The 57,671-nt window shown below is 60.5% G+C and carries 52 protein-coding genes (1 of these 52 running past the window's edge); 31 read left to right on the top strand and 21 right to left on the bottom strand.

Annotated elements, in window-relative coordinates:
• The 3 genes in view from moaC to ED655_RS13615 are tightly spaced (at most 2 nt apart) and all read left to right on the top strand, a layout consistent with a single transcriptional unit that may run on beyond the window.
• Positions 1-305 carry the 3' portion of a cyclic pyranopterin monophosphate synthase MoaC gene (gene moaC, locus ED655_RS13625; protein ID WP_122050632.1) on the top strand. 196 nt of this gene lie to the left of the window's left edge, so the window shows 305 of its 501 coding nt (coding positions 197-501); its start codon lies beyond the left edge, outside the window; its stop codon occupies positions 303-305.
• Entirely contained in the window at positions 298-567 is a 270-nt protein-coding gene (locus ED655_RS13620) for a MoaD/ThiS family protein (protein ID WP_122050631.1), read from the top strand. The genes moaC and ED655_RS13620 overlap by 8 nt, the downstream gene beginning before the upstream one ends.
• Positions 568-569: 2 nt before the next feature.
• The gene (locus tag ED655_RS13615; protein WP_205836050.1) at positions 570-1,004 is read left to right on the top strand and encodes a molybdenum cofactor biosynthesis protein MoaE; all 435 of its coding nucleotides are present in this window, start codon (positions 570-572) and stop codon (positions 1,002-1,004) included.
• Between the two features lie 10 nt (positions 1,005-1,014).
• On the opposite strand, the gene ED655_RS13610 is transcribed toward ED655_RS13615, so the two are convergent.
• Positions 1,015-1,800 (bottom strand): sulfite exporter TauE/SafE family protein, encoded by a 786-nt coding sequence (locus ED655_RS13610; RefSeq protein WP_122050629.1) that lies wholly within the window; start codon positions 1,798-1,800, stop codon positions 1,015-1,017.
• Between the two features lie 198 nt (positions 1,801-1,998).
• Here ED655_RS13610 and ED655_RS13605 point away from each other — a divergent pair, with 198 nt between their 5' ends.
• The 3 genes from ED655_RS13605 (at position 1,999) to ED655_RS13595 (ending at position 4,874) form a co-directional block, all read left to right on the top strand.
• Positions 1,999-3,498, top strand: a complete 1,500-nt coding sequence (locus ED655_RS13605) for a leucyl aminopeptidase (protein WP_122050628.1) — start codon at positions 1,999-2,001, stop codon at positions 3,496-3,498.
• Positions 3,495-3,941, top strand: coding sequence for a DNA polymerase III subunit chi (locus tag ED655_RS13600; protein WP_122050627.1), 447 nt, complete (start codon positions 3,495-3,497; stop codon positions 3,939-3,941). The genes ED655_RS13605 and ED655_RS13600 overlap by 4 nt, the downstream gene beginning before the upstream one ends.
• Before the next feature lie 153 nt (positions 3,942-4,094).
• A complete protein-coding gene (locus tag ED655_RS13595; RefSeq protein ID WP_122050626.1) occupies positions 4,095-4,874 on the top strand; it encodes an acetoin reductase in 780 nt (259 codons plus the stop codon).
• Between the two features lie 81 nt (positions 4,875-4,955).
• On the opposite strand, the gene ED655_RS13590 is transcribed toward ED655_RS13595, so the two are convergent.
• Positions 4,956-6,344 carry an L-serine ammonia-lyase gene (locus ED655_RS13590; protein ID WP_122050625.1) on the bottom strand — a complete coding sequence of 463 codons (1,389 nt, stop codon included), beginning with the start codon at positions 6,342-6,344 and terminating at the stop codon, positions 4,956-4,958.
• Positions 6,345-6,666: 322 nt separating this feature from the next.
• Positions 6,667-7,689, bottom strand: a complete 1,023-nt coding sequence (locus ED655_RS13585; RefSeq protein WP_122050624.1) for a cupin domain-containing protein — start codon at positions 7,687-7,689, stop codon at positions 6,667-6,669.
• Positions 7,690-7,873: 184 nt separating this feature from the next.
• Between ED655_RS13585 and ED655_RS13580 the strand changes: the two genes are divergently transcribed.
• From ED655_RS13580 to ED655_RS13550, 7 genes are all read left to right on the top strand, one after another.
• Positions 7,874-8,719 carry an aldo/keto reductase gene (locus ED655_RS13580; RefSeq protein WP_122050623.1) on the top strand — a complete coding sequence of 282 codons (846 nt, stop codon included), beginning with the start codon at positions 7,874-7,876 and terminating at the stop codon, positions 8,717-8,719.
• 118 nt (positions 8,720-8,837) lie between these two features.
• A complete protein-coding gene (locus tag ED655_RS13575) occupies positions 8,838-9,113 on the top strand; it encodes a hypothetical protein (protein ID WP_122050622.1) in 276 nt (91 codons plus the stop codon).
• 290 nt (positions 9,114-9,403) lie between these two features.
• Complete coding sequence (locus ED655_RS13570; protein WP_122050621.1) at positions 9,404-10,987, top strand: hypothetical protein; 1,584 nt, start codon at positions 9,404-9,406, stop codon at positions 10,985-10,987.
• Positions 10,984-11,892 (top strand): hypothetical protein, encoded by a 909-nt coding sequence (locus ED655_RS13565; protein WP_122050620.1) that lies wholly within the window; start codon positions 10,984-10,986, stop codon positions 11,890-11,892. The genes ED655_RS13570 and ED655_RS13565 overlap by 4 nt, the downstream gene beginning before the upstream one ends.
• Positions 11,889-12,443, top strand: a complete 555-nt coding sequence (locus ED655_RS13560) for a hypothetical protein (protein ID WP_122050619.1) — start codon at positions 11,889-11,891, stop codon at positions 12,441-12,443. The genes ED655_RS13565 and ED655_RS13560 overlap by 4 nt, the downstream gene beginning before the upstream one ends.
• Positions 12,436-13,593 (top strand): hypothetical protein, encoded by a 1,158-nt coding sequence (locus ED655_RS13555; RefSeq protein WP_162993534.1) that lies wholly within the window; start codon positions 12,436-12,438, stop codon positions 13,591-13,593. The genes ED655_RS13560 and ED655_RS13555 overlap by 8 nt, the downstream gene beginning before the upstream one ends.
• Positions 13,590-14,990, top strand: a complete 1,401-nt coding sequence (locus tag ED655_RS13550; protein ID WP_122050617.1) for an NADH-quinone oxidoreductase subunit D-related protein — start codon at positions 13,590-13,592, stop codon at positions 14,988-14,990. Before ED655_RS13555 ends, ED655_RS13550 begins: the two co-directional genes overlap by 4 nt.
• A gap of 41 nt (positions 14,991-15,031) precedes the next feature.
• Here ED655_RS13550 and ED655_RS13545 read toward each other — a convergent pair whose 3' ends face one another.
• Positions 15,032-16,450: a lipopolysaccharide biosynthesis protein gene (locus ED655_RS13545; protein WP_122050616.1), complete on the bottom strand. Its 1,419-nt coding sequence runs from the start codon at positions 16,448-16,450 to the stop codon at positions 15,032-15,034.
• Between the two features lie 222 nt (positions 16,451-16,672).
• Between ED655_RS13545 and ED655_RS13540 the strand changes: the two genes are divergently transcribed.
• Positions 16,673-18,103 carry a protein adenylyltransferase SelO gene (locus ED655_RS13540; protein ID WP_122050615.1) on the top strand — a complete coding sequence of 477 codons (1,431 nt, stop codon included), beginning with the start codon at positions 16,673-16,675 and terminating at the stop codon, positions 18,101-18,103.
• 1,019 nt (positions 18,104-19,122) lie between these two features.
• Here ED655_RS13540 and ED655_RS13530 read toward each other — a convergent pair.
• On the bottom strand, positions 19,123-19,494 hold the full coding sequence (locus ED655_RS13530) for a carboxymuconolactone decarboxylase family protein (protein ID WP_205836049.1): 372 nt from the start codon (positions 19,492-19,494) through the stop codon (positions 19,123-19,125).
• A 197-nt stretch (positions 19,495-19,691) separates the two neighbouring features.
• On the opposite strand from ED655_RS13530, the gene ED655_RS13525 reads away from it, so the two are divergent.
• The 3 genes from ED655_RS13525 to ED655_RS13515 all read left to right on the top strand — a co-directional run bounded on the left by ED655_RS13525 (position 19,692) and on the right by ED655_RS13515 (position 22,974).
• Complete coding sequence (locus tag ED655_RS13525) at positions 19,692-20,342, top strand: FMN-dependent NADH-azoreductase (RefSeq protein WP_122050667.1); 651 nt, start codon at positions 19,692-19,694, stop codon at positions 20,340-20,342.
• 15 nt (positions 20,343-20,357) lie between these two features.
• Positions 20,358-21,824: a MocR-like pyridoxine biosynthesis transcription factor PdxR gene (gene pdxR / locus ED655_RS13520; protein ID WP_122050613.1), complete on the top strand. Its 1,467-nt coding sequence runs from the start codon at positions 20,358-20,360 to the stop codon at positions 21,822-21,824.
• Positions 21,825-21,906: 82 nt separating this feature from the next.
• Positions 21,907-22,974, top strand: a complete 1,068-nt coding sequence (locus ED655_RS13515; protein ID WP_122050612.1) for a TlpA family protein disulfide reductase — start codon at positions 21,907-21,909, stop codon at positions 22,972-22,974.
• A 131-nt stretch (positions 22,975-23,105) separates the two neighbouring features.
• Here ED655_RS13515 and ED655_RS13510 read toward each other — a convergent pair whose 3' ends face one another.
• Entirely contained in the window at positions 23,106-24,680 is a 1,575-nt protein-coding gene (locus ED655_RS13510; RefSeq protein WP_122050611.1) for an RNA repair transcriptional activator RtcR family protein, read from the bottom strand.
• Positions 24,681-24,865: 185 nt separating this feature from the next.
• Between ED655_RS13510 and ED655_RS13505 the strand changes: the two genes are divergently transcribed.
• Complete coding sequence (locus ED655_RS13505) at positions 24,866-26,269, top strand: RtcB family protein (protein WP_162993533.1); 1,404 nt, start codon at positions 24,866-24,868, stop codon at positions 26,267-26,269.
• A 171-nt stretch (positions 26,270-26,440) separates the two neighbouring features.
• Here the strand turns inward: ED655_RS13505 and ED655_RS13500 are convergent, their stop codons facing one another.
• Both ED655_RS13500 and ED655_RS13495 read right to left on the bottom strand, forming a co-directional pair.
• Positions 26,441-27,358, bottom strand: coding sequence for a glucosamine inositolphosphorylceramide transferase family protein (locus ED655_RS13500; protein WP_122050609.1), 918 nt, complete (start codon positions 27,356-27,358; stop codon positions 26,441-26,443).
• A gap of 214 nt (positions 27,359-27,572) precedes the next feature.
• On the bottom strand, positions 27,573-28,058 hold the full coding sequence (locus tag ED655_RS13495) for a hypothetical protein (RefSeq protein WP_146926520.1): 486 nt from the start codon (positions 28,056-28,058) through the stop codon (positions 27,573-27,575).
• Positions 28,059-28,229: 171 nt separating this feature from the next.
• On the opposite strand from ED655_RS13495, the gene gap reads away from it, so the two are divergent.
• From gap to ED655_RS13480, 3 genes are all read left to right on the top strand, one after another.
• A complete protein-coding gene (gene gap, locus ED655_RS13490) occupies positions 28,230-29,249 on the top strand; it encodes a type I glyceraldehyde-3-phosphate dehydrogenase (RefSeq protein WP_035444442.1) in 1,020 nt (339 codons plus the stop codon).
• 25 nt (positions 29,250-29,274) lie between these two features.
• Positions 29,275-30,492 (top strand): phosphoglycerate kinase, encoded by a 1,218-nt coding sequence (locus ED655_RS13485; protein WP_122050608.1) that lies wholly within the window; start codon positions 29,275-29,277, stop codon positions 30,490-30,492.
• 166 nt (positions 30,493-30,658) lie between these two features.
• Positions 30,659-31,183, top strand: coding sequence for a hypothetical protein (locus ED655_RS13480; RefSeq protein ID WP_122050607.1), 525 nt, complete (start codon positions 30,659-30,661; stop codon positions 31,181-31,183).
• Between the two features lie 26 nt (positions 31,184-31,209).
• On the opposite strand, the gene ED655_RS13475 is transcribed toward ED655_RS13480, so the two are convergent.
• The 6 genes from ED655_RS13475 to dapF form a co-directional block, all read right to left on the bottom strand.
• Positions 31,210-33,024: a ShlB/FhaC/HecB family hemolysin secretion/activation protein gene (locus ED655_RS13475; protein WP_122050606.1), complete on the bottom strand. Its 1,815-nt coding sequence runs from the start codon at positions 33,022-33,024 to the stop codon at positions 31,210-31,212.
• Positions 33,021-33,833, bottom strand: coding sequence for a hypothetical protein (locus ED655_RS13470; RefSeq protein WP_122050605.1), 813 nt, complete (start codon positions 33,831-33,833; stop codon positions 33,021-33,023). Before ED655_RS13470 ends, ED655_RS13475 begins: the two co-directional genes overlap by 4 nt.
• A 195-nt stretch (positions 33,834-34,028) precedes the next feature.
• A complete protein-coding gene (locus ED655_RS13465) occupies positions 34,029-36,758 on the bottom strand; it encodes a TonB-dependent receptor domain-containing protein (RefSeq protein ID WP_408735685.1) in 2,730 nt (909 codons plus the stop codon).
• 559 nt (positions 36,759-37,317) lie between these two features.
• Positions 37,318-38,265 (bottom strand): signal recognition particle-docking protein FtsY, encoded by a 948-nt coding sequence (ftsY, locus tag ED655_RS13460; RefSeq protein WP_122050603.1) that lies wholly within the window; start codon positions 38,263-38,265, stop codon positions 37,318-37,320.
• A gap of 1 nt (position 38,266) precedes the next feature.
• Positions 38,267-39,511, bottom strand: coding sequence for a tRNA (N(6)-L-threonylcarbamoyladenosine(37)-C(2))-methylthiotransferase MtaB (gene mtaB / locus ED655_RS13455; protein WP_122050602.1), 1,245 nt, complete (start codon positions 39,509-39,511; stop codon positions 38,267-38,269).
• Entirely contained in the window at positions 39,508-40,308 is an 801-nt protein-coding gene (gene dapF / locus ED655_RS13450; RefSeq protein ID WP_122050601.1) for a diaminopimelate epimerase, read from the bottom strand. Before dapF ends, mtaB begins: the two co-directional genes overlap by 4 nt.
• Positions 40,309-40,418: 110 nt before the next feature.
• Here dapF and ED655_RS13445 point away from each other — a divergent pair, with 110 nt between their 5' ends.
• Positions 40,419-41,045 carry a hypothetical protein gene (locus ED655_RS13445; RefSeq protein ID WP_122050600.1) on the top strand — a complete coding sequence of 209 codons (627 nt, stop codon included), beginning with the start codon at positions 40,419-40,421 and terminating at the stop codon, positions 41,043-41,045.
• Positions 41,046-41,201: 156 nt separating this feature from the next.
• On the top strand, positions 41,202-41,849 hold the full coding sequence (locus ED655_RS13440) for a class I SAM-dependent methyltransferase (RefSeq protein WP_023979383.1): 648 nt from the start codon (positions 41,202-41,204) through the stop codon (positions 41,847-41,849).
• 63 nt (positions 41,850-41,912) lie between these two features.
• Here ED655_RS13440 and ED655_RS13435 read toward each other — a convergent pair whose 3' ends face one another.
• Both ED655_RS13435 and ED655_RS13430 read right to left on the bottom strand, forming a co-directional pair.
• A complete protein-coding gene (locus ED655_RS13435; protein WP_122050599.1) occupies positions 41,913-42,872 on the bottom strand; it encodes a sugar phosphate isomerase/epimerase family protein in 960 nt (319 codons plus the stop codon).
• Between the two features lie 174 nt (positions 42,873-43,046).
• A complete protein-coding gene (locus tag ED655_RS13430) occupies positions 43,047-45,209 on the bottom strand; it encodes an FUSC family protein (RefSeq protein ID WP_162993532.1) in 2,163 nt (720 codons plus the stop codon).
• 253 nt (positions 45,210-45,462) lie between these two features.
• Between ED655_RS13430 and ED655_RS13425 the strand changes: the two genes are divergently transcribed.
• Together ED655_RS13425 and bfr are read left to right on the top strand one after the other, a co-directional pair.
• On the top strand, positions 45,463-47,301 hold the full coding sequence (locus tag ED655_RS13425) for a DEAD/DEAH box helicase (RefSeq protein ID WP_122050597.1): 1,839 nt from the start codon (positions 45,463-45,465) through the stop codon (positions 47,299-47,301).
• 344 nt (positions 47,302-47,645) lie between these two features.
• The gene (gene bfr, locus ED655_RS13420) at positions 47,646-48,137 is read left to right on the top strand and encodes a bacterioferritin (protein ID WP_023979379.1); all 492 of its coding nucleotides are present in this window, start codon (positions 47,646-47,648) and stop codon (positions 48,135-48,137) included.
• 177 nt (positions 48,138-48,314) lie between these two features.
• Here the strand turns inward: bfr and ED655_RS13415 are convergent, their stop codons facing one another.
• Complete coding sequence (locus ED655_RS13415) at positions 48,315-48,545, bottom strand: (2Fe-2S)-binding protein (protein ID WP_023979378.1); 231 nt, start codon at positions 48,543-48,545, stop codon at positions 48,315-48,317.
• Between the two features lie 114 nt (positions 48,546-48,659).
• Positions 48,660-49,706, bottom strand: a complete 1,047-nt coding sequence (gene hrcA / locus ED655_RS13410; RefSeq protein ID WP_240993672.1) for a heat-inducible transcriptional repressor HrcA — start codon at positions 49,704-49,706, stop codon at positions 48,660-48,662.
• A gap of 102 nt (positions 49,707-49,808) precedes the next feature.
• Between hrcA and ED655_RS13405 the strand changes: the two genes are divergently transcribed.
• The 4 genes from ED655_RS13405 to ED655_RS13390 all read left to right on the top strand — a co-directional run bounded on the left by ED655_RS13405 (position 49,809) and on the right by ED655_RS13390 (position 52,965).
• Positions 49,809-50,597: an MOSC domain-containing protein gene (locus ED655_RS13405; protein WP_122050596.1), complete on the top strand. Its 789-nt coding sequence runs from the start codon at positions 49,809-49,811 to the stop codon at positions 50,595-50,597.
• A gap of 224 nt (positions 50,598-50,821) precedes the next feature.
• Complete coding sequence (rph, locus tag ED655_RS13400; RefSeq protein ID WP_122050595.1) at positions 50,822-51,583, top strand: ribonuclease PH; 762 nt, start codon at positions 50,822-50,824, stop codon at positions 51,581-51,583.
• Between the two features lie 20 nt (positions 51,584-51,603).
• Positions 51,604-52,227: an RdgB/HAM1 family non-canonical purine NTP pyrophosphatase gene (rdgB, locus tag ED655_RS13395; protein ID WP_122050665.1), complete on the top strand. Its 624-nt coding sequence runs from the start codon at positions 51,604-51,606 to the stop codon at positions 52,225-52,227.
• A 21-nt stretch (positions 52,228-52,248) separates the two neighbouring features.
• Positions 52,249-52,965 carry a hypothetical protein gene (locus ED655_RS13390; protein WP_122050594.1) on the top strand — a complete coding sequence of 239 codons (717 nt, stop codon included), beginning with the start codon at positions 52,249-52,251 and terminating at the stop codon, positions 52,963-52,965.
• Here ED655_RS13390 and ED655_RS13385 read toward each other — a convergent pair.
• Complete coding sequence (locus ED655_RS13385; protein ID WP_240993671.1) at positions 52,948-53,715, bottom strand: LysE family translocator; 768 nt, start codon at positions 53,713-53,715, stop codon at positions 52,948-52,950. The genes ED655_RS13390 and ED655_RS13385 overlap by 18 nt on opposite strands.
• 93 nt (positions 53,716-53,808) lie before the next feature.
• The gene (locus tag ED655_RS13380) at positions 53,809-55,623 is read right to left on the bottom strand and encodes an ABC transporter ATP-binding protein (protein WP_240993670.1); all 1,815 of its coding nucleotides are present in this window, start codon (positions 55,621-55,623) and stop codon (positions 53,809-53,811) included.
• A 142-nt stretch (positions 55,624-55,765) separates the two neighbouring features.
• Between ED655_RS13380 and nth the strand changes: the two genes are divergently transcribed.
• A complete protein-coding gene (nth, locus tag ED655_RS13375; RefSeq protein WP_122050662.1) occupies positions 55,766-56,434 on the top strand; it encodes an endonuclease III in 669 nt (222 codons plus the stop codon).
• Complete coding sequence (locus ED655_RS13370) at positions 56,431-56,718, top strand: DUF1330 domain-containing protein (protein ID WP_122050593.1); 288 nt, start codon at positions 56,431-56,433, stop codon at positions 56,716-56,718. The genes nth and ED655_RS13370 overlap by 4 nt, the downstream gene beginning before the upstream one ends.
• A 51-nt stretch (positions 56,719-56,769) precedes the next feature.
• Here ED655_RS13370 and ED655_RS13365 read toward each other — a convergent pair whose 3' ends face one another.
• Positions 56,770-57,483 carry a M23 family metallopeptidase gene (locus ED655_RS13365; RefSeq protein WP_240993669.1) on the bottom strand — a complete coding sequence of 238 codons (714 nt, stop codon included), beginning with the start codon at positions 57,481-57,483 and terminating at the stop codon, positions 56,770-56,772.
• Positions 57,484-57,671: the final 188 nt, after the last annotated feature.

Raw genomic sequence — 57,671 nt, 5'->3', positions numbered from 1 at the left:
TCATGGGAACGAAAGCGACATCACAGCTTATTCCACTCTGTCATCCGCTTTCGCTCACGGGCTGCAAGGTGGACATCACGATCGAGGGTCATGATGCCGTGATCGATTGCCGGGTGAAATGTGAAGGCAAGACCGGTGTGGAGATGGAAGCACTCACGGGTGCCACGGTCGCCGCCCTGACGCTTTACGATATGTGCAAGGCGCTCAGCCATGACATGGTCATTCACGAGGTGCGCCTGATGGGAAAGAGCGGTGGCAAGCGTGATTTCAGCCACGAACCCGGCCACGGGTCCGGCCATGTCTGAAGCCGCCACCCTGACCGGACCGGCCTGCGTGACGCTGGAATATTTCGCGCAGCTGCGCGATGAGGCCGGCTGCCCGACTGAAACCGTCACCACAGAAGCGGCCACGCTTGCAGCGCTTTACGACGAATGTTCTGCCCGGCACGGCTTCAGCCTCCCCCGGATGCGGCTTCGCGTGGCCGTCAATGCCGCCTTCACGCCATGGGAGCACAGGCCCGCCAATGGCGACCATATCGTGTTCATCCCACCAGTTTCGGGGGGTTGACCATGTTCCTTCTGACCGAAACCCCGATCGAGCCAGACAGCGTCGCCCGCGCCTTGCGGCGCAACGAGGCGGGCGGTTACTGCAGTTTCGAGGGATGGGTGCGCAATCATAGCGAGGGACAAGCTGTGCTTGGCCTCGATTATCAGGCCTATCGCCCCCTGGCAGAGGCGGAGGCGGCGCTCATCCTGCAGGAGGCGGAAAGCCGGTTCGATATCGTGGCCGTCTCGGCCATTCATCGTATCGGCAGTCTCGGGCTCGGGGATATGGCGGTATGGATCGGGGTTTCAGCCGCCCATCGTGATGCGGCCTTCGTCGCCTGCCGCTATGTGATCGACGAGATCAAGCGACGTGTGCCCATCTGGAAACGTGAGCGCTATGCCGATGGCCATTCCGAGTGGATTGCCTGCCACGACACCGAGCCCTCACCCGAGCTGTGATCGGTGTGCCTCAGACGAGGCGCCACCCGACAATAAAGAGCACCGCTGCCAGAACGGAGCGTTGTACGCGCTCATTGACCTGCCCCACGCACAGGCTGCCGAGCACGATGCCGGGGATCGAGCCGCAAAGCAGCGAGACCAGCATCGGGATCTTGACCGCCCCCAGATACCAGTGCCCCATGCCCGCAATCAGGGTGAGCGGTACGGCATGGGCGATATCCGACCCCACGAGGCGTGCCGTGCTGAGCGAGGGGTAGAGCAGGATCAGCACAGTCATGCCGATCGCCCCTGCGCCCACAGAAGACAGGGTGACCATCACACCAAGCACGGCGCCAAGCACCACGGTGAGCGCCGCCGCTGCGCCGGAGGAGAGCTCGCCCGCATGGCGATGGGACCAGGCCTGCAGCTCCTTGCGAAAAAACACGCTGGGCGCCGTAATGAGCAGGGCCACGCCAAGAGCTGTCGAGACCAGACGCGTCGTGTCGTGAGACGGGCTGCCATACCAGTGCAGAAACAGCAGTGAGACCAGCGTTGCAGGCAGACTGCCGGCCAGCATGCGGAACACGACACGCCATTCCACCGCGCCGCGATGACCATGCACCAAGGTGCCCACCGATTTGGTGATGGCTGCATAAAGCAGATCCGTGCCCACGGCAGCCTGGGGATGCACCTTGAACAGCAGAATCAGCAACGGTGTCATGAGGGAGCCGCCGCCCACACCGGTCATGCCAACCAGAAAGCCCACACCGAGACCGGAGAGCACGTAGAGATAATTGAGGTCGACAAGCAGTGACATGAACGGGCCTTGAAGCACGAAGCGATGGAAGAGACGGGACTAGGCCATATTTCCGGGCAACAATCAACGTTGATAGTGGTTTGAATTTAATAAACGAATTTGTATCGTTGTTTACAGCCAGAAGCCGGCGCTGTGCCTTGCCTTATCCGGTCGCGATGACGATAGTGAGGGCCTTCTCAGCTACAGACCGGAAAGATCATGCTCGATATCCAGATCCAGGCCCCTTTTCCAATCCTGCAGGGCAAGGGCGCCCCGGAATCGGAGCAGACCCTCGTCCTGCTGACTGGCCCCGAGTTCGATGTGGCTGATGGCCCATTCTCGCATCTCGATGCCGCAACGGGCGGGGCGTTGCGCCGGGCTGTTGCCATCTCGCGCTTCAAGGGGCAACGCGACCAGAGCTGTGTCCTGCTTGCCCCCTGTGCGGCGCTGGCCCGAATCGTCCTGATCGGCTGCGGTCCCGAGGACGAGCTTGATATTCCGACGATGGAGGCCGCAGGCGGACAGGCCGCACGTGCCGTTCGTGACACCACCCATGCGGATCTTGCTTTTGCGGGACGCTGCGCAGAATTCGCCGCCCATGCTGCCTATGGCGCCGCACTGGGCCGCTACAGCTTCGACCTGTATCATACCGACGAAGCGGAAAACGCACCGCAGCTTCAGCGCCTGCATCTGGGCGTCGCCGAGATCGACGCTGTGCGTGAAGCCTGGGAGAGCCTGAAGGCTGTCGCGGCAGGCGTGTTCCGCGCCCGTGATCTGGTCAGTGAGCCGCCCAACATTCTGAACCCGCCCGAATTTGCCCGTCGTATCGAGACATTGCGCGATCTCGGGGTCGAGGTGGAAATTCTCAATGCCGCAGAGTTGCGCGAACTAGGCTTTGGCGCCTTGCTGGGCGTGGCGCAGGGTAGCGATCAGGAAGCCCGCGTGGCCATCATGCGCTATCGGGGTTCGGACGAGGCACCGCTTGCCTTCATCGGCAAGGGCGTGACTTTCGATTCAGGCGGCATCTCCATCAAGCCGGCTGCCGGTATGGATGAAATGAAAACCGATATGGGCGGCGCAGCCGCCGTTGTCGGTGCGCTCGAAGCCGTGGCACGACGCAAGGCAGACGTCCATGTGATCGGCGTGGTGGGACTGGTCGAGAACATGCTCTCGGGCAATGCCCAGCGCCCCGGCGATGTCGTGCGCAGCTATGCTGGCAAGACCATCGAAGTACTCAATACCGATGCGGAGGGGCGTCTGGTTCTCGCCGATGTTCTGGCTTACGCCAAGGCGCGTTTTGCGCCGCGTCTGATGGTCGATCTGGCCACGCTGACCGGTGCCATTGTGGTCAGCCTCGGCCATGTGCGTGCTGGGCTGTTCAGCAATGACGACGCGCTGGCCAACGCAGTTTTCGAGGCTGGTGAAACCACGGGTGAGGCCGTCTGGCGCATGCCGATGGGCAAGGCCTATGACCGGCAATTGCGCTCGGACATCGCCGATATGAAGAATATCACGGGCCGCCCTGGCAGTTCGATCACGGCCGCGCAATTCCTGGCGCGTTTCGTGGGTGACACACCCTGGGCGCATCTCGATATCGCAGGCGTGGCGTGGCGCAGCGACGCGGCACCGCAATGCCCCAAGGGCGCAACCGGGTTTGGCGTGCGTCTGCTGGACGCGCTCGTGCGTCATCATGAAGAGGCAGACAACAAGGCCTCATGAGCGATATCGGCTTCTATCATCTGACGCGCACGACGCTGGAAGACGCCTTGCCGCCGCTATTGGGCCGCACGCTCGAAGCGGGGCAGCGTGCCGTCATCCGGTGTAGCGACGCGGCACAGGTAAAGGCACTGGACGAGGCTCTCTGGAAGGCGAAATCACCCCTCTGGCTGCCTCATGGCAGCCAGCGCATGGGGTTTGGGCCGCGTCAGCCCATCTGGCTGACCAGGGGAGACGATGTCCCCAACGGCGCGCGCTTCCTCTTCCTGCTCGATGGCGGTGTCGAGGACGGGCTGGAAACGTTCGAGCGTATCTTCACCCTGTTCGACGGCAATGATCCGGAGGCTGTTGCGAGGGCTCGGGCACGCTGGAGCCTTGTCAAAAAGGCCGGTCATAATCTGGCCTACTGGCAGCAGCAGGAGCGCGGCTGGCAGAAAGCGGGATAGGCCCGCGACCCGACCAGACACGAAACGTTTCGCTTGTCACAAGAGAGTTAACCTCTCGATCCTCTCCCCCAATTGGCCGTTCATGCTCCTGATAAAGGGCCATGTGACATGCCTTTCCGGCTGTTGCCCGCCCGCATAAGAAGGGGAACAGCCATGTCACTCAATGGAAAAGTCGCCCTCGTTACCGGCGCCGCTCAGGGCATTGGTCGCGGTATTGCGCTCAGGCTGGCGCGCGATGGCGCCGATATCGCTCTGGTGGATCTCAATACGGATCGGCTTGCACAGGTTCGTCGTGAGGTCCAGGCGCTGGGACGCAAGGCCAGTGCTTCGGCGGCCGATGTAAGCCAGCGCGATGCCGTCTATGCCGCCATTGATCACGCGGAAGCGGAACTGGGCGGTCTTGACATCATGATCAACAATGCGGGTATCGCGCAGGTGAACCCGATTGCCGATGTAGCGCCTGAGGAAGTCGAGCGTATTCTGCGTATCAACATCCAGGGCGTTCTCTGGGGTATCCAGGCTGCCGCGGCCAAGTTCAAGGCACGAGGCCAAAAGGGCAAGATCATCAATGCCTCGTCCATTGCCGGGCATGACGGTTTTGCGATGCTGGGTGTGTATTCCGCCACCAAATTTGCCGTACGCGGCCTCACACAGGCCGCCGCCAAGGAATATGCCAGCGCCGGCATCACGGTAAATGCCTACTGCCCCGGCATTGTCGGCACCGATATGTGGGTCGAAATCGACGAACGGTTCTCCGAACTGACCGGCGCAGAGAAGGGCCGCACCTACGAGAAGTTCGTTGAAGGCATCGCGCTGGGCCGTGCCCAGACGCCGGACGATGTGGCGGCCCTCGTCTCCTTCCTGTCAGGTGACGATTCAGACTACATCACAGGTCAGTCGATCCTGACAGATGGCGGCATCGTCTATCGCTGATCATCCCGGCCGTCAGCCCGGTCACACATCTGGCTGACGGTTCAGAGTCTTGGGGCGCCACGTTGGTCAGGCGAGGCCGGATCAACACTCCGGCAGATTCACCGCAAGGCCGCCAAGCGACGTTTCCTTGTAACGCTGGTTCATGTCGCGACCGGTTTCCGCCATCGTGCGAATGACCTGATCCAGCGACACAAGATGGGCTCCGTCACCATTCAGGGCGAGTGAAGCTGCATTCACCGCCTTGACCGCACCAAAGGCATTACGCTCGATACAGGGTATCTGAACCAGACCGGCGACCGGATCGCATGTCATGCCCAGATGATGTTCCATCCCGATCTCGGCAGCATCCTCGATCTGCTCGGGGGTCCCTCCCAGAGCGGCTGTCAATCCCGCTGCTGCCATGGATGACGCAACGCCCACTTCTCCCTGACAACCGACCTCTGCGCCGGAAATCGAGGCATTGAGTTTGAACAGTCCACCAATAGCCGAGGCGGTCAGCAAGAATTCCCGCATCGCCGGGATCGTGTCTGCCGACGCCAGCGGCGCGCAATAGTCACGGTAATAACGCAGGACCGAGGGTATGATGCCAGCTGCACCATTTGTCGGGGCCGTCACGACACGCCCACCTGCCGCGTTTTCCTCATTCACCGCGATGGCAAACAGGCTGATCCAGTCCATGATGGCATGGGCCGACCGCATATTACCACGTTCATGGGCGCAGAGTTTTTCATGAAGGGCGGGGGCGCGACGCCGTACCCTGAGCCTGCCGGGCAGGATACCCTTTTGCACGATACCGCGCTCGATACAGGCCATCATGACAGCGATGATCTCGTCGAGATACTGCTCGACTTCCGAGCGTGGCCGCAGGGCACATTCATTGGCCATGACAAGCTCCGCGATACTCAGCCCATGGATGCGTGCCTGTTCCAGCAATTCCGCGCCGCTGGTAAAGGGATAAGGCACATCAGGCTGAGAGTAGCCTGCGGCCTCCGTCACACTTTCAGAGACAATAAATCCCCCACCAACCGAGCAGAAACGGGCAGATTCCAGCACGATGCCTTCTGCCGAGAGCGCCTCGAATTGCAGGGTATTCGGATGGACCGGTGGCACGGTCTCCCGATCAAGGACAAGATCATGATCGGGATCGAACGGGATGAACCAGTCACCCCATCCGACATGCTTCGTTCGAATGACGCGCTCCACGATTCCATCTGCCTGATCGGGGTCGATCGTCTGGGGCAGTTCACCACACAGACCCAGAATGACAGCCTTGTCAGTTGCATGACCCTTGGCCGTCCAGGCGAGAGAGCCATAAAGTGTGACGCGTAGTCGCACGATCCTGGACAGAGAGCCCATATGACCAGTTTCTGCCAGCCCGATAGCAAAGCGCTGCGCTGCGCGCATGGGACCAACCGTGTGAGAGGATGAGGGACCGATACCTATCTTGAAAAGGTCAAAAAGGCTGATCATTAATGTCTCAGGGCTCGCTCATCGTGAGGTCTATGGCGGTTCGGCAGTCCGGTAGCTCGAAAATCTGCCGCGTGACAGGTTCAGACACTATTTCAATCAGGCCCCATATCGCGGGGTGCAAGAAACAGGTCACTGGTCCACCATAGATGGTTTCGCCGCGTCAACCATAGCGCCTGGGGTTCGGTCCAAAAAAGACAGCCGCATCATGCATGCGATCCCAGATCCCAGTCCTTTTCGTGGCAGCAACGCGCAGGCTGTTTCGACCATGCAATGTATGGCGCGAGACTGTCCGCCGATATCACATGCCGCGAGCCATGTTGTGTCAATGCGAACCATGCGGCACGGGAAAAACATGAGCCTGACCAAGTGGCTGCCTCCCACAACGCGCGAGATCGGCGACAACCTCTATATCGACGCCCAGATGGGCTGCAATATCCTCCACTGAACTTGCTTCAAGCCATTGCAGGAGCGACAGGTCGTGATAGTGGTCTGACGGAAATATTTCGAGCATTCTTATCGCGCGACCGTCTTCATTACTGATGAGATGCCCCTCGCCACGCGGAATATGGGCCATCATGCCCGGTCGAAGGGCTGTGCTATGCTGGCCACCCCCTTTGGGAAACCGGGTAAGCTGACCTGCTCCATCCAGGCATATCTGCCATACGGATGTATTGAGATGCCAGTGCAGGTCGGTGCGGCAGCCTGGCTCGATCTCGACCAGTGCCGCCGAGAGCGCGTCAGGGTCGCTGAATGCGTCAGCCTCGACAACCCTGAGACTTCCCCAGCAGGTTCGCTGCGCTTCCTGTTTCAGAAGGCAATGATGCAATCCGGGGCTGATCATCTTCGCGTCGAGACAGGAATCCGGCCAGGTGCCAGCATCCCTCTCCGTCTCGCGCCCTCCCGTAAAGGCGACGATACTGGCCTGCTCTGAGCCAATGCAGTGAAACCAGGCATTGGCCGCGGCAGGAACGCTCCATACATCACCCTCAGCCAGCGTTTCACTATGAATCGCCGCCTTTGCGTGGTGTCTCATATTGAGCGTGGCGCACCCGGCTATGACCATGCCCCAGCCTTTCGCAGGGCAGGCAGTTGCTGCGCCATCCGTCGCGTCACCCAGGGAATGATGACTGATGCGGACGCCCTGTATACCGAAAGGCGCAATCCGCTCGGACCAGGACCACCCTTCCTCCTGCTGCACGACCGGACAGTGCGTCAAACGGCGTGTCTTCGTCCTGAGAGCCGGCGTGGCATCGCTTGCTGCACGTCGAACGGCGAACAATCCCGCACCGCCCATCGGGGCAACGCCAAGAAAGCGCTGAAAAACGGTACGGTCGAAAGACGCCATGACCGGCCTCCTCTCCAGGAACGCAGGGATTTTGCGTGGGGCGGTGCGTGTCTCCCCGTCAGACTAACGCCAAAGTAGAAAAAGGCCGCATGAAATCACGAATTCGTGATTATTCTTTACCCAAGGCAGATGAACGCTGATGACGCTGTGGCGCTTGGAATCGCAGGATAAACAGGAGTTTCCAATGCAAACTGTCCGCTTTGACAGTGGTGACGTGGTCCCCGCGCTAGGAATGGGAAGCTGGAATATTGGCGACTCGACGGCGCATAGAGCCGAGGAAATTGCGAGCCTGCACAGCGGTCTCGACCAGGGTCTTCGGGTGATTGACACCGCCGAGATGTATGGGAGCGGACGCTCCGAACATCTTGTTGGAGAAGCCATCGCCGACCGGCGATCCGACGTCTTCCTTGTCAGCAAGGTTCTGCCTTCAAATGCCACCCGTGAGGGGACAATCAGAAGCTGTGAGGCATCCCTCAAAAGACTGGGAACGGGTTTCCTCGACCTTTATCTCCTGCATTGGCGGGGTGGCGTTCCCCTCGCGGAAACTGTCGAGGCCTTTGAGACGCTCGTCAGCCGGGGCCTTATCAGGCATTGGGGTGTCTCGAACTTCGATACAGAGGATATGCATGAGCTCGAAGACACCTCGTCAGGATGCGCCGCCAATCAGATTCTCTATAATCTTGATGCACGCGGCGTCGATTTCGACCTGATCGAGCATAATAGCGCGGGCAGGGTTGTAACCATGGCCTATTCCCCGCTGGGACAGGGAGGCGAACTCCTGAATGCGCCTGTTCTCGCAGAAATTGCCAGAGAGCACGAGACCCGGTCCGGTCCTGCAACACCTGCACAGATCGCGCTGGCGTGGACCTTGCGAAAGCCCGGAATCCTCTCGATTCCCAAGGCGGGCACACGCCGGCATATGCAGGAAAATATCGCTGCCCTTTCAATCACCCTGCGTGAAGAGGACATGACGCGGCTGAACGATTATTTTCCTTCGCCAAAGCATAAAATGCCCCTTGAGATGATATGACGACTGTCATCATCAGGCCCTGAACAATACGATTTAACACTTTGTTTTGTATTCGATGCACAGATGATATATTTATGAAATAAACTACCATCACCGCTGTATTGGAAAGCAGATCCAGATGACACATGAAGAATTCGACAAATTCATGGCTGTACATCCCGACCTGGTCGAGCAGTTTCAGAGAGATCGCCGGATCTGGGTATCGCATATCCCCAGCATCCAGCTTCGCAGCTTCACAGAACATCTTGGCAAGCTGGTCGGGTGCCGTCTGCTTTCGACCCAGATCGAGCCTGAACTCGAATCCGTCATCTATGATCCCGAGGCTTTTGGCAATTCGGACAATGAATTGCTCGATCTCGCTCACAGGCGTGCGGGGGAGTCGATGTATATCTGATCCAGTCAGCGCCACCGGGGAGGCGCTTTCCATTCCGGGTCCAAGGTACGATACGTGTTGGGGCAGGAATACGGCTCTGTCGGTTTACTTCTCTGAGACGCGAGAGCTGATACCTCAGACGCCGGGAATCACGTGATCAGACGATTGGGCGAGGCATCAAACTGGTTTAAGAAGAAGGCCCTCAACGCCCCTTCCTGTCAGGATCCCCCCTGCTCGCATCCACCATCCTTGTCCTGCTGTCTGCATGTATCGTCCTGAGGCTGACGATACAGAATGTTCATGATACCCGCATGGCAATCTTGCGCACGGCTCTGCTTGCGCTCCAGATCGCCCTGGGATGTTGGGCTGCCATCGGCGCGTACGACACCCGGCTAGGGCCGTTGGCGCTCAATCCTCTCGCCGCCTGCTGGATTGTTCTGTGGAGCCTGGAGCAGATCTCGCCCGAACGTGCATGTGGCCCATTTGGTGACGCCTGCGGCGCGATAGGTCTCCTCTGTCACAATCAGGCCCTCGCCCTGATCTGCTTCATGCCATGCCTGATTGAGAACCAGGGGCGCCTGCCCTTCCGTCACCGGACAGCGGCAAACCGCAGCGATCCTCATGCCCATATTGTCCTTCCCAGCGGACAGCGCGGAGAACCTGCTGGAAAATGGTGGTCCGGCGCATGGCAGACAGGCCTTCTGGCCCCCGCCGCCTGCTGTCTCGCCGCCACAGCCCTGTTCGCACAGCCTGTAAAAGGGGGCATCCTTTCCTCGGTGACTTCCGGCGCGGCCGCCATCGTGCAGCCGCTGGAGACCGTATCATCGAGCCCGCTTGTTCCGTTCGCCGCGTTGGCTCTCCTGCCTGCTTTCGCCGCAACACCTGTTCTCGCCTATTCTCTGCTCGTCCCAGCCCTGCTCGCACAAGGTGGCATGTTCTGGCCTGTCAGCCTTGTCCTGATCGGGGGAAGCCTATCCCTCTTTCTTCCTCTCTCCCGAGCATTATCCTTCTGGCCTCTCTTCCTGCTGGGAATTGCGCTGAGCGCCCGCGCTGGTGGCCTCGCTGATTGTGCACTTGCAGGGAGTGAAGCCTTCATCCTTGCCCTCGCCCTGCAAGGGCTGAAAGGCAGGGCTTGTTTTCTGCAAGCTCCGCTGCCACCTCTGGCGGGCTTTCTGCCCTTCTGGCTCGGTTTGCATGCGATCAATGGATTGACCGGCCTCTCGCCTGCATGGACGGCCGGCGGCATGATCCTCAGCCTGACACTCGGTGTCGTCATGGTCAGGGCATGGCTCGCCTCATGGCAGACCGTTTCCCGGATATGTCGATCAGACCTCGCAGGATCCCCCGGCAGGAACAATCCTGCGCCAGGCAACAATGCCGAGGCTGCAGTCTCTTTCGGGGTTCGGGGAATTCCCTCACTCACTCTCGGACTGTGCCTGTCCGTATGCCCGGGGTTGCTTATCGGCTTCCTGCACGCTGCCATACTGATCGTCGCCGGCGTTCCCCAGGATTTCTGGCGTAGTTGGCCGGTATGGTCAGTTGCCGGAGGTGATGGCGCCTTCTGGTATCCGGCGCTGGTCTTTCTCATACCGGCTCTCATTGCGCCGGCCTTCATCACCCACCTCCCCTCGCTATCGGCACCCATACCTGACTGGCCATCTTCCGCGCTTCGGGTCCGCCTTCCATGGAGCACGCGACGACTGCTTGCCTCGATACGTCGGCGCATCACCCTGACCCGCCATGTCCTGCTACGCCAGAGCAGAGCCGGTGGCACCACACCCGGGTCTGCGGGTCTGCTGCCACTTCGACCCGACCTGTTCATCACGCGCCACGCCCTGGTGCTCTGGCTGTTGCTTATCGCCGTTGCATTATCGTGGATGGGGTGGACGGCATGATCGTTCCAGTCGCCCTGCAGCTATGCGTCCTGCTGGGCCAGATTCTGAGTCTGGCCCTGCTCGCGCCATTCCTGACCGATCTGCAATGCATTGTAGAACGCATCATGGCGGGGCGTCATGGCCCTTGGCCCGGCTGGAGATGGCGACAACTGCGCGGCGGATGGCGACAGAATACGCCGATCTCATCACTATCCTGGATGGGGCTGTGTGCCACACTGCTCGCAGGGCTGAGCCTTCCTTTTGCCTCCACCCAGATACCCTTTCACTTTCTCTCGGAGCCTCTGGCCTGCGGGCTGTTGCTGATCATCTCGAGCGCAACAGTCTGGGCGCAGGCCCTGACCCACGCGCCGACGCGCATGATACAGCTTCGACTGACCAGCTCGGTTGGTGCCCTGGGACATGATCTGCTTTTTCTGGTCTCCCTTCTTACCCTGACAGGCACTCTGATCACCGTCGGGCTACCGGGTTCGGCAACGATCACCGGGTTGTTGCAACAGCGTCTCCTTCAGCCAGCTCCTGCCCTGATGGGTGGCCTGGTGTTCATCGCCGGAGCCTTGCTGCTGATTCTCAACCGCCGGCTTTTGTCACAGTCTTGGCATGAAATGCTGATATCCGGCGCCGAAGGACGCCATCGCAGTCTGCTGCGGTACCAGCACGATCTTTCAGCAATGTGCTGGTATCTGCTGGTCGCTGACCTGATCTGGCCGGACTCGATCGCCACAGCGACAACGCCTCCTGGTCAACTGGCCCTGCTCTGGTGTCTGGCCGCCCCGGTCAAACTGGGGCTTCTGGTAATTCTTGCCACAGCCTGGCGCATGATACGTCCCTTGCCGTCGGCAAGGCTGGCTCTCGTATTGAGTGGCGCAGCCATCTTGCTGGTTGTCGCCGGGAGACTTGCAGCGTGATTGTTCTCCTGGGTCTGACCCTACTCATCGCGCTGGCGGCTATTGGCCGGGATGCGCGTATTCTGCCATTTCATGGCACCTGCGCTGCGGCATGCGTTTCGGGCATCGGGCATGGTGCCCCCGCTCTTGCAGCTCTTGCCTTGCTACCAGTGCTCAACGGGGTCGGACTCATCACGTTGCGTCGTCATGCCGCCTTGCGCTCGGGTGAACCACGAGAGCGACGCGCAGCCCAGCAGGCTGCGGGTCTTGCTGTCTGCGCGGCAATCATTCTCGTACTTTTGACGGCGCTGGTGGCGACGCCCGGCATACCGGTACTGATCTGCATCGGTATAGTCCTGGCCGGATTATGCGGAGCCTCCCTGGCCGCACCTCTCTTGCAACTGGTCGCCCTGCTCTGCACGCTCAATGGCCTGCTTCTATTGGGCGGCTACAGGCATAGCTGGCCGCTGGTGCTTGGTACAACGCTTGTCTGGATCGGGCTCCTCTCATTGGGCAGCTGGCTTATGCCGCGCCTCGCATGGCATCGTATGGATGGGGCAGGTCATGGCTGAGACCCTTCATCAGCTTGCCCGCTTCTTGGTGCCAGCATGGCCGCTTCTGGCGGCGTGTCTCCTGGCTTTGCTGCCGCGAGCGCAGGCCATGCGCTCGGCCCGGCATTTCGCTCTCATCGGACTGGCACTCACGGTTTGCCTGACCGCGCTCCTTCCGGGGCAGGATCTGCTGACACGCTGGGGATGTCTGCTGGCGGGCACCGCGCCCGCTCTGGCGCTGGGCAAGGGTCAGACACGCCTGACCCTGTGTCTCGATTTCATCTCAGGCAGCATCATCACCCTGGCCCTTTGCGCCCATGACGTTCTGACCGTGGTATGCCTGACAGCCTGCGCGGCACTCATCCTGGCCTATCGGGAAACCCTAGCAACCACACGCGCGCGCCAGGCCTGGGACTCGATGCGCATGCGTCTCGCAGGGCTGATCCTCGCGCTGCTGGGAACCAGCCTGACAACCATGAGCCCTGACCTCGCCATATCGCGTCTGGGTGACCTTTTTCTGGCAGTCGGTCTGTGCCTTCTGGCAGGGCTCGGTACGACCCTCCCTTCACGAAGCCTCATGCCGGATGAAAGGCACGACACACGCACATTGCGGCCCGAACGTGTCGCGGCCCTGCCCGACATGCTTTTATGCCTGAGCGCTGTGTCGCTCATGCTTCGTCTGCCCAGCCGTGAGGTTACACATGTGGTGCTACTGCTGGCTGGTCTGACGGGGCTATGGCTTTGCGTTCTGTCACGTCAGGGCGGCTCAAGACCACTGGTGGCCCTTGCTACGGTCGCCACAGCCTTGCCCATAGGGCCGATCCCCTCGCTGCTGCTCCTCAGTTCGGGAATGGCTCTTGCTGCCGAGCCGGATATCCCGGAATCCATGCGACGCTGGATCACGAGCAGCCTTCCTCCGTGGCCGGGTTTTGCAGCAGGATGCATGATTGTGGCGGGTCTTGATGCCGTTGGGGTCATATCGGCCCTGCTTGTCCTTGCAGCTCTGGGACTGACAGCCAGTCGGGCCTCATTCGAGTGGCGCCTGCCGGCAAACTGGCGCGACCGGACGCTTGTCCTTGCTCTGCTCGGCCTCGGTCTGGCTACACCATTCGCACTTGGCCTCGTACACCAGTCCAGTCGGGTCTGGGCTCTTTCCTGGAGTGCCCCATGAGCATGATCGCCCTCATCAGGGCCGGCGAGCGCCTGACACCCAATCATTACAGCCTTGATGAGACGCAGTGGCGTGAGATGATTGCAGCGGCACCCGGCTGGTTCATCGCCCATTGGTGCGATGACCTGCGTGCCTATGCACTCTTCCTCGACCAAGAGACACCGCTTGTGGTCAGTACGGAGCTGATCGACGGGCGTTATTTCGCCCTGTCGGCGGCTCTGCCTTGCGCCTCCTGGCCCGAACGCATCGCGCAGGATCTTTGGGGTTGCCTTCCCCTTGGAGCAATCGACAACGAGCCCGCGCTGGACCGGGGCGGCTGGGCAAGCATTGCCCCTTTATCCGCACGATCCGTCCCTGCTTCCATCTCACCGGATCACACTCCGCCCTCACTGGCATTCGCGCAGAGTTTGCATGCCGATATGGCTCCCTTCATCTGGGGACGTGGCAAGGTCATGCCGGGTGCCGCACATATCGGCCTGATGCATCACTTCAAGGGACAGAAACCAGAAGCGGCACTGGGTTTGATCGGGCGCAGCAACGCAGCGGCTTTTGTTGCCGCCCCTCTGGCCTATTCACGTGCCATCGAGAACGCCCTGGGCATCGTTCCCGATGACGGGATACGTGATGCCCGCACGATCCTCCTGGAGATCGAGCGTATCATGGTTCATTGCCGCGATATCGCCCAGATGGCACAGCTGACGGGCTTTGCCCTTCTGGCCACTCATGCCAGTCTTGCTGAGGATCTCTGTGCAGGGCTATGCGCCCATCACGGGACCAGCCGCCGCCTGACCGACATGATCACGCCACAAGGCATTTCAGCAGGGGTTGATATCTGCGGCCTTGCTCATGCCATCCATGATGCCCTGATGCCGCGCCTGCCTGTCATCGAGGGGTTGCATTTCCAGATGGCGGAGACGCTGGAGGGACTTGGAACGATACCCCCAGCCCGTGCCCAGGCCCTGTGCCTCGGTGGGCTGGTCGGTCGGGCTTCGGGACGTTCATTCGACCTGCGCCAGCTCGAAGATGACATGCGCCACGTTCCCGGCCGGGCAGGCTCGCGCCTTGGTGGCGATGGCTGGGCCAGACAATGCCTGCGCCTTGATGAGATACGTGACTCGCTCAGACGCATTGACCGCATCGCCGCTGATTTCGGCGTGCCTTTGCCCTCACCGGCAGCGGACACATCCGGGTCCGGGGAGGGTATTGGCGCTGTCGAGGGCCCTCATGGCGATATCTGGTGCTGGGTGCGCCTCAAGGAGTCACGCCTTGCCGGGATCATGCTGCGTGATCCTGCCCTTGCCACGCTGGGTTCTCTCCCCGCGCTGATGCATGATGTCTGGGAGGACAGGCTCGTTCTGGCGTCGCTGGGCTTCGATCCTGCCGGAGCCGAGCAGTAATATCCGATCAGAAGCTTACTCCGGCCCAGCAGCAATAAGCCTCAAGCCTCGATAACAACCCTGCTTTGCGTCTCGCCCCCGGCATGACCTGGGGCGTTTTCGGGCGTGGTCTCTTTGATAGGCTTGATCGCGGGTGACGCTGGCTTGAGCGGATCGGCCGGTGGACGCAGGGAGCTCGCCACGGCGCGCCACAGACGCGTCACGAACATCACAAAGCTGCTGAGAGCGGTCGCATAGCAGGCACCAGCCAGCGAAAAATGGCGCGTGAGACCATAAAGCACGGGAAAATAGGCCAGTGTGATCCAGGTACGATTGGCCATGAGAAAGCCGATCTGACCCATGACCGTCAGCAAGGGTTCGAGCGGCACGACCAGAAGGGTAAGCACGGCAGAAACGAGCATGATCGAGATGTAATAGGTGGTGCCATGCAGATGAATATGCAGCATCAGCGAGAAAATTCGCCCACCGAAGAATGCCGCCACCAGAAGGAGCGCGATAGATACAGCGCAGAGGATGCCGAATATCTTCCATGTCAGGCGCTTGAGACCGCTCCAATCCTGCCGGTCACGCATCTTGACCAGCTCGGGATAAAGCACAGGCGAAAGCATCTGCGCCGGTGTGACGATCCCGTCGGCAATCTGACGGCAGATCCTGAATACAGCGGCCTCGGCAGAGCCGAGTAACGACCCCACGACCAGCGTGCTGATATGGCCGGACACTGCCCCGAGGGTCTGATTGATGCTTGTCGAGCGGGTGAAGGCCCACATACCCGGCAATTGCCAGCGCCATTGCCCGAGCACATCACGCCAGCGCAGACGCAGGCCGATTTTCCGACGCAGGGTCGAAAGCGCAAAATACAGGAACAGGCCATAATCCATCAGCACGGCCCCGGCCCAGACCAGAACGAAAAAGCCGAGATCAAGATGAAGCCCATAGCCGACAGCCGTGCCCGCCGTCCGGAAAATGGCCGTACAGGTATCGCTAACCGGCACGAGATGGAAACGCTCCGTCAGGCGCAGAACGCCATTGCTCCACCCAGTATACATGAACGGACAGATCAGCGCGTAGCCATAGGCCAGGAACGTCACCCAGTGCGACCATCGCGCCACATGCGCGTAAAACGTGACGCTGATCACCCCGATACAGACCGCCACCACCGCGGAAATCAGATCGAGCCTGATACAGAACCCGATGATCTGGCGCAGAAGAACCAGGTCGCGTCTGGCGTAAGGGTCATTTCCATAGCGGATGAGCGTCTGCCATGACTGCATGCGCGAGAAGGTCGAGGCCATGATGCCCAGAGAATGGATCAGGATCAGCAGGCCGAACGACGCCAGCCCCAGTGCCCGCACGGCAAAAGCGATATAGGCAAAACTGCATATGGCCGTCGCAATGCGCCCCAATGTCAGGAAGCTGACATTATGGAAGATCCGTCTGGCGGCAGAGGGGTGGGTCGACATGCAGGGGTTTTGAACGTCCGGCCATGAAATGGGAAGGGAGGGGTCGAAAAAACTTGCGGGTTTCGCTTATCAATCCCTGACTGCCTTGCGCGAAATGCGTGAGAAACCATCTGATGAGACACAGGGCTCTCCGTCAAAGGCGAGTTTGTTCTTTTCACCCCTGACGTTTCGGGTGCCACTTCAACAGGGCCGCTTTCGCGTCGGCCCCACCAGCGAGGTCCCATGTCCCTGCCCCTGAGCCCGGCACCCTTCCCCCCCACCATGGCCGTTCAGGCTGATCCCGCAAGGTTTTCCGCGCTGAAACTTGTTGCCCTGAATGCTACGCTGGCTGAATCGCTGGGCTTTTCCCCCGCATGGCTCGAAACTCCCGAGGGTGTCGATTTTCTTGGAGGGCAGACACGGCCCGACGGTATTGCCCCTGTGGCACAGGCCTATGCCGGCCATCAATTCGGCCAGTTCGTGCCGCAACTGGGCGATGGGCGCGCCCATTTGCTCGGGGTTGCAGCCGACCGGCAAGGCCGTGTTTTCGATGTTCAGCTCAAAGGCTCCGGCCCCACGCCATTCTCCCGGCGTGGCGACGGGTTGGCCGCCATCGGGCCGGTCTTGCGCGAATATCTCGTCAGTGAGGCCATGACCGCGCTCGGCGTTCCAACGACCCGCGCCCTTGCGGCTGTCCTGACCGGCGAGACTGTCTGGCGTGATCGCCCCCTGCCGGGTGCCATTCTCACACGGGTTGCTGCAAGCCATCTACGTGTCGGTACATTCCAGTATTTCGCTGCACGGCAGGACAATGAGGCGCTGCGCTTTCTTTGTAATCTGGCAATCACGCGCCATTATCCGCACGCAGCCACAGCCGAAAATCCTGTAAGAGCTCTCTACGAAAATGTGGTCGCGGCTCAGGCAAGGCTGATCGCCCAGTGGATGAGTCTCGGGTTTGTGCACGGCGTGATGAACACTGACAACATGGCCATTTCGGGAGAGACGATCGATTACGGTCCCTGTGCCTTTCTCGATGTCTACAGCCAGAACAAGGTATTCAGCTCCATCGACCGTAACGGTCGCTACGCCTATGCCAACCAGCCAAAACTCGCAGGCTGGAATCTGGCCCGCCTCGCCGAAACCCTGCTTCCCTTCTTCGATGCGGACGAAGCGCGTTCCCTGGCCTGGGCACAGGAGACACTGGGCACGTTTGCCACGCTCTACGAAAATGCATGGCTCGAAAGAATGCGTTCGAAATTCGGGCTCACAACATGCGAACCGGATGACAAGGGTCTGATCGAGCGTTTTCTGGCGATCCTGGAGCAGGACAAACTGGATTGGACACTGAGTTTCCGACGCCTGACCCGCCGCGAGTTATTATGCGATGCACAGAACTCACCAGGCATGACGCAATGGCTGCAGGACTGGGACGCACGTTGCACACGGGAAGGCGTATCCACCATTGTCCGTGAAAATGCCATGCGCCAGATCAACCCCGCAGTCATTCCGCGCAATCATCGGATTGCCGAGGCGATAGACGCTGCGGAGAGCGGTGATTTATCGGTATTCCACACCCTTCTCTCCCGACTGGAACGCCCCTTCGTTGACGATGTCATCTATGAAACCCCACCGCGTCCAGAGGAAGTCGTGCAGGCGACATTCTGCGGTACATAAACCCCGCTTCTTCAAAGGGGGGATGACTGACTCAGACGCATCACAAGATGGTGCCCCAATTTGCCGTAGTAATTGCGCGCCGGTCATCTCCGGTCCGGCTCGACACCCGTATTGGAACTCGAAAGTCGAGCGATATTGTGAAGCTCACCATCCTGACGCTACAGGACCGAAGGCGATACGTTGCGGATCCGCAACGGAGTGACTCATGACCTTGATGCGTAAGCATTGGTTCTATCCCTATATCGTCATGTCCTACATCGCTGTGTTTCTGTGGCTCTCAGGTTTTCAGAATTCCCCAGTGAAGGCGGCCCACCAGACGCTCATCGGTACGACGTGGATAAGCACGCTCGTCCTTGCTTGCTGGGTGTGCTATCGCCCCCCCCCACGCTCATGCGTGGCCTTGTGCGCAGCCTTGCCCTTGGAGGTTCTGGCTTATGGATAGCGCGCCATACACTGCCCAGCTTCGATGAGGGTACAACCCCTCATATCGGGTGGGTCCGCTTCATCAGCGTCGGCCTCGCCGTTCTGTGCGAAAGCACCGTCCTGATTGCTGCTATGCGACTTGTATTCGGCAAAACTGGCGATCCAGACAAGCTGAAGGATCTTGGATTACCGCCTCTTGTCGTCAGGGCCATGCTTGCAGAAGCTCGTTTCTAACGCTGGGTCTGGCACGCTCTGACCGGGCCAAGATGATCAGGAAAGGAATAACAAACCGGTTCTTTCACTGTTGACGCTGACTGTCGTTTTTGTCCGCTTCAAAAGCATTTCATTGTAACATAATGACCGTAACAAGCGGCATTCGGTGTAAACCGGACCGGCTCGCTGCGGAAAATATTTGTACCATGCGCACCCATCACTGAATTGAGGAGCCTCGTGTCCCCTCGAAGTTGATGCAAGGTCATGGGGCCATCATGCGCCATTACCGCGAGGCATCCGGACTTATGAGTCAAACGGGTCGCTCCTGCGCCTGAAACCGATTGCCAAACGGTTGAACAGGTTCATCAGTCCGACAGCGATGGTCAGGTCCACAATTTCCTTCTCAGAGAACACCTCGGAAAGCGTGCAAAATTCGGCGTCAGGAATGACCGTCTCTCGCACGCAGGTGACACTCTCCGCCCAGGCAAGGCCGCACATTCGCGCGCGCTGAATGTTACCTCCACCTCACGCCATGCCTGAAGCACACCGAGTTTACGTGGGGAAACGCCCTTTTCGAGCAGGGTTTTCGTATGGAGATCGAGACAATAGGCGCAGCCATTGATCTGTGAAATGCGCAGATAGATCAACTCGACCAGAAGCGCATCGAGTCCCGAACGGGCAATGTAGCGATAGACGTCACCCAATGCCCTGACACCCTGCGGGGCAATCGCTTCATAATCCAGACGCTGCGGCATGTTTTTGTCTCCCGGTGGTGATGTGTCCCGATGTTCCTCCCATGGGTCCTGCCCCATCGGACAGGACGAAGAATGATGTTTTCAGCTGGACCTCCCATCTTGGTACACGCGAAGAACAGGTTTCTGGTCCTGTCGTCGCAGGGCGGATAGACCCAAGAACCATCACACTTCTTCTCTCGCCTTGCGGTGCCCAAGCGATGCAAATTCTTCATATCGATTGCAGCCCTCGCCCTGACGGGCAAAGCCGGATCATTTCGGCGGCTATCGTGACGCGTCTCCGCGCGCTCGAACCCGATGCTGCCATTGTCTGGCGCGATATCAGTGCTCTGCCGATGCCCGATGCACCCTACGCTGCACTTCTGGCACACCCTGATGATGTGACGCCCCCTGCTGCGCAGGGATCGATTACCCTGTCAGAAACACTCATCAGGGAAATCGAGGCTGCCGATATTCTGGTGCTGGGTACGCCCGTGCATAATTTCACGGTTCCCGCTTCCCTGAAGTCCTGGCTGGACCATGTTGTGCGCGCGAACCGGACGGTTGCGCTAAGTGCTCAAGGCAAGAAGGGCCTGCTGACGGACCGGCCTGTACTTGTGAGTGTCGCAGCAGGTGGCGTCATCCTCGGCGAAGATGCCCAGCAGCCCGATTTTTTTACTCCGTATCTCAGGGCAGTTCTCGGCTGTATCGGACTTCATGACCTGCATATTGTTTCGGTTCAGGGTACGGCATTCTGCGATGCCTCCGCGAAGGCCGCGGCCCTGAAGAACGCCCTGTCAACGCTTTCACCTGTCCTTTCCGCCTGCACCACATCCAAGTCGTCACGCGAAATCCCGGCGCCACATGTCTGAGACGGGCTCCCAGGCATGACCGCACCCACGGCCCCGCTCGCGGGACTCACACTCGACAGGCAGAGCACGCGGACCCTGAGCGAGCAGATCGCAGGGCATATCGAAAGTGCCATACGCTCTGGCGCCTTGCCCGAAGGCAGTCGCCTGCCGTCCTGGCGTGATCTGGCGACGCAACTTGGCGTCGCCCGTGGGACCGTGCGTGCGGCCTATGATCGCCTGATCGATCGCGATCTGCTTTATACTGCCGGGGCAGCCGGAACACGCATAGCCTCCCGACCGGAATGGCCAGGCCGAATGAAACAGGCCGATACGGACAATCCACCGATGTCTGCTGCGGCATCGCGCCTGGATGACGAGACCGGTTACGGGTCTCTTGCCCTTTTCCGGCAGAGGGATACAAGGCCACTATCATTCCAGATGGGTGTCCCCGCGCATGACGTGTTTCCTGCCACGCTCTGGGCGCGTCTGCATCGGCAGGCTGTGCAGGCTTCTGCGCTCAATACAGGCGTCATGGACCCGCGCGGCCTGCCGGAATTACGGACCGCACTGGCTTCTCACCTTGCTCTGGCCCGCGGGCTGGATTGCAGCCCTGATCAGATCCTGATTACGACGGGATTTCGCAGTGGGCTTGCCATGGTCCTGCGTGCCATTGATTGCGCAGGCAAACAGGCCTGGGTGGAAGATCCGGGCTTTCCCATCACGCGTATGGCGCTCGAAAGTGCCGGTGTGCACCCTGTGCCGATTGCTGTGGATGACGAAGGACTGGATGTCGCGCAGGGGCAAGCCACCGCTCCCGGTGCAGCATTCGCGCTTGTTACCCCTGGTCAGCAGGCACCCATGGGGGTTTCGCTCAGCGCAGCGCGTCGCCGTGCCTTGCTGCACTGGGCGCGGCTAAGCAATGGCTGGATTATCGAAGACGATTATCTGGCTGAACTGCATCTGGACGGCCGCTCGCCCCCGGCCCTGGCCTCGGGTGAGCATGCTGATCGTGTGATCCATATCGGCACATTCAGCAAGACACTTGCCCCTATGGTCGGGCTCGGCTTTGTCGTGGCGCCGCCCAGCTTGCTCAAACGCCTGACCGAAACCGCTTGGTGGCTGGCCACCCCGCCCAATAACGCGGTGCAGATTGCCGTGACGCGGTTCATGCGCGAAGGGCATTATTTCCGACATCTGCGACGCACGCGCGAAGCCTATACCCAACGGCGTGACCTGCTGCACCAGACATTGCGGCATTGCCGGGCGCCCGTGGCCCATGATGCGGGGCTGTCCGTCATCCTGCCACTCCCCTCGGGCTATGATGATGCGCGGCTGGCGCAGCAGGCGCGGGCAGCGTCCCTCGGGATTACGCCACTCTCGGCGTGGTTCGCCAAGGGGTCACGCGCCCGGTCAGGCGTGTTGCTGGGCGTGGCCAATATACGCCCCGAGCAGGTCGAGGCCGATTGTCAGACACTCCTGAGCCTTATGGGCACGGGGCCCTGACAGGGACACACGCCCCGCTTCCCTGCGCCCCCACTACCCACGCACCCTACCCTTTTCAATTTCAGGACAAGGACGATCAACCATGCCCGGCTTCCGACGCGGCCTTCTGGCTCTTCCCTTTCTATTTCCGATCTGGGGGTCCAGTCAGGCGCGAGCCGACACAGCGCCTGCTCCTGACTCAGCAGCTTTCATTGCCGAAGACCCGGCCCTGTCGAAAATGGTTGGCCGCGCCATTCCGGCTTTGCAATGGCAAACGCTGGACGGGCAGACGCTGGATCTCGCGGCACTGACCCGCAAGGGGCCTGTCTATCTCAAGCTCTGGGCGACCTATTGTATTCCCTGTCGCGCCCAGATGCCCGGCTTCGAGGCGCTTTATCAGCGCTACAGGACACGCATGAGCGTCATTGCCGTCGATATCGGCTTTGGGGAAAACCGGGACAAGGTTGCCGCTTTTATCAAAAAGACCGGACTGACGATGCCGGTCGTGATAGATGACGGCAAGCTGAGCGACTGGCTGCAGATTCGTGCCACTCCCCTGCATGTGTTGATCGACCGCGATGGACGACTGACCTATCTCGGCCATCAGGATGGCCCAGCCCTCGATGCAGCGCTTGAGCGGGTATCGGCCAGACCACGCACAGCGGGTGAGATCCACTTCGCCGACATCACCCCCACACCACCGCTGACCACCGGGGAACGGGTTCCCGAGATCACACTAAGCGATACGACAGGTGCCACGGTGCCTCTGCGCCAGTCTGGCGCGACCAGAAGCCACAAACCGCAGATTGTCCTGTTCACGGCGCCCTGGTGCGAAAGCTATCTCGCCACGATGGACCCGCCGACCGCCCGCGCTTGCGTCAACACACGTCGCGTGGCGCAAAAACTCGTCGGGCACATCGCAGCAGACTGGGTTGTCGTGGGGGCAAGGCTCTGGACAGAGCCTGCAGACATGGGCCCGTTCCAGACCCTTTACGGCCCCGGATTCCACGTGCTGCTTGATCGGGATAATCTCGCTTTCACGCGGTTTGGCGTACGTCAGATCCCGGCCATGGCACTCATTACGAAAGACGGCCGCCTGTCACGGATGATCGACGGATCGGACCCCGATCTGGCCTTGCAGATCAAGGCATTTGCGCGACAGGAACAATAAGCCTGCCCCCTGATGGCTGCTGGACGCCCCGGAAGCATCTGCGCTTTCAGGCTGAGAGTTGTTGCAGCCAAACAACCCCCTGTGGGCCAGAATCAAGACGCTATGGTCACCAGTGTTCAGGATTCTGGTGATCAGGTGAGCGTCTTTCCACCTTTCCTGACGGCGTCCCAATCCAGATCGAAACGTGCCAGATATTTGCGCAACCGGTCTGCATCATTGCGGCTCGAACGCTGCGTACGAGAGACAGAGAACAGGGTTCGCCCTGCGTCAGACAGGCTGGACGACATGCGGCATATCCGCACGACCGTGGCCAACTGAACGCGATCGAACATATCGATTGCGGCCGGATCCGGAACGATATCGGCCAGCATGGCCATATCGTCTGTGGGAACAGAACCCGCAGCATCCTGCCTTGCGGGACGCCAGCGCGCCGACAGCTCTGCAATTTCCTCGTCGATCATGGGTACCGTGATGCGACCGCGTTCGGCCAGCGTGCATAGCCTGAGCAATGAGTCCGACAGATCGCGATAATTGCCCGACCAGGCCGCATCGATCGATGTCGCAAAACGCATATAGCGCGCCCGTGCGCCCGGAACGAACCCGGTTTTGGTTCCTGAACGGCGTTCGGCTGCGTCAAGCGCGTGATCAAACGCCGCTTCAATATCTGCAAGACGTTCCCGCAAGGACGGCAGACGTATGATCCAGGGAAAAACGGACTCCATGCCCGCCCCGTCCCGCGCGGTCGCAATCAGGCTGAACTGTGCATCCAGATCGGTCTCGCCACCCAGCGGACGGTAGCGTTTTGCCACCACCGCGCGAAGAAGAGTTTCGCGCAGGGCCTGTGGCACATTTTCCATGCCGTCGATCAGGAGCGTGCCACGATGGGCCTGTGCCAGAAACCCTGCCCGTTCGGTCCCGGCCGCACTGCCGAGGCCTCGTTTCTGACCCAGAAGCAACGCGGTGCCATCCTGCGTGGCAAGCAGACTGCCATCCACCCGAACGAGCGGTCCGCGCAGCAAACGGCGCTGAATACGCAGATCATGAATATTGGCCGCAAGCGTGCTCTTGCCGCAGCCCGCCGGGCCGGTAATCAGGATGGGGGCATCTGACCTCAGGGCTATCTGCTCAAGCCGCCCGATCAGGCGATCAATCGCGGGGTCGGCACCCGAAATACCGCTACGCAGCAAGGTGGAATGTTCGGCAGAGGCGATCTCGAAGCGATGCCTGATCGCGTCATATCGTGCGAGATCGAGATCGATGAGTGTTAGGCGCCCGTTGGGTCCCGTATCGGGACGCGGGGGCTCCATCTGGATAAGGCGCGCCGGGACGTAACGACTTTCTGTGAGCAGATACCAGCAGATCTGCGCGACATGCGTGCCTGTTGTCAGATGGACGAAGTAACGCTCCCGGTCCTCATCGAAACCGTAGGCGAGAGCAAAGTCATAAAGCTTGGCATAGACCTCCTCCAGATCCCAGGGATTGTCGAAATCAAGCACGGTCAGACGCACTTCGGTATCCGGCGAAATGGCCGCAATGTCACGGGCAACGTGGTGGGCCAGTGCCTCGGCATATCCGGGATAGAGCAGTTCGAAGCGATCGACCGGCAGGGAATCATGGCCGCAAAGCCTGGCGCTTGGCTGCCATGACCCGACTCCGCGTGTGCGATCAATTTTGACGCCAAGCAGACCGATAACCACGTTTCTCATGAGACGATTATTCCAGATAAAAGACGATACGCATAGATCAGAACCGGAAAGGTCGATTTAACAAGAAGCCAGGTTTTCTCTATCTATATCAATGCCTTATCCTGAAAATCGAGTTTTCTTCCGGCCAAACCTGCTGCCATTCATGCTTGAGCCAGATGCAAGCGACGAAAAGAAAGGACATGGCCATGAGCGCGCCTGTAGAGATCGACGGCAAAATTCTGATTGAATGGGGCCACACACCCGGGCCCGCGTTTGGCGCAGCGCTTGAGCAGGCACGCGCATTGGCAGCAGAAGGGCGTGATGAGGCCGCCATACGCGCTGCCGTGGCTCCGGCGCCATTACCGCCCAAACTTCCGCTTCAGGACGCCGATACAGTACCGCTTCATGTTTCGCTGGATGCCGAAACACCCGATGAGGCGCTCAACCGTGAGCGTGTCATCGAGACGATGCGAACGCTGATGCGCACACCCACGGTGACAGCGGCAGCCATCATGCCCGATGCCTGCCCGGCGGGGCCGCTCGGCACTATTCCGGTCGGCGGCATTGTCAGCACGCGCAATGCCATCCATCCCGGCATGCATTCACCCGATATCTGCTGCTCGGTGATGATGACGGATCTGGGCATGGTCGATCCTGTGGCTGTGCTTGATGCGGCCTCCGGGGTTACGCATTTCGGTGCGGGCGGGCGCGATCAGGGGCGACGCTTCACGCTCTCGCTCGATCTGCTTGATGCGTTCAGGGCCAATCCTTTCCTCAGCCACCAGAAAATGCTGCACACGGCGCAGTCCCATATGGGTACGCAGGGGGATGGCAATCACTTCCTGTTTGTGGGGCGGTCCCGTGCGACAGGTCATACCGCCATCGTGACGCATCACGGGTCACGCGGGCCAGGTGCCCAGCTCTACCGTGCCGGTGTGGAGGTCGCTGAACGCTGGAGGCGTCGCCTGTCGCCCGAGACATCGCGGCAGAATGCCTGGATCCCTGCAGATAGTGATGAAGGGCGCGATTACTGGGAGGCGCTCCAGATCATACGCCGCTGGACCAAGGCTAACCATAACGCCATTCATCAGGCGGTAACGGAAAGCTTGCGCGCTACGCCGGCAGAGCGTTTCTGGAACGAGCATAATTTCGTGTTTGAGCGCGACGGGCTGTACCATCACGGCAAGGGGGCGACCCCGGCCTGGGGCAGCTATGCCAGCGATGCGACAGGCAAGGTGCTGATCCCGCTCAACATGGCCGAGCCGGTTCTGGTCGCACGGGGGCGCGATGCTGGTCACGCCCTGGGCTTTGCGCCCCATGGTGCGGGCCGTAACATGTCGCGCACCGAGCATCGCCGCCGCATGGGTGATGCAACCCCGGAAGCGCTGCTTGCCGCCGAGACACAGGGGCTGGATGTCCGGTTTTTCGGGGGGAGGATCGACGTATCCGAGCTCCCATCGAGCTACAAACGGGCTTCAAGTGTCGTTGAGCAGATCGGGCGTTATGATCTGGCGGATATCGAGGATTATATCGATCCTGTCGGCTGCATCATGGCCGGTGATATGGCGCCGCCCTGGCTGAATGGCCACCGCTCGGGTCGTCGGAACTAGCGCGACCTGGTGCCGGCTATCCTGCAGGCACGGCACCGCAGAATATCACCCCTGACGACAGCCTCCCGGTCGGTATGGCCGGTATGGAACGACCAGCAACTCTGGCTCCGCACGGGCCGGCGAAGAGGCGCTCATACCATTCGCACCCCCCCTCGGACGAGAGGTGATGGATCAGGCCAGACCCACGCGCTTGCGCAGTTTGCGCAGTTCGCGTCCGGCCTCGATCATGAGGCCATGCGGCGACAGAACTGTTCGCTTGATATCGAACAGCGTGACATCGCCTGCCGCAGACAGGGTGTGCATGCCTTCATCATAGGGTGCGTAAACCGGCGGTATGGGCAAGGCTGGCCCGCTGCGGGTTACAACGCGCTCGGTGGTGAGCACATCGAACCAGAGGGGGCGGATGGCGCCACCATAGGTATGAGCGCAATCCTGAACCGGCAGCATGAGCTTTCCATCAATCATGACCGGCGTGCCTCCCGCCCGCGCGCTGGAAGGATCGAGGCGTATCGGGTTCTGACCATGACGCGTCCAGGGGCCCGTCAGGCTTTGGGCATAGGCGACATGCAGACGGCTTGGGGCTTTCTTGGCGGCTTCGACAGGGGTGTAGATCATCCACCAGAGATCGTCATGGAAGCAGAGCGTGGCATCAACCGCGACTTCACCACCCAGATCGATCTGGCAGACGGGTTCCCATTGATCGGGGAAGCACGTGGCACGATAAAGTGTCTGTGTGCCCGAGCGATGCGCCTCGGGGAGCATCCAGAACGCGCCCTCTGCCTCGATGATCTGCGGGTAGGAAAGATGCCAGGGTTCACGCAGCACGATCTGCTGGCTGAGAAGCCGATACTCTAGGTCGTAGATGAGCACCTCAATCTCGCCAATGCGGTTGCGGTAGTCATAGATCTCGACAAAGACGTGCAGCCTGCCCTCGTACCACACCCCGAACGGGTCGGCACGAAACTGGAAGTCACGCGGCATGTCCGGCAGAAAGTGGCAGGGAATATCTGTCCAGTCGGGGTTTTCGAGCAACGTTGCGAGCGGGGCCTGCAAGATGCCGGTTCGCCAGATATCCTTGCGCAAGCTCATGTGATGTCTCTCCGGTAATCAATACGCCACCCGACCAGACCGCAACGGGGCGGGTGGCCTGTCAGGGGGTGTCAGCAGACAGAAACAGGCAGGATTGCCCGGAAGGTATCCACGCTCGCTGCTGCATTGAAGGCTTGTCCAGCGTCACCCCGGACGGCCATGAAGGCACCGCCTGCCTCGAAGCGGCAGGCGCAGAAACATGGTGTGGTGTGGCCTAGCGCAGATCGACGCGAATACGCCCCTTGGGGCTGGAACCATCGGTCTTGGCCTCAATCTGGACCTGATTGGGCGGTGCGCCCGATGCCACGATCTGATCCGCCACATCCTTGCCGTCCTGCTCGGTCAGTGTCTCGATCGATTTCACCTGCGCTGCCGGACTACCTGTCTCGGGGGAGAGCACGGTGACCACAAACAGAAGGTCGGGCTTGCGTGACAAAGCGAGCTTCGTACTGCGTGAGACAGCTGGTGCCCATTCCGCCTTGGGTGTGCCTGCAACAATCTGCAGGAAGGGTGCGGGCGCGGGCTTGCCCGGAGGCGCAGGCGGATAATGGGGCTTGGGTGGCTTGCCCGCATTGGGGTTGAACAGCCTTTGATCGGGCGGGGTACAGGCCGTGAGCGCCCCCGAGACGAGGCACAAACCGGCGATCGCCAAAGACCGAAATTTCAGGAAACCACAATTTGAAGCATTCGTCATCGTCATGACCTAAAGAACTTGCAGGAAGACCGCACACAAGCAAGAGAGCGGGAACAGAAAGACCAGTTTTCACGAAAATATCGATAAGATTTTTGGTAGCCCCCTCTCGTCTCGTCTTCCAAGGGTGCTATGGTTTCATCTCTTATAACGAAACCGCCTACTGGCCGGGAGACTACAATGGCTGTGAAAATCGCGATCAACGGTTTTGGACGTATCGGACGTCTGGTGCTGCGTGGCATCATTGAAAGCGGACGTACGGATGTCGTGCCGGTCGCCATCAATGACCTCGGCTCGGTTGAAGAAAACGCCCATCTGCTGGCTTATGACAGCGTTCATGGCCGTTTCCCCGGCACGGTTCGCGTTGATGGCAGCAACCTGATCATCGAAGCCAATGGCCGCACCTATGGCCCCATCCGTGTTTCCGCCGAGCGCGACCCGACCAAGGTGCCGTTCGAAGGCGTCGACGTGGCCATGGAATGTACCGGCCTGTTCACCAGCAAGGAAAAGGCTTCGGCCCTGATCAAGGCTGGCGCACGCAAGGTCCTGATTTCCGCTCCGGGCACCGATGTCGATGCCACCATCGTCTATGGCGTGAACAATGCCATGCTGACGAAGGACATGACGGTCATCTCCAACGCATCCTGCACGACCAACTGCCTGGCACCGGTTGCCAAGGTGCTGGACGAGGCCTTCGGCATCGAATGCGGCTACATGGTGACCATCCACTCCTACACCGGTGACCAGCGCACGGTGGACACCCACCACCGCGACCCGCGCCGCGCCCGCGCTGCCGCCCTGAACATGATCCCGACCTCGACGGGCGCTGCCAAGGCCATCGGCCTGGTTTTGCCGCACCTCAAGGGGCGTCTGGATGGCACCTCGATCCGCGTGCCGACGCCGAATGTCTCGGTCGTCTCGCTCGACTTCATCCCGAGCCGCGCACCGGGTTCCGTCCAGGCCATCAACGACGCCCTGCGCGCCGCTGCCGAAGGCCCGCTGAAGGGCGTTCTGGACTACAACGAAGCCCCGCTGGTGAGCACGGACTTCAACCACTCCTATGCCTCCTCCACCTTCGATGCCACGCAGACGGCCGTGATCGATGGCGGCAAGATGGTGCGCATCTGCTCGTGGTACGACAATGAATGGGGCTTCTCGAACCGCATGTCCGACACGGCAGCGCTTTTCGGCAGCCTGTAAGCAACAAGAAACCGGGAGAAAGAGCATGGCCAGTTTCCATACGCTCGATGACCTGTCTCCTGAGGGAAAGCGCGTCCTTTTGCGCGCTGACCTCAACGTGCCGGTGCGTGATGGCGCCATCACGGACACGACGCGTATTGATCGCGTCATTCCCACCATCTGCGAGCTGGCCGACAAGGGCGCGCGCGTGATCATCCTGAGCCATTTCGACCGCCCCAAGGGCCAGGTCGTGCCCAGCATGTCACTCGCCCCTGTTGCCGAAATGCTGGAGTCAAAAATCCAGCACAAGGTGCATTTCGTGTCCGACTGCGTTGGACCGAAAGCGGAAGAAGCCGTTGCCAATCTTAAGGATGGCGAAGTCTGCGTTCTCGAAAACACCCGCTTCCATGCCGGTGAGGAAAAGAACGATCCAGCTTTTACAGACATGCTGGCCCGTCTGGGCGATGTGTATGTCAATGACGCTTTCTCGGCGGCCCATCGCGCTCATGCCTCGACCGAAGGTCTGGCCCATCATCTGCCGGCCTATGCCGGTCGCCTGATGGAAGCGGAGCTGAACGCCCTGACCGCAGCGCTCGAACTGCCTGAGCGCCCTGTCGGTGCGCTTGTTGGCGGCGCGAAGATCTCCACCAAGCTCGATCTCATCGGGAACGTACTGGGCAAGGTCGATGTGCTGTTCATTGGCGGCGCCATGGCGAACACCTTCCTTGCGGCGCAGGGCGTCGCTGTTGGCAAGTCGCTTCAGGAAGCCGACATGCATGAGACAGCACGCAAGATCATGGCACAGGCCAATGACGGCAAGTGCGAGATCATCCTGCCGGTCGACGCCGTGATCGCCCGCGAATTCCGCGAGGGTGCCCCTTCGGAAGTCTGTGACATCCATGCCGTCCCGGCCGATGCCATGATTCTCGATGCTGGCCCTAAGACGATCGCGCTGATCAACGCCAAGCTCGAGGGTCTCAAGACCCTTGTCTGGAATGGTCCGCTCGGCGCCTTCGAGATCAAGCCTTTCGATACGGCCACGGTTTCTGTCGCCCGCAAGGCGGCTGAACTGACCAAGGCAGGCAAGCTCAAGACCATCGCCGGTGGTGGCGATACCGTCTCGGCGCTGCGCCATGCCGGGGCTGCCGACCAGATGAGCTATGTCTCGACAGCCGGCGGTGCCTTCCTCGAATGGCTGGAGGGCAAGCTTCTGCCCGGTATTGCAGTGCTCACCGACGCTGCTCACAACGCTTTCCCGATCTGATCGGGAACAGCTTACCCGCCGGGTTGCATCACGTTTGATGACAGCGTGATACAATCGGCGGGTTTCGGTTGCATAAGATTTTCTGACCTGGATACAGTCACGTCAGCCGGTAATCGAGTCCGGTATTTTCGTGAAATACTGCACCAACGGAAAGAGGATCGCGCTGTTGCGTTTCTGTTCTGCCTTGATACTCGGCCTTGTGAGTTGCGCCTCCATCGCCCCGCTTCATGCAGCGGAAACCGGTGTAGCAGGACAATTTGCGCCGCCTGACGCCTCCCCGGCCCAACCCGGCAATGGACCCGCCCCCGACAATGCGGCGACGCCCGGAGCCGAGACGCAAAAAACACCCAGCCATGTGCGGTCCCTCCGCTCAGGCCTCAACACGGTTTCGGCTTTCTCACTGGAGCCAGAAACAGCAGACGCCCCCCTGATCAGACAGGCCTCGCTGACCGTCAGGGCGCAGGCACCGGCATCGCATGACGGCTTTACCGAAGCACCCTTGCCCGATGACTCGCTCGACGCCCCCAAAGAGCGTGTCGGGGATGACGATACGAAGCTGCGCCCTGATTTCTTCCAGCGTAACCATCATCAGGTTGGCGATGCATTGGCCGGTGGCGCGGGTGCCAACGACCAGAGACGCGGGCATGGCTCGATGGCCGCGGGCGTTGCCGTCGCAATCCCCATGGACTGAACCCGACCGCAGGGCCGTCACGCAGGCTAGAACCCTGCCACCAGATTGAAATCGCAGAACACGCCCCGATCGCCGCGACTGGCTGCGCGGCGCAGACGCCAGCCTGCGTCGACCGTCATGTTGAGATGCCGATTGATCTTGCTGTTCAGATCGGCCCCGATACTGGAAAGCGTTACCACACGAGGCCCGATACCGGCCGGATGAACCTGTGAATTATCACCCCAATCCCAGAAAGCGCCGAGCGTATTGGTGTCTTCCAACGCGCTGAACCCCGTCCATTTGCCAAGCGAGAAGCCCTTGGTATTGATCTCCTCGCTGAACATCAGGCCACGACTGCCGAAGGACGTGTTGACGTAATAGCCACGCACCGTGCCCATACCGCCAATCATCAGCTGCTCGCTATACAGCAGGTTATGGGTCGCGCCCTGCCACGCGGCACGCGTATTGGCCTTGAACCCCCAGGGAAGCGATAAGGCGCGCTTCAGGGTCAGGCGGTCATAGACGTAATTCGGCTTGGCGTTAGGGAAGATCGTCTCATACCAGCCCCGCTTGTTATAGGCTGAAATGCCGGGCGGCCCGTAAACGATCTGGTTGTTGATCTCGGTCTTACCCAGAGGGTCCTGCAGCGATCCCATGAATCCGGCGACAAACTGGTTGGTCTCGGCATTGGCCAGAATGAGTGGCACAGCCGCGCTGAACTGGTCCGAGATGGTCGATTTCCAGTCAAAACCAAGCTGTGTCGTGCCATCAAGGCCGAACAACGTACCAAGGGCGATATGGGGCAACATATGCTGCCAGCGCAGAGATGCCTGACCTGAAATACCCTTATTGGTAAGGGGCTGATCGGCCACCGGATAAGAGACTGAGTAACTTCCGAATACCAGCAGGGCATCGCGGGAAGTCAACGGAATTTCCCAGCTGCCATTATGCCCCGTGAAACGCCCCGAGACACTGCGCTGCAACTGATAGGTAAGGATATGCCCCAGATTGAAGGCATTGCCCCATGATATGCCAAGATCCCAGTTCACGCGGCCCAGCGTGGGATCGAGCTGGTTGTTGTAGGCCCCGTAAACATAGAGCGGCAGGCGATCGGCAACCTTCAGGTCGACATCCGTCAAACCCGGCGCGGCACCGGGGCGGTAGACCATATCAACGGTCCGGAACGGGTTGCTGTTGACCCAGCTCAGATCGGTCTGCAGGCTATCCAGCGAGAGTGTCTGACCTGTTTGCAGCCCGCTCTGGTTGCGAATGGTGCGGTCGAAAAACCAGCGATTGCCGACGACCCGTATCGCACCGATGCGATATTCGAGGACATCGATATGCAAGATGCCCTGATGGATCTTCTGGGGCGGTACGCTGACCGTCACGAAGGCATGACCCCTGGCGCGATAATACCCGACCACGGCATCGATAAGCGCCTGCATCTGCCCGAAGCGCAGAGCCTGCCCGATGAACGGCGTCATGATGGCTGTGAAATCAGGAGAGCGGAGGATATCGAGCCCGGTAGTGGTCAGGGAGGAGCGCCCGTCCTGTTCGCTGATACGCCCTGCAGGCTGGATGATGAGTGCACGAAGCTGGGGCAGCACCAGGCGGTCCGACTGCAAGGCAACGGGCGCGAGATCGTGTGTTCTGCTCGCAGGTGCTGACAGATCCGGAAGATTTGCGCTGCGGCTGGCTGCGCCGGAATGAAAGACCGTCTGAGCCTGCGCCAAGGGGGAATTGGCCATAAAGATGACGGCGCAGCAGAGAGCACCGGCCCTGACGAGTCTGACCGCGAAGGGCGTGCATCCTGCCCTCTCCTGTCCCGAATGACCCGAAGCGTGCCCGCGCAGCCCCTTCATGGTCTGGCTTCCTGCCGGGTGGATGCAGCAGCCCGGTCGTCCTTTGCAACCGGTGCAAGGCGCGGCTCTGCATGGTCGGGGCGTTCTGTCGTCAGCAGCACATCGCCATCTGGCAAGGCGACGGCATGATTGGCCTGTCGCATACCATCGCGATTACCCGCCAGAGCAAACACATTACCCCCGGCTGAAGCGAGCGAGGCCGCGGCATCATGAATCATGGCCGCCTTACTCGCGCCATGATGACGGCATGGCTCGGGCAGCACATACACGCCTGCGGGGCCAAAAGAGGCGTTCATGGTGGCCTGCGGACGTATCCCGCTATTACCTGCCCATTCGTCATGGTTACGAGCTGTTTTCAGGGGGGCGGCCTGATCCGTCACACCAATCATGACAGCCTCGTCCTTGCGGGCGCCAATCCCTGCGCCGGCACTTCCCCTCAGGGCCGGTTCGGATGGCGCACCGCCCGCAACGAACTGGCCGGATGCTACGTTGTCTGGCGCCGGGCAGCCGCCAGACACAGCCTGTCCGTCAGGCCCGATCAATGTGCCGGCAGGAGTGACGCGATAGGTCTCGCCATTCAGTCCGACCTCTGCCTTGACGGGAGAGGGCCGATTGCCAACGACGCTATCGAGCGTGCCATTGGCCGAGGCCGAAGCACGCGCACCGGGAGCAAAACCGCCCGCCGATTGTGCTCCCTCCGCCCGCTGCGCGTGGCACGGGTTTACCCCTGCGCCAAGCAGCATGATGCCGGGGAGAACAACAGGAAGCGATGACCGCCAGAGACGGCGAAGAGCATGAGGGCGACGCATGTTAACCGGGCAGGAAGACGAGGAAGGGTTCAGTATATCACCAAACCGTGATCAGTGCTGCTCGTTCCGGGTTTTTCTTCCGCCGCCCCCTGCCCCGGACCCGTAACAAACAGGCCGGATAACGGGAATACAGGTCTCTAAGCCTGCTCGGTCAGGCCATGACTCAGGCATGGCCCGCCCGGTGACAAGGCCAGATCAGAAGCTGACGCCAGCCTGCAGGAAGGCATAGCGGCCGACAATGAGGCTGCCATACTGATAGATATTGGTGTTGGTGGCCGCATCCATGACGAAGGGCGGCTTCTTGTCGAGCAGGTTGCTGACGCCCGCCTGGAAGTTCCAGCGGTTGAGGCGATAGCCCAGCGTGATGTCATGTGTGAAGATACCGGGGGTCTTGTACTGTCCGGCTGTCTTGGCCGTCAGATCGGTCACACCGTTATTCCACACCATGCCGCCGATATAGCGCATCATGTAGGTGAAGCTGAAATCGTCATGCTGCCAGGTCGCCTGGGCATAATCGCTTACGCGTGGCTGGCCGCTTCCACCGGCATAGAACAGACGGCCAGTGTAGTTGTACCACTTACCATTGGGTACGTTCTGCTGCAGGTAGCTGACAAGCTGCTGCATGTTGTTCGACACGGTGAGGCTGTCATGGGGCGTCAGACGCACATGATAGTCGAGATCGAAATCAATGCCGCTGGTGCGGATTCCGCCCAGATTCTGATAGAATGCGTTGACCGAAGTCAGCTGCTGCGAGGAAGAGCGCGCAGCGATAGCGCCGCAATTGCTGGTATCTGCACCGGTATAGCACTGGTCGAGAATATACTGCGTGCCCAGCGTGCTGATCGTGTTGTTGAGCGAATAATGCCAATACGTGACCGAGGCAGAGAGACCCGGTACCCAGCGCGGCGTGACAACCGTGCCGACCGTATAGGTACGACCACTCTCAGGCTGCAGCTTGGCGTTGCCGCCGGAAACCGTCGGAACCTGCCCCGTGTTCTGCGGAACGAAAGTCGCCGTATTGATCCCTTCGCTTGCGCAACGGGCCTGAACAGCGGCGGCCTGTACGCCGTAACTGGAAACGGCACTGCAGGGATCGTAAGCTGACGGGTAGCCGAGGCTCTGACCGCCATAGAGCTCATAGACGTTGGGCTGACGGTAAGACGTTCCGAGCGTCGCACGGAAACGGATATCGCGCACCGGGGCCCAGTTGATCGAGACCTTCCAGTTCTTGGTCGATCCGAAGGTATTGTAGTCTGACCAGCGGCCCTGACCGTCAATGGTCAGATCCTTGGCAAGAAAGGCGTTCTGAAGCAGCGGGATCTGACCTTCGGCATAGACTTCGTTCACATTGAATCCACCGCCGCTATAGCTTGAGGCATTGCCCGTGGAATCACCGCTCACAACGATCGGGTCGGGCGCGCTGCTCAGCTGCTCGCTGCGATGCTCCATGCCAAAGGCGATACCGACATTGCCGCCATGCTCGTAGGGCATCTTGACGACGCTGCTGTTATTGATGCGCAGGTTGAAATCGCGCAGCTGATATTCAGCATGATCGTGCTGTGTGAACTTGCCATAGGCGGCAGCCTCGGGTGAAAGCGGCGCAAGCGGATTGGACAGGACGCAGCCTGGCTGGCTGGTGCAGACGGTCGGGTCATACACAATCTTGCTGCCCGGATTGGTGGGGTCGAGCTGACGCACACCGGTCATCTGCAGCAGATGACGATAATTGCCCATGTTCTGCGTGTTGGCGGTCCAGCGGCTCTGGCCGTATGTCATGGACGCATCATATTCCCAGCCACGCCAGATCTTGCCCTTGGCACCACCGATAACGGTCCAGGTGTCGGTCGCGTAATCCATCTTGCGCGGACCGAGATCATTCATACGACGCGACATGATCGCGTCACGTCCCCAGATATTATAGGGGCTCCCTGCCGGGATGGTCCAGGACGACAGCAGCGGAGACGGCTTGATACCACCGGAAACCGGGGCTGCAGCCATCTGCCGTGCCGTTGTCGTATGGCTGTACCGCACATTGGCATAGGGCTTGAAATGGCTGTCCACATCGTAATGGGCATCGCCGGACAGGGCTGAATTCTGGTTATAATTCTGCACCATCGTGTCTTTGGCAAAATTATACCGGTCGGCATTGCTGTAGCGATGAAAAGTGCCATCCCCATTCGAGACCAGATTGGTTCCTGTGCGCGGGTCGGTCACACGGCCAGCCGGAATGATGGAGGAGCCATAGAGCGGTGTGCCGGTCACCGGGTTGCTCTGCTGCGGGTTGGCCGCCCAGGCACGGTCCTGGCTCATGATGCCGCCAGATGTATTATACTGGCCAAAAAGGGTGACGTTGCCCTTGCCGTGATCGAAGTTGAAACCCTTCATGGCGGAAAGCAGGCCCGTCTTGGCATCGCCGTATTGCGAGATCCCGCCACGCATGGTGATGGTCGCCTTGGTGACGTCATGACGCAGCTTGATGTTGATCACGCCGGAGACGGCATCCGCACCGTAAAGCTCGGAGCCGCCATCCTTGAGCATTTCGACGCTGGCGATTTCCTCGATGGGGATCGTGTTCAGATCGACGCAGGATGTGGCCGCGTTAATTGCCGTGCGCTTGCCGTCAATCAGGATGAGCACTCGCTTGGAGCCGAAATTGCGGATATCGGTGCAGCTCACACCACCACCGCCATTGGTCTGCTGGTTGGGCGTGCCCGACGAACCGACCGAGGGGAGGCGCTGGAGATAGTCACCCAGCGAAACAGCCGAAGTCTGCTGGATCTGTTTGGCAGTCACGATCTGAACGGGGTTGGCCGAGCTGTTGTTCGAGCTGCGCAGATACGATCCCGTTACCATGATCGTTTCTGATTTGGGCGTGGCCTGTTTGGTCTTGACCAGGGTCTTTTTCTTGGTGGCGGTTGCATCCATCGGCACAGTGGCCGCCATGGCTGCCGAGGTGGATAGTCCGGCCACTGCCGTAAACGTCAAAAGGAAAGATCTGCGCAGGCTCAACGCCATAGGTCACACGCTCCACACGTAACGTAATTCATCTGAAACGTAACGCTGTCATAACGAGGAGCTGGCGCGTGCGACGAAATATTTCTTCTTTGTGTCGAACTTTAAAAATAAATTGAATCAGCCTCATTTCGTTATCCGATCGTTAATCGGCTTATTGGCATCCAGTTTTTCGTTGCGAAAATGACACGTTTTGGAGGAAAGCCTCGCAAAAAAGATCATCCGAGGCGCTCATTTCGGCATGAGGACGACATCAGGCATGAGGCGTGAATCGCCTTCGGAGCGGCAGTGCCCCTGCCCCCGGAATCCGGCTATGTCAGGTGCGAGACGGCACGGCTGTCAGTGTTGCACGACAGGCGCCTGCTCAGGCTCGTGATGGCCGATACAGACCCTCACCTATGAAAAGCCATGCCGGAATGGTGTCGGTCGCGTAGCCATCACAAGCCACGCATGGACAAGCCAGATTACTGGCTCAATCCTGAGCTTCGTCGATCAGATGGCTGGTCAGATCGGCACCGCTCCCGCCCACGAGACCGCGCGCATATTCCTGTGCCGAAAAGGGACGCAGATCCTCGACCTGCTCACCCACGCCCACCAGATGCACTGGAAGTTTGAAGGCGTCAGCCAGTGCGACAACGATACCACCCCGTGCGGAGCCATCGAGCTTGGTCACGATCAGACCCGTTACATTCACGAGTTCACGGAAAACACGCACCTGCTCCATTGCATTCTGTCCGGTCGTGGCATCGAGCACCAGCAACACTGAATGAGGGGCGGTTTCGTCGAACTTCTTCATGACGCGGATGATCTTGGCGAGCTCTTCCATCAGCGCGCCCTTGTTGTGCAGACGCCCTGCCGTGTCGACGAACAGCAGGTCGGTTCCTGATTCACGCGCCTGCTTGATGCCTTCATAGGCGAGACCTGCGGCATCCCCACCCGGCTTGCCCGCAATGACAGGCGCGCCGGTACGCTCACCCCAGACCTGCAACTGCTCGACAGCAGCGGCACGGAAAGTGTCACCCGCCACCATCATGACCGAGCGTCCCTGATCCCGGAACCATTTGGCCATCTTGCCGATGGTCGTGGTCTTGCCCACGCCATTGACGCCCACCACGAGCACGACATGCGGCTTGTGCTCGGTCTTGAGCTCGAAGGGCTGGGCCACAGGTTCGAGCACGCGGGCGATTTCGGTGGCCAGAGCCTCCTGAATTTCCTCGGTCGTGACATTGCGACCAAAACGCGACGTGCGGAACTCCTCGATCACACGCCCGGCCACTGCGGGGCCGAGATCGGCTGCAATCAGCTCGTCCTCGAGTTCCTCCAGCGCTGTCTCGTCGAGATAGCGATGGGTGAGAGCAGCATTCAGCTTCTGCGTCGAGCGCGTCAGCCCCTGTTTCAGACGTGAGAAAAATCCGGCCATGTCAGTTGATCTCTGCTACCAGCCCTGCTTCGTCAAGGGTTCGGGCGACAAGGGTGAGGCGTGTGCCACGAACTGCCTGCCCACGCGACAGACGCACCGGCACGAAATGGGCCGAGTGGCCCCTGGTTGCACCCTCCATCAGGACATCGAGAGGGCGCCCCATCATACCGCGCCAATAGGCCTGCCGATTGGCCTCGCCTGCCTCACGCAGGGCCGCCGCACGCGCCTGACGTTTTGCATTAGGGACGCTGGGCATACGGGCCGCCGGTGTGCCTGGGCGCTCGCTATAGGGAAAGACGTGCAGATAGGGCAGTTCATGACGCACGACAAAATCGAGCGTCTCCTGCGCCTGAGCCTCGGTTTCTGTCGGGAATCCGGCAATCAGATCGGCCCCGATCGCGATATCGGGGCGCAGGCGCCGCGCCCGCGTGATCAGATCGGCAGCATCCTGCACCGAATGGCGACGCTTCATGCGCTTGAGCACCATATCGCTCGCTGCCTGTAGCGAGAGATGCAGATGCGGCAGAAAGCGGGGCTCCTCAGCCAGCAGATACCACAGATCGGCATCGACCGAGGCCGGATCGAGCGAGGACAGGCGCAGTCGGGGCAGTTCCGGCACGGCTGACAGCACGTCACGGCAAAGCGTGCCCAGTGCATGCGTGCCATCGAGATCCCGCCCCCAGGAGGCGATATCGACACCCGTCAGAACAATTTCATGATGGCCCGCCTCGACCAGCGCCCGGGCGCGGGCGATCACATCCCGGGTGGGCACCGAACGCGAGCGGCCGCGCCCATACGGGATGATGCAGAATGTGCAGCGATGGTCGCAGCCCTGCTGCACCTGAAGCAGGGCACGCACATGCCCGCCCGTTTCGACCACGGGGGAAGCGGGAGCGGGTGTAACCTGCATGATGTCAGCAACAGCCCCCTGCTGCTTAAGCGCGGTTTCCGACCAGCTGGCGGCCTCGAGCTTTTCGGTATTGCCCATTACGTGCGACACGCCGGGCAGGCTGGCCCAGTCCTGCGGGGCGATCTGGGCCGCACAGCCTGTCACCACAATACGCTTGCCGGGGTCATCACGATGGGCACGTCTGATAGCCTGACGCGCCTGACGTTCAGCACTTGTCGTCACCGCGCAGGTATTGACCACCACGACATCCGGCAAATGGCCGGTCAGGGCCTGCATACGCTCGCTTTCATGCAGGTTGAGGCGGCAGCCGAAGGTCAGAAGACGGGCATCGCTCATCCGTCATGCGTCCCGAGCGGATAAAGCCCCTCGAAAACATGGGTCGCCGGGCCGATCATGAGGACATGACCGTCTGCCTCGCGCCAATGGATACGCAGCGCACCGCCGTCCATTTCCACCTGGCACTCCCGGTCCAGAAGGCCGCGACGCACACCATTGACCACGGCAGCACAGGCTCCGGACCCGCAGGCCAGTGTCAGTCCGGCGCCACGCTCCCACACGCGCAGCCGAATGAAATCACGGGAGACGATCTCGGCGCAGCCGATATTGGCGCGTTCCGGAAAGAGCGCATCGCGCTCCAGCGCGGCGCCCTCGCGGTCCGCACGGTCCATCCCGTCAAAGAAGGTCGCATGCGGATTACCCATCGAGCAGGCCGCAGGGCTGCCCGGCAGGGGCAGTTCGACGGTATCCATCGCCTGCGACAGGGGGACACGCTGCCAATCCAGCGCGGGCACACCCATATCCACCCCGATTTCGCCCTCGGGCGTAATGAAACTCGGCAGCAATCCCGCGCTTGTCTGCAATACCGGCGCATTGCCAATAAGAGCAGCGACACAGCGTGAGGCATTGCCGCACGCCCCTGCTTCGGATCCATCAGGATTGTAGAAACGCACCCGGATATCGGCTCCATCGCGATCTGGCGCATCGAGCAGCACAAGCTGGTCACACCCGACGCCAAAGCGACGGTCACAGAGCCTGGACATGGTATGTAATGTGGCGTCGAAACGCTCGCGGCGCCTGTCGATAATGACGAAGTCATTGCCGAGGCCCTGCATCTTATGGAACCGGATCATCATATGGGCAGTTATAGTGGGTCCGGGCCGCCACGGCACGGGAAACCTCCGGTTTCTTGACGTAAATTTTCAAAGCCGACGCATCGCCCGTTGCGATGCAGGATAACCGACCCATGTTCATCGCCTCCTACGACACCCCCGCCACTGCACGCCATATCCGCCTTATCTGGTCGTGCCTTGATATGAGCCGGGAGGCGCTTGAAAACTGCCTGACACAACTGCCCACCGGATGCAGCCTGCTCGTTCGTGATGACATGATCGACTGGATGCATGGTCATGCCGCGCAGCATAATCTGCTGCGCCAGGGCCCTGGTGGCATTGAACGGCTAAGGCCCGATGGCAGCGTGGCTGAGACCATGACGCTCTATGAGCACTGCCTTCCATCGCAGATTGTCGACCACCCGGCCCGCTCCGTTGTGGCACTGGACATCGTGCTCAAGGACAGCACGGAAGAGGCATGGGACGAAACCGAAACCCTGATTGATCAGGGGCTCCCCTCGCAGGTGGCAGCCTCGGCGCTTGTTGGCACCGCGCAGGAAGTCGCGCAGCGCCTCAATGACTATCGCAAGCTTGGGCTGTTTGATGTCATCCTCACGGCGCCCCCATCCCGTGCGCCCTATCGCGAAGTGAGTGAGGCGCTGCAGCCGCTCCTGCGCCAGCAGGCCATACCGGTGGACCGTCACGCCCGCATTGCCGGGATTTCCGATGGTCCGTTTGAGTGGCACGGCGCAGCGCTCTGAACCCGGCCTTACATCGCCTGAGCGGGAAGCGCGCGTAAAGAGGCTGTCTGTCTTGACATGTGCCTGTCTTGACGTGTGCTTTTCATGGCGTCATCCCTGCGCGGGTTCTCGCAATGCCGCGAGCACGCCAGAGCAGAGACAGGCAGGACTGGTCCGATGACTGATACCCCGTCAGGGCTGCACCCGGCAGCCTTCACCCGCGCCAATAACGACCCCGACCGCAGTTTCTATGCTGGTCGTGGCGATTCAACGCAGATGGATGCGGGCGCCCGCACCGCGGTCACGGCCCTTTACCAGACCGCGCTTCCTGCCACGGGTGTCATACTCGACCTCATGGCCGGGACGATGAGTCACCTCCCTGCGGAGGCGCAACTTGAAACTGTGCTTGGGCTGGATGTGAACGGCAAGGCCCTTGAGGCCAATATCGCCCTGACACGACGGATCGAGCAGGATCTGAACGAAACACCGGCACTCGACCTGCCTGACGATACGCTCGATGCCGTGTGTCTGTGCGACGGGTTTGCCTATCTGACAAATCCGCTGGCCGTGCTGGAGGAGGTCAACCGCGTACTGCGACCCGGCGCGCCATTCATCATTACCTTCTCCGACAATTTCATCGCGCAGAAAGCCGTGGCCCTGTGGCAGGCTCTTGAGCCCGCCGACCGCACCCGTCTTGTCACGCTCTTGCTCGACAAGGCAGGTTTTGGTGATCTGGACACCGGAGAGGTCGTGCCCCCCGAGGACCTTACGGCGTGGAATGATACCGTCCATGCCGTGATTGGCCGCAAGAAACTCGCGGCCTGATCGGCTGCGTTCGACTTCATGTCAGAGGCCGGCCTTCGGGTAGGCCCGGAAAATAGGCGGCGTTCAGATATCCATCTGATCAAAGCCGCCAAGGGCTACTGGCATGACCTCACGCAGAAGGGTGACTGATTTCTCGAGCCCTTCCACTGCATCGAGCAATGGATCCTCATGCTCGATGGACAGCCAGCCATCATAGCCCACCATGCGCAGGCGATAGCAGAATTGACGCCACCATAGCGTGTCATGGCCGTAGCCAAGCGTGAGATACGACCAGGCACGTGCAGAGGGCAGACCCAGCGGGCCGTTTTCGAGATTCGATGTCACCCCCCGCCTCGCCTCATTGAAACCGGCATCCTTGGCGTGGACATGGAAAATGGCGTCACCCAGCGCATCGATAGCGGCGATCGGGTCCGCCCCCATCCAGAACATGTGTGACGGGTCGAGATTGGCCCCGATCATCGGGTCGAGCGCTTCGCGCAGGCGCAGGAAATTGGGAACGTTATAGGCCCATTGTCCGCCATGCAGTTCGAGCGCAATGCGCGTGATACCGTGATCAGGCGCCATACGCAGGATACGTTCCCAATAGGGCAGCAAACGCTCGCGCAACTGCCATTCCTTGGCGACCTGGCCTTCGGGCGGCCATGAACTCACCACCCAGTTGGGCAAACGGTCCCCCTCCTGCCCTTCCGGCAGGCCCGACATGGTACAGATCGTGCCGATACCAAGATCACCCGCCAGCCGGATCGTCTCCTCAAGATCCTGACCCTGACGCGTATCCACCGGGTGGAGAGGGTTGCCGTTGACGTTCAGGGCGATGATTTCGAGATCGCGCTGCTCGAAAGCACGCAGAAAACGCCGACGCGCTTCGGCGCTTTGCCTGAGTTCCATGAGATCGACATGCGGCGCCGGTGACCACCCGCCTGTATTGACCTCCACGCCCGACACGCCGAGCGCAACGGCCTGATCCAGCATGGCTTCGAAAGAAAGTTTGCCGAGACTGTCGGAAACGAAACCGATCTTCATGGCGTGACGACCCTTTCAGTGTGACGGGACTGGTGGAATGGCCCGCATGAGAGAATTTATATTCTCTTCTTACACCCGAATCGGAACATATATTCGTTATGAAATGATCATTTGGCTGTGATCGACTAACATTCCATCTAATGCCCTCCGGGCAATCCGGTCCTGTGGCGCAGATTACTGCCCGGTCGCACGGGCCAGTTGCAGGCAGCGCCTGAAGTGCCGGTCATTCAGCCAGTCCTGATTGCCCTGCCATTCGTGCCGCACCACGAGCAAGCTCCCGAGCACCTCGGCATAAGCCGGACATTCCGTGTCGTCCGCCGATGCCGCATGCTGGTGAATAGCGCTGATGGCGCTTTCTATCCGCGACGTGAACACGGCCGCCTCGACACCGGGGCCACGAAGCCAATGGGGACCGAGCCCAGTAAAGAACTGCGTAAGAATGTCGCGCAGTGCCGCAGGAAGTGCAGATCGCGCCGCAACACCACGCAGGAAAAGCAGGTTACGCCCAAGGGTCATGGTGGAGAGCAGACCATGCAGGTTGAGCTCCATGAACGGCGTGAGCGAGGCGCCTGCATAACGGATGACACGTTCCATGCCTTGGGTAATGAGCCCGATCCAGCGATTCTCGGCCGGCAGAAACCGCGGCGTCGCACAGATACGCTGCAATCCATGCAGGGCACGTCGTCGCAACAGGGCACATACCTGATAGATATTGAATGGCAGGATACAACGGAACACAAGCACCCCTGCCCCAAGCCCGAGCAGCAGGGCGATCGTGGCATTGAACCAGGTAAGCTCATTCATGCGCATATGGTTATCGAGACCAATCAGCGCGGGCAGGAAGGTATTATATGACCCCGCCGCGGTGGCAGTGGCTGGGTTGCGTGCCGCAAGCCCACCGATGAACATCAAAGGGGCCAGAGCTACGATCAGGGCCTCGAACCCCGTCCCGGTGGGAATAAGGAAGAATACCGGCAGGATGGAAGCCAGAGCGGCGAGACAGGCACCGTAGAAAAAGCGGTTGCTGACGAGCACGGTATTATCGGTGGTGGCAAACCGCCCCACCACCACAGCGATGAACGAGATAAACGCTGCCCCCTGTGGCCAGGCCGTGACCTCCCATACCAGTCCGGCCAGACAGATGGCAGCGGCAGAGCGCATGGCGTTATGGAATGCCGCATGAAAATGCAGCACGCGTCGCAGCCGATACCGCGCAGGAGTCGTGGCTTCGGTCGGACGGGCCTCGAAATAGATCAGCAGCGTGCGATATTCCTCCAGAATCAGGCGCATACCCTGAAGGATGATCGCGTCATCGGGGTTGAACCCTTCTCCCGGATGATCGGTCGCGCCAGCTTCGTCATGCAGGATGTCGCAGCGCGCAGCGAGCGCCTCGAGATCCCGACGCAGCGCCAGAAGCGTGTCAGCATCGTCCAGCCTTGCCGGTACGTTGCGGACAAAACGCGCCACCTCGGCCAGCCCCGCTCTGGCGCGTTCGGAAAGGACAAGCTGTGTGGAAAGTCGCGCCTGCATCCCCAATGCACGCGAGACGAGTCGCGACAGGATGCCGATCGTGGCATAGGCACAGGCGATTGCATGGTCACTGCGCCCAACCTCAACCACGGTAAATTCGAGTTGCTCGTTAAGACTGAGTGTTCGGCTGAACACGGCACGTATCGCCGCCTCGGGCGGCGGGGCGCCATCAAGCACATCACCGATGACCTTTGAGGCGGCCCCTATGGCCTCGATCAGCCAGCCGCGCATGGTACGTCTGGCCTTGACCGCCAGAGACGCCGAAAAGACCAGCCCCGCCACCATCTCGCACACGACACCCAGAAAAATATAGGTGCCGCGCGCCATGGCGATTTCAAACACATGATCGGGCGCGTTCAGGGCGCCGGTTGCAATAATGGCGCAGGTATAGGCCGCCAGCACAAAGGCATAGGCGCGGAAATTCTGGCACAGCGTCGCCAGCCCCGTGCAGAGCCCGGCCCAGAGTGCCAGCGCAGGAATGAACAGCCACGGAGCCTGGGGAAACGCCGAAACCAGCCCCACCGCGCCTGCCATGCCCAGCACGGTGCCGACCAGACGCCACCGACCCTTGGAGAGGCTCTCGCCACGTGAGCCCTGCGCCGTGATCCATACGGTCATGGCGGCCCATTGCGGTTCGCCCAGTTCCATCCAGAACGCGATTCCGAGCGCGACGAGCGAGGCGATAGTGTTGCGCAAGGCGAATTCGAACGCATTGCCGCTGGGGGCAAAAAGCCATTTCAAAGGCCATTGCTGCGCGTGCAGACTCAGAAACGCACCCTTTTGACGGGAGAAGAACGCGACGATCATGCGTGGCGTCTTACCCGAATTTAACGGTTTGTGTGGCAGCAATCGCTTCAATTTGGCGCGCATGTCCCATATATTGGGAGTGTGCCGAGTCAGGTTCCCGCAGAAGCGTTTTCAGCACGGGTGCCGTTTAATCCTAGATTTCAGCTCGCATATTCTTTATTGACCGCCTTCCTTACGCCGCGAGCCATGCTCGAACAGCGCATTCCTGTCTCGGCGTTCTCTCTTCGCACGATCCTGATTGAGTCCGAACCGCATGCCCTTTCCCGATACCGTACCGTCTCTAAGCCGCGCTCTGGCGGCACGCGGTTATGAAACACCGACCGCCGTGCAGGAAGCCGTTCTGCAGCCAGGCCTTGAGACACGGGATCTCCTCGTTTCCGCACAGACAGGATCGGGCAAGACGGTTGCTTTCGGTCTCGCCTTTGCCCCGACCCTCATTCCCGAGGGCAGTGAGCGCCTTCCGCCTGCCAACAGCCCGCTTGCTCTGGTGGTTGCACCAACGCGCGAACTGGCCCTGCAGGTGCAGACCGAACTTCAGTGGCTTTATGCCGAGACCGGTGCGCGTATCGTCAGCTGCATTGGCGGCACGGATGCCCGTCGCGAAGCCCGCAACCTGTCAAACGGTGCCCATATCGTTGTGGGGACGCCGGGCCGCCTGTGCGATCATCTGTCGCGCGGTGCCCTGAACCTGTCCGATCTGCGCGTGGTCGTGCTGGACGAAGCCGACGAGATGCTCGATCTGGGCTTTCGCGACGAGCTGGAGCAACTTCTGGATGCCGCGCCGGTCGAACGCCGCACGCTGCTTTTCTCGGCGACCATTGCCAAGGAAATCGCCAATCTGGCGCGCCGCTTCCAGAAAAACGCCGAGCGCATCAACACGGTCTCCACGTCCAAGCAGCATGATGATATCACGTATAAATGCGTGCTGACAGCGCCGAATGACATTGGTCGCGGTGTCGTCAATGTGCTGCGTTATTACGAGAGCCCGACCGCCATGCTGTTCTGCAACACCCGCGCCATGGTCGCGCAGGTGCAGGCAGCGCTGGTCGAGCGTGGCTTTGCCTCGGTCGCCATCTCCGGCGAAATGGGCCAGAACGAGCGTTCGCGCGCCATCGAAGCCCTGCGTTCGGGTGTGGCACGCGTTTGCGTGGCAACCGACGTGGCCGCACGTGGCATCGACATTCCGGCACTTTCACTCGTGATCCATGCCAATATGCCGAGCGAGGCAGCAACATTGCTGCACCGTTCGGGCCGTACGGGCCGTGCAGGCCGCAAGGGCACCTGCGTGGTCATGGTGCCTGTCAGCCAGCGTCGCAAGGCTGAGCGCCTGCTCTCCTTTGCCAAGATCAGCAATGCCGAGTGGGAAAGCGTCCCTTCGGCCGATGCCATCCTTGAGCAGGACGCCAAGCGCCTGATGGAAGACGAGACGCTTTTCGCGCCGTCGCAGGCCAATGAAGATGCCCTGGCATCGCAGCTGGCAAATGCACATGACGCGCATCAGCTCGCAACGGCCCTCGTGCGCCTGTACAAGAGCCGCCTGCCGAGCGTCGAGTCGATCCGTCCGGTCAGCGTCGACGCCCCTGCCCGTGGCATGCGCGACGATCGTGCACCCCGCGAGTTCACAGGCCGGGTGGACCGTATGGGCGGTGAGTGGTTCAGCCTCGCCATTGGTCGTACCGAACGTGCCGACCCGAAATGGCTTGTCCCCCTCATCTGCCGCCTGGGTGGTGTGACCAAGAGCGAGATCGGTGCGATCCATATCGACACGGATCACACACTCTTCGAGATTGCCCCTGACAGCGCCGAGCGTTTCCGCTCCTGCGTTGCCGGTGCCGATGCGGATGAAGCCAAGATCGAGCCGGCTTCCGCCCCGACTGGCCCTTCTGCCCCGCCGCGCGGCCCGCGCCGCCCGCGTGAGGGTGGCTTTGCTCCCCGTGGCAAGGGTGGCTTCCGCGGTGGTGACCGTGGCGGCGATCGCGGTGGCGACAGAGGTGAGCGTGGTGGTGACAGGGGTGATCGCGGCGACCGCCCTTCATTCCGCAAGGGCAACTCGGTCGGCAACGGCAAGGGCTCGTCGCGCAAGCGCTATTGATCGGATAAGAAGCGTTCGTCCGGGCGGTTGTGCCACCGGGCGACGGCTCTCGCGATCTGACGGGATTCTGTCCCGCTGCACCCCGCCTTGTGCGGGGTGTTTTGCGTTCAGGGGCCTGATTTTGCACCCATGATTTGAGGTAACTTCGTTGTTGCAATTAAATTGCAACAACATTTACTGACTCCACACCAATAGAGAGAGTCATTCTCAACTTCGATACTTCAATACTGAACAACGTTATTTCTATTGCACCCGCTTCTTTTCCATGCTTGAACAGCGTCACACAGCCTGCGGGGAGTGGCCATGCGCCCCTTCTGCGTGCAGGACAGAAAAAGGAGCCAACCATGCTTAAAGATCCGAAGGTTATCGAGCATCTGAACATCCAGCTCACCAATGAGCTGACGGCCATCAACCAGTATTTCCTTCATGCCCGCACCCTGAATCACTGGGGCGTCACCAAGCTGGGCAAGAAGGAATATGACGAATCCATCGAAGAGATGCGTCATGCCGACTGGCTGATCGAGCGCATCCTGTATCTGGGTGGCCTGCCGAACGTGCAGCGTCTGAACCAGATCCTGGTGGGTGAGAGCGTTGAGGAAATCCTCGCCTGCGATCTCAAGCTGGAAGAAAAGGCGCTGGCCGATCTGCGCGAAGGCATCGCCTATTGCGAAAGCGTGCGCGATTACGTGTCACGCGATCTGCTGATCCGTATCCTCGCGAACGAGGAAGAGCATGAGGATTTCATCGACCGTCAGTTCGATCTGATCAAGCAGGTCGGTATCCAGCGCTACATCACGCTGAACTCCTCGCCGGCTCCCGACCAGACCGCCGAGTAAGACAGAACCGGACATCCTGCCCCGGGCTTGCCCGCGCAGGACCCCGAAAACAAAAAACCCGTCAGCGTAGGCTGGCGGGTTTTTTCATGGCCGGTCGGATGTCCGGCCCCTATGGGCAGATCAGCAAGCCTGCCGACATGACGGTACGTCACCATGGCCCGGTGCGGGCGCCCTCACTCAGGCGTAAGCGGCGTTGCCTGCACCCTGATCGACTGTGTTGAAGGCCATCGCGGCTTCGTTCCTTTCGCGCAGCAGGCTACGCAGGGCACATACCACGCCGGGCACGCAATTGCCGCACTGGGCCTTGCACCCCTTGGAGGCATAGACCTCGCGCGCGCGCGAGGCCCCTCTGTTTACGGCATCAGCGATATCATGATTGGTCAGGGCGTTACACGAACAGACGATCATCAGCCATTCCACTTCAGAACGGCGCGACCCTAACAGCGTTTGAGAATAATTCTCAATGATAAATTGCGAGTGATTCTTAAAAAACATGTCATAGCAGTGTCAGACCCTGCCGGTTCAGCTCAGGAGGCGACCGATCACACGGGCCGTGTAATCCACCACAGGCACGATCCGCCCGTAATTGAGCCGTGTCGGGCCAATCACCCCGATGGCACCGACAATGCGATTCGTCTCGTTGCGCGCCGGTGCCACGACCATCGATACGCCCGACATGCCAAAAAACCCGCTCTCGGCACCGATATAGATCCGTACACCGTCCGATTCCTGCGCCAGCTGAAGCAGGCGCAGCATCGTTTCCTGCGCCTCCAGCCGCTCAAAGAGCATCTGGATGGTCGTGAGTTTCTCGATTTCGGTGATGTCGGTCAGCAGATTGCCCTGCCCGCGCAGATAGAGCGTGCCATGCTGCTCATCCCACATCGCAAGGCCGCTCTCGATCACGCTGGTCGCCAGCACATCCAGATCAGAGCGGTTCTGCTGCAAATTCTCCAAGACGCGCTGGCGCAAGGCACTCAGTGTCACATCGCCAAGCAGGGAGTTAAGATAATTGCCTGCCTCGACAAGGGCTGATGGCGGCAGACCCGGTGGCGTTTCAATCACGCGGTTCTCGACCTGACCATCAGCGGCCACAAGGATCACCAGAGCCTTGCCCGGACCAAGCGCGACAAATTCTATATGCTTGAGGGCGCCATCGCCCTTGGGGGCCAGAACCAGACCGGCTGCTGCCGAAAGCCCTGAAAGCATGGAAGAAGCCTCAGCCAGCGTCTCCTGCATGGATCGCCCCTTGAGCGCCAGACGCCCGGCAATCTGGGCGCGCTCCAGTTCATCGAGCGCGCCGAACTGCAACAGGCCATCCACGAATAGTCGCACGCCTTTCTCGGTGGGCAGGCGACCCGCCGAGACATGGGGGCTGAACAGCAATCCGGCCTGGGTCAGCTCCGCCATGACATTGCGTATGGTCGCGGGAGAGAGCGAGGGCGTCAGGCGCTGGGCAAGCGTCTTGCTGGCCACGGGATCACCCGTCTCCATGTACTGTTCGACAATCTCGCGCAGCACATTCGCCGACCGGGCATCCATGCCACCCGGCAGGTTTGAGAGATCGATCATGCCCTGCCCCTTTTCCCAACGCGCCAGCTGACTTCCTGTCACCGTCCCGAGCGACTAGACCTGTCACGACGTGTCCTGTCCATCCGCTTCGGAGTCGTGCCGATGACCCGCGTTGCAGCCTTATATATCCATCCTGTCAAAAGCCTGCACCGGGTTGATATGACGGCACTCGAACTCGACCCCTGGGGGCCGCGTGGCGACCGACGCTGGCTCGTGGTCGCGCCAGACGGCCGCTTCATGACGCAGCGCCAGCATCCGGCCATGGCACGCATCCTGACGGCGTTAAACGGTGAGACACTTCACCTGACCGTTAGCGACGGCTCGGCGCTGAGGATCGATCCGCCTGCCCCTCAGGCACCCGCAATGACAGTGAGCGTCTGGAAAGATCATGCCATTGCGGCACGGGATGCCGGAGACGAGGCAGCGGCATGGCTGAGCGCTATTCTCGGCACGACGTGCAGGCTCGTGCATATGGCCGACCCGGCCCATGCCAGACCAACCGAGTTTGGCAGTGTGAGCTTTGCAGACGGGTTTCCCCTGCTTGTTACCAACACGGCGTCACTCGAGGACCTCAACGCCCGTCTCGATCAGCCCGTGCCGATGGAGCGTTTCAGGCCCAATATCGTCATCGAGACCGATCAGCCCTGGGCTGAGGATGAATGGCGCTCCATCCGGATCGGTACAGTTGAACTCGACCTGGTCAAACCCTGCAGCCGCTGCATCGTCACCACCATCGATCAGGAGAGCGGGACGATTCCTGTTCCGCGCGAGCCACTCAAGACCATGACCGGGTTTCGCCACCGTCCCGGTGGAGTCATGTTCGGCCAGAATGCGGTCATCCGCCACGCAGGGACCATCCGCCTTGGCGATGCGGTTGAACTGATCGGCTGAGCGGGTCGGCCAGGCACGACGCCGTGTCCGATTATGCAACCGCCTGACCTTCATCGTGGGGCGCGTGCCTTGCGCAATGCCTTGAGCGATGGCGGTAACGGCAGGGTCCCGGACGGGGCTGACCCGCATGATTCCGACTTGTCATTCGGCTTTGTCATTCAGGGCCCCAGGCGCTAAAGCTGCACCCGACCGCATCTCTGCGCTTGAAACGAGGAAAACGCTCCATGTCCAGCACCCGCCCTTCAGGCCGCAAGGCCGACGAGAACCGCGTCGTCTCCATCGAGCCGGGTTTTGCCCGCCATGCCGAGGGCTCCGTGCTGATCCGCGTGGGTGGCACCGAGGTTCTTTGTGCAGCCTCGATCGAAAACCGCGTGCCGCCTTTCCTGCGTGGTCAGGGCCAGGGCTGGATTACCGCGGAATACGGCATGCTGCCGCGCGCGACGCATACCCGTGGCAACCGTGAAGCGGCCAAGGGCAAGCAGTCGGGCCGCACGCAGGAAATCCAGCGCCTTATCGGCCGCGCTTTGCGCGCCTGTGTGGATTTGCGTGCTTTGGGTGAGATGACCATCACGCTCGATTGCGACGTGCTCAACGCCGATGGTGGCACGCGCTGCGCCGCCATCACAGGCGCCTGGGTGGCCCTTGCCATTGCTCTCGACAAGCAGATCAAGGCTGGCGTGCTCAAGCGCTCGCCCCTGCGTGCGCAGGTGGCTGCGGTCTCTTGCGGTCTGACCGATGCCGGCGCTGTGCTCGATCTCGATTACATCGAAGACAGCTCAGCCCAGGCCGATACGAATTTCGTTCTGACCAGCGAAGGCGGCATTGTCGAAATTCAGGGCACGGCAGAAGACGCACCGTTCAGCGAAAGCGAATTCGCGTCGCTGATGACGCTTGCGAAGCTGGGCACGTCGCGCCTGTTCGTTGCCCAGCGCGAGGCGCTTGAGAGCGTGACAAACAGCAGCGCTGCAAACGGAAAAACGGCGTGAGCAGCGCGGCGCCAGCCGACATGACCGCGCCCGGCCAGCGGGTTCTCAGGCGGGGCGAGCGCGTTGTGCTCGCCAGCCACAACAAGGGCAAGCTGGCTGAATTCCGGGTTCTGCTGGCCGATAGCGGCATCGAGATCGTCTCGGCGGCGGAGCTCTCCCTGCCCGAGCCGGAAGAGACGGCTGACAGTTTCGAGGGCAATGCCGCCATCAAGGCACTGGCTGCAGCGCGCGCGACGGGGATGCCTGCCCTGTCTGATGATTCCGGGTTCTGCGTCAGTGCCCTTCAAGGGCGTCCCGGCGTCTATTCAGCCCGCTGGGCCGGCCCGGGTGGTGACATGCAGGTGGCCATGCAGCGCGTTCATGACGAAATGAACGGGGCGTCCGATCGCTCAGCCTCCTTCGTGGCTGTGCTCTGCGTTGCCTGGCCGGATGGTGTGACGCGCTTTGCGGAAGGTCGTTGCGAGGGAGCGGTCTGCTGGCCGCCACGCGGCGCGCAGGGCCATGGTTACGACCCGATTTTCATCCCCGAAGGTGATTGCCGCAGTTTTGCCGAACTCTCGGCGGAAGAAAAGAACGCGACCAGCCATAGAGGTCGTGCGTTGGCCCGGTTTCTGGAGACCTGCGTTGCGCCCGATGGCGACTGAATTCCAAAAGGAGTACCCGTCATGAAGAAAGGCTTGTTCCTTTTTCCGGCCTGCGCCCTTGCCTCCTTCGTGGCGGCAGCCCATGCGGCGCCCATTTTCGATCCAACCGGCTTTGACCTGCGTGAGACAAGAGCCTTCAGCATGTCGGTCCTGCCCGCCAGTGCACTGGGACAGGCCAAGGCAGAATCTCCCTATCGCCTGACGCCCGACGGAATTGCCCTGACCAGCCCGGCGCGCAAGCCAACTGCCTATCATGCGCGCCAGCCCCGGACGGAATTCTCGGAATCCCGCCCCTGGCGTGTCCGTGATGCCGAGGCCTTGCTCGACGCAACACTCCATATTGATCGCTTTCCCAAGCGCGGCAATGTGGTGCTCGCGGAACTGACCACGGATGAGGATGCCGCACCGATCCTGCGTATTCTCGTTGATGGCGATCGTCTGGTGCTTCATGGTCAGGTCGAAAACATCCCGGAAAACGGCGTCGTTCTCGGAACAATGGATGATACGCATACGACTCATATCGTGGTGCATACCCGCCCTGACGGAACAGTCATGGTGGGGACAAATGGCACGGCAAGCGAATTCCGCCTGTTTCCCAAGGCCACGGGTATCCCGGTGATGTTCAGAACAGGGGCGCATGTCGTGAACGATATTGGCACCACGCCTGATGAGGTCGAGATCACGCTCACTGGCCTGAGCGTCCACCATGGCGCCGCGCAATCAGGCCTTCGCTCGTAAGACCACAATCCCGAATACCACGAAGACAACACCGGTCAGGCGGTTGAACGCCCGCCTGACCGGCCGACGCATCAGGAAGCGTGAAAGCGACCTTCCACCCAGCCCATACAGGGTAAGCCATAATCCGTCAGAGACCAGATAGGTCGCGACCAGTATGCCGAACTGGGGCAGAACCGGTTGATGATGGTCGATGAATTGCGGAAAGAATGCGGCCGCAAAAAGCAGCAATTTGGGATTGCTGATACCGACAAGAAACCCTGTGCGATACAGCATCCAGACACTGACACGCTGCAACTGCCCGATACCCGCCCCGGGTGATTCGGACATATCGCTGGCGCGCCATGCCTTGATACCGAGATAGACAAGGTAAGCTGCACCGGCATAGCGAATGACGTCGAACAGCCGGGGCATGGCGACCAGTATCGCGCCTATACCCATGACGGACAAAACCAGGGCCAGCAGCAGCGCAGTGACACACCCCGCCATGGCGGCAGTGCTGCGGCGGAACCCCACCTGAACACTACGCCCAAGCGCATGCATCATGTTCGGCCCTGGTGTCGCCGAAATGAAAAACACCGTGACAACGAAAAGCCACCAGGTTTGCAGGGTCATCCAAGGTACCATTTCACGCTGAAGAACTGTGCGAGCAGCAAAGATAGCCGATAACACGCGGTCACCAAGCGCAAAGATCACCTTGCAGCAATCGAACAGCCCTGCCTCGCCTGCCCGTGCACATCCGGAAGCCGGCATGACCCTTCAGGCAGCAGAGACGCCCCCATACAGAGCGGGGGCTCCTATCCGTGCGATCTGACGGATCCAGGCTCCAAAACAGCCGCGATCCCTTTACCCTTCGAGCGACTGAAGCTCGAAGAGCCGTCGATAGATACCCCCTTCGCGCCGCACCAGCTCCGCATGGGAGCCATCTTCCTTCAATGTGCCCTTGCTGAAGACGAGGATACGGTCCAGTTCCATGACCGTAGACAACCGATGCGCCACCACAATCACCGTGCGGCCGGCCATCAGGCGATGCATGGCGTCCTGCACCAGCACTTCGGACTCGGAATCGAGGCTGGACGTTGCCTCATCAAAAATCAGCAGTGGCGCATCAGCCAGAAACGCGCGGGCAATTGCCACGCGCTGACGCTCACCGCCAGACAGCTTGACCCCACGCTCACCGACCAGCGTGGCATAGCCTTCCGGCAGGCGTTCGATAAAGGCGCTGGCATTGGCCAGTTGCGCGGCATGCTCGATTTCGGCCTGCGTCGCCCCCGGCCGGGCATAGGCAATATTTTCCGCAAGCGAGCGATGGAACAGCATCGGCTCCTGTGGAACAATCGCGATATGGGCCCGCAATGAGTCCTGCGTGACATCGCGCACATCGACGCCATCAATCAGCACCCTGCCCGCACTGGTGTCATACAAGCGCTGAATGAGCTTGGTGAAGGTCGTCTTGCCCGACCCGCTTGGCCCGACAAGGGCAACACGCGAACCGGGTGCAATCGAGACATCAAGATCGCGATAGAGCGGCGTGTCCTGCCCGGGATACTGGAATGTCACATCCTCGAAACGCACGTGCCCTTGGGTGAAAGCCGCCTTTTCGGCCCCCTTGCGGTCCTGCACGCCCGGTGCCTCATCAAAAATCGCGACCAGTTCTTCCATCTCGTTGACAGAGCGCTGGACCTGGCTGACCTGCTGACCCAGATCACGCAGATAGCCCTGCACCAGAAACACCATGGTCAGCACATAGGCCACATCGCCGGGTCCGGCCTTGCCTTGCCACCATTGCCAGACGATCAACGCCACCAGAAGCATACGCATGACCAGCGAGGCAAAGCCCTGCAGATTGGCGCTGTTGGTCCCCCTGATCCAGGTCCGCGCTGTACGCCCGCTCCAGGCGCGCAACACGCGGTCCAGCCGGCGTTCCTCGCGATGTTCGGCGCCGAAAGCCTTGACCACGGCATTGCAGGTCACAGCATCCGCGATGGCCGCGCCCACTTTCGTATCCCAGCGATTGGCCGCACGCGCCGATGGCGCCACGTAGCGCAGTGTCAGCACCACGGAGAGCCAGGTGAACAGCACAACAGAAAGTGCCAGCACGGCCCCCATGAACGGAGAGTGCCATGCCAGAACAAGCGTGGTGCCGGTCAATACCAGCACCTCCGGGGCGATCAGCAGCAGCAAGGTGTCGTCGAGTGTGTCGATGGCCCACATGCCGCGGGTCAGTTTGCGTACGGTGGACCCTGCAAAATTATTGGCATGCCAGTCGGTCGAAAAGCGCTGTACGCGCGCAAAGCCCTGGGACAGGGCGCGCTGCATGATGGCAAGGCTGAGATGGGTGATGCCTAGATAGGAGGAGCGCCGCCCGAGAAGCCCCACCAACCCAAGCGCGATCAGCCCACCCACCATGAACAGCGCATCATTGCGCAAGGCCATTTGAGCGGCGTCGTGAGGGGCACCGCCGGTATGGCTGGAGATATCGGTTACCAATCGGCCCGACAGGACCGGCGTCGCCACATCGGCGATGGTGGCGAGCGCAATACCCAGTACGGTGCGTGTCAGGAAGGCCGGATGCTCAAGCCATCGGCGCATGACAAAGCGCACGATATCGACAAAGGCGATATCACGTTTCTGGCGGGTAGTCTGGTCGGTGTCGGACACGAAAGAAAGCTCCTCCGCCTGACGATCGACCGGGCGGGCATACTGGAAGTCTGGTGCGGGAAGCGCTTATTGTGGGGTGTCGATCGCCCTTATGCAACATGATGAAATGGTTCTGATGTCTCTTCCCTCGGCCAAAAGACCCATGACTCGTGTTCAGGCCCGCCAGTTCATCACCGCTCTGGCCGAATCCATGCCCGATGCCGAAAGCGAGCTGGTCTACACCGACGCCTTTTCGCTTCTCGTGGCCGTTGTGCTCTCGGCGCAGGCGACGGATAAATCGGTCAACAAGGTCACGATCGGCCTGTTCCGTGACGCACCGGATGCAGAGGCCATGGTAGCGCTGGGCGAAGAAGGCATCGCTGCACATATCCGCACCATCGGACTGTGGCGTGCGAAGGCGAAGAACGTGCTCAGGCTATCCGAGCAGCTTCTCGCCCTGCATGGCGGGGCGGTCCCCTCGGATCGGGCCGCGCTGGAGGCTTTGGCAGGCGTCGGGCGCAAGACCGCGAGCGTGGTGCTGAACGTGATGTTTGGCGAGAGCGCCATGGCCGTGGACACGCATATCTTCCGGCTTGGCAACCGTACCGGTCTGGCGCCTGGCAAGACGACACGCGCCGTTGAAGAAGGGCTGATCAAACGCATCCCGCCTGACATGCTGCGCCCCTCACATCACTGGCTGATCCTGCATGGGCGTTATGTGTGCAAGGCACGCAGCCCCGAATGCGGAGTCTGTGTTGCCTACACGCCTTGCCTTTTCCCGCTCAAGAACCAGATCAGAAATGGCATCAGAAACAAAGGAGAGACTGCATGAGCACCTATATCGTCTTTACCCGCGAAGAGACGCTCGACCAGAACGAGCTCGACACTTATTTCTCTCTCGTTGCCGAGACATTCGAAGGTCATCCCATCAAGCCGATCGTGGCTTATGGCGCACAGAAATCTCTCGAGGGTGATGAGCCCGAGGGCATAGTCATTGTGGAATTCCCCGACAAGGCATCGGCGCTGGCCTGGTATGATGGCGATGCCTATCGCAAGGTGCGCGAGCATCGCTTTGCCGGAGCAAGGTATCGCGCCACCCTGGTTGAGGGCGTATAACACCCACGCGGTGCAAGGCTTTCAGGCTGCATTCTGACAGCCTGAGAGAGTCTAATTTCCGCTCAGCGCCGGAATGGCCCCCATTGCCTTCAGATCCCATCGGATCTGGAACGGCTCGGTACCCTTGTAGGCACCAACATGAACATGGGGGTTGCGCGCGAACCCGTTATTGCTGTCAAGCGCCACGACATCGCCCGCTTTTACATGATCGCCCTTCTTTACCCTGATATCGCCAATATGGGCATAGATCACGTTCATGCCATCTGCTCTGGTGAACATGATGACGCTGGCTGGGGGTTTACCCATTTCGCCCGGACTATTGGTCACCGGATTCATGTGGATATAGGTCACGATTGAGTCGAAAGGCGCATGCACGGTCTTGTGCCAGCCATACCAGTCCTCATTCTTTTCTCCGAGCCCGCGATAGAGCTTGTTATAGCCGTGCGTGGCGTCAGCCGCCCCCCCTACGATCATGCAATCAGTTCCAAGCGCATCACCCGTACCGAAGAGCTGCCCCACAGGATGCTCCGTGCAGGCGAATGGCTCGTGGAAGAGTGGCGCAAGCGTCACCTGATGGATTGGACTTGCAGGCGATGCTTTCTCCCCCAACCCGGGTGGGAGGCCCATCGCCTGTAACTGCTGATGCCAGGCATCGGGTTGCATTTTATCTACCGGTGCGGCGCGCCCGTTCGACAAGCCGATCAGCAACCCGACCATTATCATGCCAAGACCATTCAACGTGGCCATGATGCCTCTCTCGCTCATACAGGTCTCTCTCCCTTTCCAGTCAAAAACAGGCAGTCATTCTGGGACCGGATGAGCAGGCTAGCCCTATACAATACGATATCGCAATGGTTCAGCGTAATGCCTCTGGTCCAACGCGACCCGGGAGGTAAACCATGGTTTTGTGCATGACATAATGTGAGAAGCTGGACGAAGGGCGTGCGTTCACG

Origin of the sequence: Asaia bogorensis, from assembly GCF_900465345.1 — a bacterium.
Classification (GTDB): domain Bacteria; phylum Pseudomonadota; class Alphaproteobacteria; order Acetobacterales; family Acetobacteraceae; genus Asaia; species Asaia bogorensis_A.
The sequence above is the reverse complement of the archived record's forward strand: the minus strand, read 5'-3'. Positions and strand labels throughout refer to the sequence as shown.

Bases quoted from the DNA above. Each gene is read 5' to 3' on its own strand.
- ED655_RS13620 (WP_122050631.1), top strand. From the start codon at position 298: ATGTCTGAAGCCGCCACCCTGACCGGACCGGCCTGCGTGACGCTGGAA.
- ED655_RS13615 (WP_205836050.1), top strand. From the start codon at position 570: ATGTTCCTTCTGACCGAAACCCCGATCGAGCCAGACAGCGTCGCCCGC.
- ED655_RS13610 (WP_122050629.1), bottom strand. From the start codon at position 1,800: ATGTCACTGCTTGTCGACCTCAATTATCTCTACGTGCTCTCCGGTCTC.
- ED655_RS13605 (WP_122050628.1), top strand. From the start codon at position 1,999: ATGCTCGATATCCAGATCCAGGCCCCTTTTCCAATCCTGCAGGGCAAG.
- ED655_RS13600 (WP_122050627.1), top strand. From the start codon at position 3,495: ATGAGCGATATCGGCTTCTATCATCTGACGCGCACGACGCTGGAAGAC.
- ED655_RS13595 (WP_122050626.1), top strand. From the start codon at position 4,095: ATGTCACTCAATGGAAAAGTCGCCCTCGTTACCGGCGCCGCTCAGGGC.
- ED655_RS13590 (WP_122050625.1), bottom strand. From the start codon at position 6,344: ATGATCAGCCTTTTTGACCTTTTCAAGATAGGTATCGGTCCCTCATCC.
- ED655_RS13585 (WP_122050624.1), bottom strand. From the start codon at position 7,689: ATGGCGTCTTTCGACCGTACCGTTTTTCAGCGCTTTCTTGGCGTTGCC.
- ED655_RS13580 (WP_122050623.1), top strand. From the start codon at position 7,874: ATGCAAACTGTCCGCTTTGACAGTGGTGACGTGGTCCCCGCGCTAGGA.
- ED655_RS13575 (WP_122050622.1), top strand. From the start codon at position 8,838: ATGACACATGAAGAATTCGACAAATTCATGGCTGTACATCCCGACCTG.
- ED655_RS13570 (WP_122050621.1), top strand. From the start codon at position 9,404: ATGGCAATCTTGCGCACGGCTCTGCTTGCGCTCCAGATCGCCCTGGGA.
- ED655_RS13565 (WP_122050620.1), top strand. From the start codon at position 10,984: ATGATCGTTCCAGTCGCCCTGCAGCTATGCGTCCTGCTGGGCCAGATT.
- ED655_RS13555 (WP_162993534.1), top strand. From the start codon at position 12,436: ATGGCTGAGACCCTTCATCAGCTTGCCCGCTTCTTGGTGCCAGCATGG.
- ED655_RS13550 (WP_122050617.1), top strand. From the start codon at position 13,590: ATGAGCATGATCGCCCTCATCAGGGCCGGCGAGCGCCTGACACCCAAT.
- ED655_RS13545 (WP_122050616.1), bottom strand. From the start codon at position 16,450: ATGTCGACCCACCCCTCTGCCGCCAGACGGATCTTCCATAATGTCAGC.
- ED655_RS13540 (WP_122050615.1), top strand. From the start codon at position 16,673: ATGTCCCTGCCCCTGAGCCCGGCACCCTTCCCCCCCACCATGGCCGTT.
- ED655_RS13530 (WP_205836049.1), bottom strand. From the start codon at position 19,494: ATGCCGCAGCGTCTGGATTATGAAGCGATTGCCCCGCAGGGTGTCAGG.
- ED655_RS13525 (WP_122050667.1), top strand. From the start codon at position 19,692: ATGCAAATTCTTCATATCGATTGCAGCCCTCGCCCTGACGGGCAAAGC.
- pdxR (WP_122050613.1), top strand. From the start codon at position 20,358: ATGACCGCACCCACGGCCCCGCTCGCGGGACTCACACTCGACAGGCAG.
- ED655_RS13515 (WP_122050612.1), top strand. From the start codon at position 21,907: ATGCCCGGCTTCCGACGCGGCCTTCTGGCTCTTCCCTTTCTATTTCCG.
- ED655_RS13510 (WP_122050611.1), bottom strand. From the start codon at position 24,680: ATGAGAAACGTGGTTATCGGTCTGCTTGGCGTCAAAATTGATCGCACA.
- ED655_RS13505 (WP_162993533.1), top strand. From the start codon at position 24,866: ATGAGCGCGCCTGTAGAGATCGACGGCAAAATTCTGATTGAATGGGGC.
- ED655_RS13500 (WP_122050609.1), bottom strand. From the start codon at position 27,358: ATGAGCTTGCGCAAGGATATCTGGCGAACCGGCATCTTGCAGGCCCCG.
- ED655_RS13495 (WP_146926520.1), bottom strand. From the start codon at position 28,058: ATGACGATGACGAATGCTTCAAATTGTGGTTTCCTGAAATTTCGGTCT.
- gap (WP_035444442.1), top strand. From the start codon at position 28,230: ATGGCTGTGAAAATCGCGATCAACGGTTTTGGACGTATCGGACGTCTG.
- ED655_RS13485 (WP_122050608.1), top strand. From the start codon at position 29,275: ATGGCCAGTTTCCATACGCTCGATGACCTGTCTCCTGAGGGAAAGCGC.
- ED655_RS13475 (WP_122050606.1), bottom strand. From the start codon at position 33,024: ATGAAGGGGCTGCGCGGGCACGCTTCGGGTCATTCGGGACAGGAGAGG.
- ED655_RS13470 (WP_122050605.1), bottom strand. From the start codon at position 33,833: ATGCGTCGCCCTCATGCTCTTCGCCGTCTCTGGCGGTCATCGCTTCCT.
- ED655_RS13465 (WP_408735685.1), bottom strand. From the start codon at position 36,758: ATGGATGCAACCGCCACCAAGAAAAAGACCCTGGTCAAGACCAAACAG.
- ftsY (WP_122050603.1), bottom strand. From the start codon at position 38,265: ATGGCCGGATTTTTCTCACGTCTGAAACAGGGGCTGACGCGCTCGACG.
- mtaB (WP_122050602.1), bottom strand. From the start codon at position 39,511: ATGAGCGATGCCCGTCTTCTGACCTTCGGCTGCCGCCTCAACCTGCAT.
- dapF (WP_122050601.1), bottom strand. From the start codon at position 40,308: ATGATGATCCGGTTCCATAAGATGCAGGGCCTCGGCAATGACTTCGTC.
- ED655_RS13445 (WP_122050600.1), top strand. From the start codon at position 40,419: ATGTTCATCGCCTCCTACGACACCCCCGCCACTGCACGCCATATCCGC.
- ED655_RS13440 (WP_023979383.1), top strand. From the start codon at position 41,202: ATGACTGATACCCCGTCAGGGCTGCACCCGGCAGCCTTCACCCGCGCC.
- ED655_RS13435 (WP_122050599.1), bottom strand. From the start codon at position 42,872: ATGAAGATCGGTTTCGTTTCCGACAGTCTCGGCAAACTTTCTTTCGAA.
- ED655_RS13430 (WP_162993532.1), bottom strand. From the start codon at position 45,209: ATGATCGTCGCGTTCTTCTCCCGTCAAAAGGGTGCGTTTCTGAGTCTG.
- ED655_RS13425 (WP_122050597.1), top strand. From the start codon at position 45,463: ATGCCCTTTCCCGATACCGTACCGTCTCTAAGCCGCGCTCTGGCGGCA.
- bfr (WP_023979379.1), top strand. From the start codon at position 47,646: ATGCTTAAAGATCCGAAGGTTATCGAGCATCTGAACATCCAGCTCACC.
- ED655_RS13415 (WP_023979378.1), bottom strand. From the start codon at position 48,545: ATGATCGTCTGTTCGTGTAACGCCCTGACCAATCATGATATCGCTGAT.
- hrcA (WP_240993672.1), bottom strand. From the start codon at position 49,706: ATGATCGATCTCTCAAACCTGCCGGGTGGCATGGATGCCCGGTCGGCG.
- ED655_RS13405 (WP_122050596.1), top strand. From the start codon at position 49,809: ATGACCCGCGTTGCAGCCTTATATATCCATCCTGTCAAAAGCCTGCAC.
- rph (WP_122050595.1), top strand. From the start codon at position 50,822: ATGTCCAGCACCCGCCCTTCAGGCCGCAAGGCCGACGAGAACCGCGTC.
- rdgB (WP_122050665.1), top strand. From the start codon at position 51,604: ATGACCGCGCCCGGCCAGCGGGTTCTCAGGCGGGGCGAGCGCGTTGTG.
- ED655_RS13390 (WP_122050594.1), top strand. From the start codon at position 52,249: ATGAAGAAAGGCTTGTTCCTTTTTCCGGCCTGCGCCCTTGCCTCCTTC.
- ED655_RS13385 (WP_240993671.1), bottom strand. From the start codon at position 53,715: ATGCCGGCTTCCGGATGTGCACGGGCAGGCGAGGCAGGGCTGTTCGAT.
- nth (WP_122050662.1), top strand. From the start codon at position 55,766: ATGACTCGTGTTCAGGCCCGCCAGTTCATCACCGCTCTGGCCGAATCC.
- ED655_RS13370 (WP_122050593.1), top strand. From the start codon at position 56,431: ATGAGCACCTATATCGTCTTTACCCGCGAAGAGACGCTCGACCAGAAC.
- ED655_RS13365 (WP_240993669.1), bottom strand. From the start codon at position 57,483: ATGAGCGAGAGAGGCATCATGGCCACGTTGAATGGTCTTGGCATGATA.